General features: G+C 69.9%; 44 protein-coding genes. 27 read left to right on the forward strand and 17 right to left on the reverse strand.

What is annotated here, in order from left to right:
- Nucleotides 1-856 (forward strand): ABC transporter ATP-binding protein (locus ACTWP8_RS32070; RefSeq protein WP_443325588.1); only part of this gene is annotated, 856 nt, incomplete at its 5' end.
- Nucleotides 849-1,760 carry an ABC transporter ATP-binding protein gene (locus ACTWP8_RS32075; protein WP_443325589.1) on the forward strand — a complete coding sequence of 304 codons (912 nt, stop codon included), beginning with the start codon at nt 849-851 and terminating at the stop codon, nt 1,758-1,760. The genes ACTWP8_RS32070 and ACTWP8_RS32075, both read left to right, overlap by 8 nt.
- Nucleotides 1,761-1,835: 75 nt before the next feature.
- Here the strand turns inward: ACTWP8_RS32075 and ACTWP8_RS32080 are convergent, their stop codons facing one another.
- The 3 genes from ACTWP8_RS32080 to ACTWP8_RS32090 form a co-directional block, all read right to left on the reverse strand.
- The gene (locus tag ACTWP8_RS32080) at nt 1,836-4,730 is read right to left on the reverse strand and encodes a helix-turn-helix transcriptional regulator (RefSeq protein WP_443325590.1); all 2,895 of its coding nucleotides are present in this window, start codon (nt 4,728-4,730) and stop codon (nt 1,836-1,838) included.
- A gap of 499 nt (nt 4,731-5,229) precedes the next feature.
- A complete protein-coding gene (locus tag ACTWP8_RS32085) occupies nt 5,230-6,339 on the reverse strand; it encodes a hypothetical protein (RefSeq protein WP_443325591.1) in 1,110 nt (369 codons plus the stop codon).
- Nucleotides 6,330-7,580 (reverse strand): hypothetical protein, encoded by a 1,251-nt coding sequence (locus ACTWP8_RS32090; protein ID WP_443325592.1) that lies wholly within the window; start codon nt 7,578-7,580, stop codon nt 6,330-6,332. The genes ACTWP8_RS32085 and ACTWP8_RS32090 overlap by 10 nt, the downstream gene beginning before the upstream one ends.
- A 259-nt stretch (nt 7,581-7,839) precedes the next feature.
- Between ACTWP8_RS32090 and ACTWP8_RS32095 the strand changes: the two genes are divergently transcribed.
- Nucleotides 7,840-9,528 (forward strand): serine/threonine-protein kinase, encoded by a 1,689-nt coding sequence (locus tag ACTWP8_RS32095; protein ID WP_443325593.1) that lies wholly within the window; start codon nt 7,840-7,842, stop codon nt 9,526-9,528.
- On the forward strand, nt 9,525-10,379 hold the full coding sequence (locus tag ACTWP8_RS32100; RefSeq protein ID WP_443325594.1) for a hypothetical protein: 855 nt from the start codon (nt 9,525-9,527) through the stop codon (nt 10,377-10,379). The genes ACTWP8_RS32095 and ACTWP8_RS32100 overlap by 4 nt, the downstream gene beginning before the upstream one ends.
- A gap of 163 nt (nt 10,380-10,542) precedes the next feature.
- Here ACTWP8_RS32100 and ACTWP8_RS32105 read toward each other — a convergent pair whose 3' ends face one another.
- Nucleotides 10,543-10,896 carry a VOC family protein gene (locus ACTWP8_RS32105; RefSeq protein WP_443325595.1) on the reverse strand — a complete coding sequence of 118 codons (354 nt, stop codon included), beginning with the start codon at nt 10,894-10,896 and terminating at the stop codon, nt 10,543-10,545.
- 462 nt (nt 10,897-11,358) lie between these two features.
- Between ACTWP8_RS32105 and ACTWP8_RS32110 the strand changes: the two genes are divergently transcribed.
- The 4 genes from ACTWP8_RS32110 to ACTWP8_RS32125 are packed head-to-tail and all read left to right on the forward strand — an operon-like array spanning nt 11,359 to nt 20,838.
- Complete coding sequence (locus ACTWP8_RS32110) at nt 11,359-13,407, forward strand: VMAP-C domain-containing protein (RefSeq protein WP_443325596.1); 2,049 nt, start codon at nt 11,359-11,361, stop codon at nt 13,405-13,407.
- On the forward strand, nt 13,404-14,435 hold the full coding sequence (locus tag ACTWP8_RS32115) for an AAA family ATPase (protein ID WP_443325597.1): 1,032 nt from the start codon (nt 13,404-13,406) through the stop codon (nt 14,433-14,435). The genes ACTWP8_RS32110 and ACTWP8_RS32115 overlap by 4 nt, the downstream gene beginning before the upstream one ends.
- Entirely contained in the window at nt 14,432-17,245 is a 2,814-nt protein-coding gene (fxsT, locus tag ACTWP8_RS32120) for an FxSxx-COOH system tetratricopeptide repeat protein (RefSeq protein WP_443325598.1), read from the forward strand. Before ACTWP8_RS32115 ends, fxsT begins: the two co-directional genes overlap by 4 nt.
- A gap of 23 nt (nt 17,246-17,268) precedes the next feature.
- A complete protein-coding gene (locus tag ACTWP8_RS32125) occupies nt 17,269-20,838 on the forward strand; it encodes a P-loop NTPase fold protein (RefSeq protein WP_443325599.1) in 3,570 nt (1,189 codons plus the stop codon).
- Nucleotides 20,839-20,872: 34 nt separating this feature from the next.
- Here ACTWP8_RS32125 and ACTWP8_RS32130 read toward each other — a convergent pair whose 3' ends face one another.
- The 3 genes from ACTWP8_RS32130 to ACTWP8_RS32140 all read right to left on the reverse strand — a co-directional run bounded on the left by ACTWP8_RS32130 (nt 20,873) and on the right by ACTWP8_RS32140 (nt 24,642).
- Nucleotides 20,873-22,501: an FAD-binding oxidoreductase gene (locus ACTWP8_RS32130; RefSeq protein WP_443325600.1), complete on the reverse strand. Its 1,629-nt coding sequence runs from the start codon at nt 22,499-22,501 to the stop codon at nt 20,873-20,875.
- 434 nt (nt 22,502-22,935) lie between these two features.
- Nucleotides 22,936-23,757: an SCO6745 family protein gene (locus ACTWP8_RS32135; protein ID WP_443325601.1), complete on the reverse strand. Its 822-nt coding sequence runs from the start codon at nt 23,755-23,757 to the stop codon at nt 22,936-22,938.
- Between the two features lie 3 nt (nt 23,758-23,760).
- Nucleotides 23,761-24,642 (reverse strand): alpha/beta fold hydrolase, encoded by an 882-nt coding sequence (locus ACTWP8_RS32140; RefSeq protein WP_443325602.1) that lies wholly within the window; start codon nt 24,640-24,642, stop codon nt 23,761-23,763.
- A gap of 249 nt (nt 24,643-24,891) precedes the next feature.
- Between ACTWP8_RS32140 and ACTWP8_RS32145 the strand changes: the two genes are divergently transcribed.
- The 15 genes from ACTWP8_RS32145 to ACTWP8_RS32215 all read left to right on the forward strand — a co-directional run bounded on the left by ACTWP8_RS32145 (nt 24,892) and on the right by ACTWP8_RS32215 (nt 41,066).
- The gene (locus tag ACTWP8_RS32145; RefSeq protein WP_443325603.1) at nt 24,892-26,091 is read left to right on the forward strand and encodes an acetyl-CoA C-acyltransferase; all 1,200 of its coding nucleotides are present in this window, start codon (nt 24,892-24,894) and stop codon (nt 26,089-26,091) included.
- Between the two features lie 118 nt (nt 26,092-26,209).
- The gene (locus tag ACTWP8_RS32150; RefSeq protein ID WP_443325604.1) at nt 26,210-26,848 is read left to right on the forward strand and encodes an HAD family hydrolase; all 639 of its coding nucleotides are present in this window, start codon (nt 26,210-26,212) and stop codon (nt 26,846-26,848) included.
- Between the two features lie 188 nt (nt 26,849-27,036).
- A complete protein-coding gene (locus ACTWP8_RS32155) occupies nt 27,037-28,563 on the forward strand; it encodes an AMP-binding protein (protein ID WP_443325605.1) in 1,527 nt (508 codons plus the stop codon).
- 59 nt (nt 28,564-28,622) lie between these two features.
- Nucleotides 28,623-29,588: an NAD(P)H-dependent flavin oxidoreductase gene (locus ACTWP8_RS32160; protein ID WP_443325606.1), complete on the forward strand. Its 966-nt coding sequence runs from the start codon at nt 28,623-28,625 to the stop codon at nt 29,586-29,588.
- 20 nt (nt 29,589-29,608) lie between these two features.
- The gene (locus ACTWP8_RS32165; protein WP_443325607.1) at nt 29,609-30,340 is read left to right on the forward strand and encodes a TetR/AcrR family transcriptional regulator; all 732 of its coding nucleotides are present in this window, start codon (nt 29,609-29,611) and stop codon (nt 30,338-30,340) included.
- A gap of 309 nt (nt 30,341-30,649) precedes the next feature.
- Nucleotides 30,650-31,468: an SDR family oxidoreductase gene (locus ACTWP8_RS32170; RefSeq protein ID WP_443325608.1), complete on the forward strand. Its 819-nt coding sequence runs from the start codon at nt 30,650-30,652 to the stop codon at nt 31,466-31,468.
- Entirely contained in the window at nt 31,465-32,277 is an 813-nt protein-coding gene (locus ACTWP8_RS32175) for an enoyl-CoA hydratase-related protein (RefSeq protein WP_443325609.1), read from the forward strand. Before ACTWP8_RS32170 ends, ACTWP8_RS32175 begins: the two co-directional genes overlap by 4 nt.
- The gene (locus tag ACTWP8_RS32180; RefSeq protein ID WP_443325610.1) at nt 32,264-33,493 is read left to right on the forward strand and encodes an acyl-CoA dehydrogenase family protein; all 1,230 of its coding nucleotides are present in this window, start codon (nt 32,264-32,266) and stop codon (nt 33,491-33,493) included. The genes ACTWP8_RS32175 and ACTWP8_RS32180 overlap by 14 nt, the downstream gene beginning before the upstream one ends.
- A gap of 1 nt (nt 33,494) precedes the next feature.
- Nucleotides 33,495-34,277 (forward strand): SDR family oxidoreductase, encoded by a 783-nt coding sequence (locus ACTWP8_RS32185; protein ID WP_443325611.1) that lies wholly within the window; start codon nt 33,495-33,497, stop codon nt 34,275-34,277.
- Nucleotides 34,270-35,304: a phosphotransferase family protein gene (locus tag ACTWP8_RS32190; RefSeq protein ID WP_443325612.1), complete on the forward strand. Its 1,035-nt coding sequence runs from the start codon at nt 34,270-34,272 to the stop codon at nt 35,302-35,304. The genes ACTWP8_RS32185 and ACTWP8_RS32190 overlap by 8 nt, the downstream gene beginning before the upstream one ends.
- A gap of 55 nt (nt 35,305-35,359) precedes the next feature.
- Entirely contained in the window at nt 35,360-35,494 is a 135-nt protein-coding gene (locus ACTWP8_RS32195; protein ID WP_443325613.1) for a hypothetical protein, read from the forward strand.
- On the forward strand, nt 35,491-36,288 hold the full coding sequence (locus tag ACTWP8_RS32200; protein ID WP_443325614.1) for an SDR family oxidoreductase: 798 nt from the start codon (nt 35,491-35,493) through the stop codon (nt 36,286-36,288). The genes ACTWP8_RS32195 and ACTWP8_RS32200 overlap by 4 nt, the downstream gene beginning before the upstream one ends.
- Before the next feature lie 78 nt (nt 36,289-36,366).
- Nucleotides 36,367-38,025 (forward strand): AMP-binding protein, encoded by a 1,659-nt coding sequence (locus ACTWP8_RS32205; protein WP_443325615.1) that lies wholly within the window; start codon nt 36,367-36,369, stop codon nt 38,023-38,025.
- Nucleotides 38,026-38,045: 20 nt separating this feature from the next.
- Nucleotides 38,046-38,927 (forward strand): acyl-CoA thioesterase, encoded by an 882-nt coding sequence (locus tag ACTWP8_RS32210; RefSeq protein ID WP_443325616.1) that lies wholly within the window; start codon nt 38,046-38,048, stop codon nt 38,925-38,927.
- Nucleotides 38,928-38,990: 63 nt separating this feature from the next.
- Nucleotides 38,991-41,066, forward strand: a complete 2,076-nt coding sequence (locus tag ACTWP8_RS32215) for a 3-hydroxyacyl-CoA dehydrogenase NAD-binding domain-containing protein (protein ID WP_443325617.1) — start codon at nt 38,991-38,993, stop codon at nt 41,064-41,066.
- 231 nt (nt 41,067-41,297) lie between these two features.
- Here ACTWP8_RS32215 and ACTWP8_RS32220 read toward each other — a convergent pair whose 3' ends face one another.
- From ACTWP8_RS32220 to ACTWP8_RS32240, 5 genes are all read right to left on the reverse strand, one after another.
- On the reverse strand, nt 41,298-42,347 hold the full coding sequence (locus ACTWP8_RS32220; RefSeq protein WP_443325618.1) for an NADP-dependent oxidoreductase: 1,050 nt from the start codon (nt 42,345-42,347) through the stop codon (nt 41,298-41,300).
- A gap of 47 nt (nt 42,348-42,394) precedes the next feature.
- Nucleotides 42,395-43,714: an aldehyde dehydrogenase family protein gene (locus ACTWP8_RS32225; RefSeq protein ID WP_443325619.1), complete on the reverse strand. Its 1,320-nt coding sequence runs from the start codon at nt 43,712-43,714 to the stop codon at nt 42,395-42,397.
- An 87-nt stretch (nt 43,715-43,801) separates the two neighbouring features.
- The gene (locus ACTWP8_RS32230; protein WP_443325620.1) at nt 43,802-44,506 is read right to left on the reverse strand and encodes a type 1 glutamine amidotransferase domain-containing protein; all 705 of its coding nucleotides are present in this window, start codon (nt 44,504-44,506) and stop codon (nt 43,802-43,804) included.
- A gap of 98 nt (nt 44,507-44,604) precedes the next feature.
- Complete coding sequence (locus ACTWP8_RS32235; RefSeq protein WP_443325621.1) at nt 44,605-45,531, reverse strand: NADP-dependent oxidoreductase; 927 nt, start codon at nt 45,529-45,531, stop codon at nt 44,605-44,607.
- Between the two features lie 65 nt (nt 45,532-45,596).
- Nucleotides 45,597-47,099, reverse strand: coding sequence for an MFS transporter (locus tag ACTWP8_RS32240; RefSeq protein ID WP_443325622.1), 1,503 nt, complete (start codon nt 47,097-47,099; stop codon nt 45,597-45,599).
- Between the two features lie 151 nt (nt 47,100-47,250).
- Between ACTWP8_RS32240 and ACTWP8_RS32245 the strand changes: the two genes are divergently transcribed.
- Nucleotides 47,251-47,721, forward strand: a complete 471-nt coding sequence (locus ACTWP8_RS32245; protein ID WP_443325623.1) for a MarR family winged helix-turn-helix transcriptional regulator — start codon at nt 47,251-47,253, stop codon at nt 47,719-47,721.
- Between the two features lie 58 nt (nt 47,722-47,779).
- Here ACTWP8_RS32245 and ACTWP8_RS32250 read toward each other — a convergent pair whose 3' ends face one another.
- The 4 genes from ACTWP8_RS32250 to ACTWP8_RS32265 form a co-directional block, all read right to left on the reverse strand.
- Complete coding sequence (locus ACTWP8_RS32250) at nt 47,780-48,433, reverse strand: TetR/AcrR family transcriptional regulator (RefSeq protein ID WP_443325624.1); 654 nt, start codon at nt 48,431-48,433, stop codon at nt 47,780-47,782.
- A gap of 133 nt (nt 48,434-48,566) precedes the next feature.
- On the reverse strand, nt 48,567-49,904 hold the full coding sequence (locus ACTWP8_RS32255) for an MFS transporter (protein WP_443325625.1): 1,338 nt from the start codon (nt 49,902-49,904) through the stop codon (nt 48,567-48,569).
- Nucleotides 49,901-51,463 carry a long-chain-fatty-acid--CoA ligase gene (locus ACTWP8_RS32260; protein WP_443325626.1) on the reverse strand — a complete coding sequence of 521 codons (1,563 nt, stop codon included), beginning with the start codon at nt 51,461-51,463 and terminating at the stop codon, nt 49,901-49,903. Before ACTWP8_RS32260 ends, ACTWP8_RS32255 begins: the two co-directional genes overlap by 4 nt.
- Nucleotides 51,464-51,825: 362 nt before the next feature.
- Nucleotides 51,826-52,992, reverse strand: coding sequence for an acyl-CoA dehydrogenase family protein (locus ACTWP8_RS32265; RefSeq protein WP_443325627.1), 1,167 nt, complete (start codon nt 52,990-52,992; stop codon nt 51,826-51,828).
- Between the two features lie 285 nt (nt 52,993-53,277).
- Between ACTWP8_RS32265 and ACTWP8_RS32270 the strand changes: the two genes are divergently transcribed.
- The 3 genes from ACTWP8_RS32270 to ACTWP8_RS32280 all read left to right on the forward strand — a co-directional run bounded on the left by ACTWP8_RS32270 (nt 53,278) and on the right by ACTWP8_RS32280 (nt 57,216).
- Nucleotides 53,278-54,465 carry an acetyl-CoA C-acyltransferase gene (locus ACTWP8_RS32270; RefSeq protein ID WP_443325628.1) on the forward strand — a complete coding sequence of 396 codons (1,188 nt, stop codon included), beginning with the start codon at nt 53,278-53,280 and terminating at the stop codon, nt 54,463-54,465.
- Between the two features lie 81 nt (nt 54,466-54,546).
- Nucleotides 54,547-55,704 carry an acyl-CoA dehydrogenase family protein gene (locus ACTWP8_RS32275; RefSeq protein WP_443325646.1) on the forward strand — a complete coding sequence of 386 codons (1,158 nt, stop codon included), beginning with the start codon at nt 54,547-54,549 and terminating at the stop codon, nt 55,702-55,704.
- 15 nt (nt 55,705-55,719) lie between these two features.
- On the forward strand, nt 55,720-57,216 hold the full coding sequence (locus tag ACTWP8_RS32280; protein ID WP_443325629.1) for an AMP-binding protein: 1,497 nt from the start codon (nt 55,720-55,722) through the stop codon (nt 57,214-57,216).
- 60 nt (nt 57,217-57,276) lie between these two features.
- Here the strand turns inward: ACTWP8_RS32280 and ACTWP8_RS32285 are convergent, their stop codons facing one another.
- The gene (locus tag ACTWP8_RS32285) at nt 57,277-57,534 is read right to left on the reverse strand and encodes a hypothetical protein (RefSeq protein ID WP_443316762.1); all 258 of its coding nucleotides are present in this window, start codon (nt 57,532-57,534) and stop codon (nt 57,277-57,279) included.
- Between the last annotated feature and the right edge of the window lie 137 nt (nt 57,535-57,671).

Genomic DNA, 57,671 nt, shown 5'->3' on the forward strand with positions numbered 1-57,671 from the left:
GTCCGGTGCCGGGAAATCACTGACCGCCGGCGCGATCATGGGTCTGCTGCCCGATGGGATGCACGCGTGCGGCTCGGTCCGTCTCGGCGGCGTTTCCCATGAACTGCTCGGCGCGTCCGAGCGGCAGATGTCCGCGATCCGAGGGCGGCGCCTGGCCATGGTCTTCCAGGAGCCGATGACGGCGTTGAACCCGGTCATGCGCGTCTGTGACCAGGTCGCGGAGGCGATGCTGGTCCACCGGACGCAGCCGGGCCGCCGGGCCGCGCGGGACCGGGCGGTCGACCTGCTGGCCCGCGTCCGCCTGCCGGACCCGGCGAACACGGCGCGTGCCTACCCGCACCAGCTCTCCGGCGGGCAGCGCCAGCGTGTCGTCCTTGCGATCGCGCTGGCCAACGACCCCGCCGTGCTCATCTGCGACGAGCCGACGACCGCCCTCGACGTGACGGTCCAGGCGCACATGCTCGAGCTGATCCTGGAGGCGGTGACCGAGCGTGGTTGCGCGCTGCTGTTCATCACGCACGACCTCGCCGTTGTCGCGACGGTCTGCCAGCGCGTCCTGGTGATGTACGGCGGGCGCGTCGTCGAGTCGGGTCCCGTGCGCGATGTCCTCACCCGGCCCCGCCACCCCTACACGCGGGGTCTGCTCGACGCCTCGGACCTCGAACCATCCGGCGAGCGGGACCGGCTGTACACCATCCCGGGCACGGTCCCCGCTGCGGGAGCCTTCCCGGACGGGTGCGTTTTCCGGACCCGTTGTGCGCGGGCCGACGGCCGCTGCGCGACGCGCCCGGACTGGTCGGGCGACGAGGCCCGGGGATACGCGTGCTGGTACCCCCTTGGAGACGGCGATGAGTGACCGGATGACGCCGGGTGACCCGGCCCTGAGCGACCAGACGGCGGGCGACGATGCGCCGCTCATCGAGGTCCGCGACGTGAGCCGCGTCTACCTGCGCGCCCGCACGTCGCTCGTTCGGCCCCCGGCGCGGGTGACCGCGGTGGCCGGTGTCTCCTTCGACGTCCGGCGGGGCCAACGCTTCGGCATTGTCGGGGAGTCCGGCTCGGGCAAGTCCACGCTCGTACGCCTGCTGTGCGGGCTCGACCGCACGACCTCCGGGTCGATCCGGTTCACCGGGCGGGACATCGTCGGCAGCCCCGAACGCGAGTTGCGATTCTTGCGCCGCGAGCTGCAGATCGTGTTCCAGGACCCGATGGGCTCACTCGACCCCCGGATGAGGGTGCGCGACATCGTTGCCGAACCGCTCGCCGCACAGGGCCGCCCGGCGCCGGCCGCCCGGCTGCGCGAACTCCTTGAGGCCGTCGGCCTGCCCACGGACGCCGGCGACCGGTTTCCCCACCAGCTCTCCGGTGGCCAGCGCCAGCGCGTCTCCCTCGCGCGGGCGCTCGCGCCACAGCCGTCGGTGCTCGTCGCCGACGAACCGGTGAGCGCCCTGGACGTCTCGGTCCGCGCCCAGATCCTCAACCTGCTCGCCGACCTGGCCGACCTGCACGCGCTCACCCTCGTGTTCGTCTCCCACGACCTGTCGGTCGTCCGCAGGGTGTGTGACACGGTGGCGGTCATGCACCAGGGACGGATCGTCGAATGCGGCCCGAGCGAGCAGGTCTACACCGCCCCGAGGCACCCCTACACACGCGGCCTCATCGCCGCTGCCCCGACACTGCGCCGTGCCCTCGGCGGGGCCGGAGTCGCGCAGCCGGCCCCGGGAGTGCCGGAGGCGGGCGACCCGAGCGACGATCCGTAGACGACGCCTCCGGTCGGTGGGCCGGCGGCGCAGCAGCCCACCCGCGATGTCCGGCGCCGGCGCGCCGACGGATTCCTAGCATTCCCCATCGCCCAGCTCTTCCAGGTGTAACCGGCGCAATTCCCCACGGCAGGAGATGCCGAGCTTGCGGAAGATGTGCCGCAGATGGGTGTCGATCGTATGGGGGGAGACGAACAGCTGTGCAGCGGCCTGCTTGTTGGTCATGCCGCTGGCGACGAGGTGGACCACCCTGCGCTCCGTGTCGGTCAGGCTGTGCCATCCGGAAGTCGGGCGGGGCGCTGACTTCCAGTGCCGGGCGCGGACGCCCCGCAGCCGGAGCCGACGGCGTACGCGTGCCGCGTCCCGGTGAGCGCCGAGGTCCGCATAGCGGCGCATCGCCGTCTTGAGCGTGTCGATTCCCTCCCGCCGCCCCGGATCGGCTCGTCGTCGCGCGAACAGGACCCCTAGGTCCTCCATCGCCGAGGCGCGCGCCCACGGGTCGGGCTGATCGCGGGCGGCGTCCTCCAGCGCCCTGCGGTCCCCGTCCAGCAGTCCACGCGCGTGGCGTGCCTGGGCGTTCACGGTGGGGACATGTGGGTTGCGGGCGGCGAGCCCCTCGGCGGCGGCTACGACATCCTCGGCCCACCGGCGCTCTCCCACCATGAGCGCGGCCCGCACCAGCCAGGGAGCGGCGGACGGTTCGTCGTTCAGCAGGCGGAGCTGGGAGGCGAGTCCGGAGCACTCGTTCCGCAGCAGCTCCCAGGCACGGGGAGTTCCGTGCTGCGCGGCTTCGACCTGCACCGCGATCCAGTCGCACTGAGGGTCGGCAGATGACACGTCACCGCCGGCCAGCTCCTCGCGAAAGGCCCGCACGTGCCCGGCGGCGGTGGGCGTGTCGCCCGCCCGCAGCGCTATCGCAGCCAGCAGGGCCCGCGTACCCGGGACCAGCACGCGCTTGTCCAGCTCACCGGCGAGCGCGAGCGCCGCACGGGCCTCCTGGCCGGCCTCGGTCAAGCGGCCCGACCGCATCAGCAGCCGCGCGTGGATGGTCATCGCGATGGGAGCCTGCAACACCAGGCCCCGTTGGTCGATCTCGGTGCGCACGCCCCGCAGGAGCGCCTCCGCCTCGTCGAACTCGCATAAGCTCACCCGTCGTGCGGCCAGCAGAAGCCGTGGCCAGAACCGCAGTGAGCCGGCCGCTCGGCCAGGGGTCTGCCGCGCCGATTCCCTGATCAGACGGACCGCCTCCGTCAGGTCTCCCCGGTCCCAGGACATGAGCGACTTGATCGCCGCCGCAACCGCTGCGGACGCGGTGTGGGGGCCGTCGTGCCGGTCGTCGTGAGGCAAGCCGGAATGGCCGGGCAGGGCGCCGGTCGGGCCCTCGCAGCGAACGAGCTCGAGGCAGTGCGCGGCGCCGGACCCGTCATGCCAGAGCAACCCGAGGAGGCAGACGGCGGCCGCGGACTCGTAGACCGGCCCCGGCAGCGAGCCGGGCGCGAGGACCTGCTCCGCCCGTTCCATCGCCTCGCGCAGCTCTCCCCGTTCGGCGAGAACGGTGGCGACGGCTCCGCGCAGCTCGGCCGTGATCGCGGGTGGTGCGGCCAGGGACTGGGCGAGCACGTCGCGTGCCAGAGCCTCCGCCCTGGGTAATTCACCGGCCGCGATGAGTGCGCTGACGGCCGCCGCGACACGGGAGGTCCGCATCGGGTCCTCAGGTGCAGTGAATTCGAGCGCTTTCAGCGCGAGCTCGACCGCGGTGCACGGCGAGGACAGGACGAGTTCGCGGGAAGCGCTGGTGAGCGCGCTGACGGTGTGGCTGTCGCTCGGCCTGCCACCCTCAAGAAGGTGGGCCGCCGCCCGCACCGCGGAACCGTCACAGCGTGCGAGCAGCATCGAACCGGCCTGGCGGTGCAGTGTCAGGCGCACGGGACGCTGGATCGACTCGAGGACCATCTGCCACACGATGTCGGAGACGAACTCAAGATGATCGTTGCCCGCCACGATCAGCCCGGCGGCTTCGGCCTCGTGCAATGCCGGCAGCAGCGTGGCCGGCTGCTGTCTCAGCATCTCCGCGGCCTCCTCGATGGGGAAGGACCGACCGAGAACCGCGCCTACCTCGGTCACTTGCCGGGCTGGGGCCGACAGGTCATCCAGCACCGTGCGCACCCATGCGAGCAACCGCAGCGGGCGCCGCGACACCGACCGGGCGGCTCCGTTCCGCACGATGGTGTCGCCCTCCTCCCGCAGGCCGTCGATCAGCAGCCGGGTCACTCGAGGGTTTCCGCCGGCGCGCGCCGCGAGCTCCGCCACATCCGGTGCAGCCTCGGCGCCGAGTACGTCGACGACGAGCTCGGTCACCGCCGCTTGGTCCAACGGCCCCAGTTCCAGCCGGGAGGCGTCCGCATCCAGCCCGGAGGACGTCTGCTTCGCGTCCCGCGCCGTGGCACGCCGGGTCGCTATACAGGCCGCCGGCGAGAACGCCCGCGACCGGAAGAGCATCCGGAGCACGCGCAGGCTGGCCGCGTCAGCCCACTGCACATCGTCCAGTCCGATGAGTGTCGGCCGGCCTCCGGACCCGGCCGCGAGGCGCTTCCTCGCCCACTCCATCAGATCCCAGACCGCGACAGGGTGGCCGTCCAGCGGCTCGCCCATCTCGGGGTTCGCTGGTGGGGACTCGCCCACCAGGGACGACAGAAGGGCGAGCGGAACCTGGCCAGCGTCCTCGTGGGCGTCACCGTGCAGCACGAAGAAACCGCGTGCTTCGGCCATCTCCTCGACCGCGGTCAGCAGACATGTCCTCCCGATCCCGGGTGGTCCGGTGATCAGCACCTCCGTGTCCCGGTGGGCCTCGACCTCGGTCAGCATGTCGGATAGTTGGGCCACCTCTCGCGTGCGGCCCCGCAAGCGATCGGTGCCCGACGCCGGAACGAAGGTCGTGTCAGCGATCGCGGCCGGGCGATCCACCGGCATGGCAACGGGCGTCCGGCCCAGCCCGCCTCCGGTCCGCGAAGCGGGGGCGACCCCTGAAGCTGGTAGATCCACGCGACCTCCCGGCCGATATTGCTGTGACGAAGAACATCCAATGAGAGTGTTCGGAACTCGCTTATCGAATCGAGGCCCGGTCTTGTTCGACGCATTGAGTAGCGAACATCCTTCAGCGTCAGGGTGATGAAGGTCGGATTCGACCGCGGCGCTCGCCGAGCGCTTGCATCACACCGTCGCGCACCGTCACGCACAAGAACTTATGCGAGGCCCGGGAATGGACGCAGTGGCAGGTTTCCACTGGCCGGAAATTGCCGAGCCACCAGCCATGGCAAGTCGGCGTGGATTACCCGTGCTGAGCAGGACCGTCCTGCTGGCCCCGTGGTCGAGGTCGATGCCCGGGCTTGCGGGGCGAAGGTGGTCATCGGCAAGGGCAACGTCCTGATCGCGCGCTGTCGCGGTGGCGACTTCGCGCTTGGGAGCGTCGTCAAGGGGTGGCGGGGGCGGAGCAGCCGTGGGCCTTCGCCGAGCGCTCGGCGAAAGCCTTCAGAGCGGCGCGTTCGTGGGCGAGGTCCGGGTTGTGCCTCGGGTTCGTGCGCTTGTCGTTCTGCTCGTCGGCCTGCAGGGTGAACAGGGCCCGACCGTCCGGGCACTTGGCCGTCGTCCAGCTCATCGAGCCGTCAGGGTCGCGGTGGTGCGCGGGTGTGTCGGCGGACGGTGTGTCCTCATCGTCATTTTCCTCGTAGCCGAGCAACCTCTCCTGCGCATACGGGCCGTAGTCCGCTTCGAGTACGTAGCGTTTCCTGAGGTCGGTGTCGGCGAGCCGGCAGGTCTCGTGCGGGGCGCCCCGGCGGGCGGTTTCGGTGGCGATCTCCACACCATGCGCGGCGGGAATGCCGGAGCATGTTCCGTCGGCCGTGCCGAGCGGCTCGTACTCGTCCTCGTTCACCGGCAGGTCGAGGCTGCGCACGGGCTTTCCGAGCTTGGCCCCGCAGTGCCGGGTCTCCGAGGCATTCGCCGCGGTGGAGGTGGCGATCTTGGCGAATTCCGGCCGGTTCGCCGGGTCGTCGAGTGTCTTGTCGAGCGTGGTCTCGACGGTGATGGACAGGCCTTCGGCGCTGCTTGCTTGGGTGCACTCAAGGATCAGGCTCGTGGTGACCTTCTCGTCCTCGTCGGCCTCGAAGAGGTCCGGGTCGGCTCCGAAGGGGTCCGGGTCGGCTCCGAAGAGCCCCGTCCAGCCATGGCCGACCGGCACGGAGAGCGCACTCGCTCCGGGCGGGCCCGTGTAGAGGGAGATCCAGGACTGCCCGGTGCGCGCGGTGTCGACGATACGGATCTCGGCGGTGCCACCGTCGTGGACGTGCACCTCACAGCTCACCAGGCCAGCACCGGGCCTTTCGTTCTTGACCTCGACGGATCCCGGCCCGAGGACGCCGCGTACCACGTTCCGGTCGAGCAGCCCGTCGCAGGCGCCGTCGAGCGCCGACTCGTCGCTCCAGCGCTGGAAGTCCCCGTGCACCAGCAGATATCCAGTGACGGCAACGGCCACCGCGCACAGGGCCGCGACCGCCCGGAGGACGGTCCGCCTCACTGCCATCCCTCCACTTCTCCGAGGATCTTGGTGCCCTGGCACCGCTGCTGCCGGGGCCAGCCGTCAGGGTGGGCGAGATAGCTGTCCATCAGCTTGCGGGCGTCCTTCGAGAACGTGGTCCGCTGTGCCTCGCTGAGTGTGTGTCCACTCAAGTCGGAGGTCTCCAGGCGCAGGGTGACACGGTGGTAGGTGCGCCCGGCGGCGCACTCCGACCCGGCCCACAGGGCGAGTTCGGTCGGCTCCGACTCCGGGATGACCTTCGTACGCTCCCCCTCTCGGAAGGTGAAGCTGTCACCGGTGTAGTGGTACTCGCCGTTGGCGGACTGGCTGAGGGGCCCGGCCCAACTCGCCGCCGAGACGTCGACGACCGCGCCGTCCGGTGGCGTCGGCTCGGTGTCCCACGGGTCCTTGCGGTCCAGGATGGTGGCGCCGCAGACGCTCAGCAGCCGGGAGTCCTGCAGATCGCCGCCGGCGGTCCACTTGCCCGGGAAGCCCGCACGCTTGCCGAGCCCTCGGCACTTCTTCACGCCCAGGCCCGGCTCGTCGATCCCCACGACCCTGATGTTGCCCCCGTCCGCGTCCTTGGTGACATGGGGCTCATAGGTATCGATGACCCGCGTGGGCGTTTTCAGCGGAGTTCCACCGCAGTTCTGCGCCGCGGTGATCCCGTTGGCGACATGGACGGCGGTACGGAAGTCCGCGAGGTACTCGGCCCGCTTCCCCTTGCCAGGAACGGGTAGATCGACAGCGGCCGTGACATACATACCGGGCACCTCGCGGACCCGGCCCTCGAGCCCGCCGGGGCACTCAGCAACGACCCACGTCCGCCCGTCCTCTCCGACCCTGCCGGTGACCCCGGGCGCCTCGTACCCCTCGTCGTCACCGCCGGGCAGGATGTCCTCGGCTCGCACCGTCACCGGCATCCGGGAGATGAGCGCGACGGCGCGCACCCGCACCGACCCATGCCCCGGCCAGGTGAGGGAGCAGTTCACCAGGGAACGGCTGTCCTCGTCGGGCTCGAGCATGGTGCCGTACTGTCTCACTTCGCCCGCAACGTCGTCGGGCACGAGGTCTCGTAGCTCCTTGTACGGCAGCAGCCCCGCACAGGCACGCTTCAACTGCGCCTGATTCGCAGCCGAATAACCGCTGCCGCCCGAATCACCGACACCGAAGAAGAACAAAGCCCCGATGACGAACAACACGAGCGGCAGCACGACGAACAGCGGCTTGCCCAACCATGACGGCATCCGGCCCACGGAGCTCCCCCTGCCCAGTGCTCTGGCGGAATCACGTCACCGCCGATGGATCAAGGCCTAGAACCTATCAACGCCGTAGCCCTACGAGTTGGGCACATAGCTGCCGCTCCCCGCGGACCGGCCGTAGTCCTTCTCCACGGAATCAGCGGGGATCAGCGGGAACCAGTCGCAACGCAATCGTGTCTCTGCCGGCGACGACGGACGGCCTTTTGTCAGCTACGGTGCCGTACGTCCAGGGGGGTAGAGCGTGATGCGCGGATGGGTCGTACCCGGCTACAGCGAGTCCAGAGAGCTGGGCTCCGGTGCGAGCGGACGTGTCGTACTGGCCGTTCATGACGCCACCGGCACGCCGGTGGCCGTGAAGTATCTCAATGAGAAACTGCGGGCGGACGCCCGCTTCCTCCGCGAGTTCCGCGCGGAAGCCCGCCTGCTCGGCGACCTCGACTCCCCGCATGTGGCACGCCTCTACGAATACGTGGAGGCACCCCAGGGTGCGGCGATCGTCATGGAGCTCGTCGACGGCGTTGCCCTGCGCGCGCTCCTGCGGCAGGAGGGAGCCACCGGGCCCGAGGCGGCGCTCGTGGTGCTCAAAGGCTCGCTCCTCGGCCTGGCCGCCGCTCACGGTGCCGGTGTTGTGCATCGCGACTACAAGCCCGAGAACGTCCTGGTGGCGGCGGACGGCTCCTCCAAGCTCGTCGACTTCGGTATCGCCGCGCGCAGTGGTGACAGCGCCGGTGCGGCGGGAACCCCTACCTATATGGCGCCCGAGCAGTGGAGCGGGGAGCCCGCCTCACCTACGGCCGACGTCTACGCGGCGACCGCCACCTTCTACGAGTGTGTGACCGGCCGGAAGCCGTACACCGGTGAGAACTTCGCCGAGCTGGCCCTCCAGCACATCAACGCGCCCATCCCGGACGAGGAAGCGCCGGAGCCGGTGCGCGCATTGATCCGGCGCGGCCTGGCCAAGACCCCCGAGGAGCGTCCGGAGAACGCGGCCGCCTTCGTGGAGGAGCTCGAGTCGGTGGCCTGTGCGGCTTACGGCGAGGACTGGGAGGAGCGCGGCCAGCGCAGGCTCGCGGCCCTGGCGGCGCTGCTGCCGCTGCTCTTTCCCTCGGCCGGGGGCTCGGCCGCCGGAACCACCGAACTGGCCACCACCGAACTGGCCACCCCCGTGCTGCCCGACCGTGCCCGGGGCTTCGGCCGGGAACTGGGGTGGCGCGAACTGCTCACCGTTGTGGGCGTGCTGATCATCGCTGGAGTACTGACGTTCACGGCCGGGGCGACCGGCGGGGACCGTGAAGCGGTGGCCGAGACGCTCGCCACGACGAGCGCCGCCGCGACCACCGGCTCGCCGGGCGAGACGTCCCCGACCACAGGCACGTCGTCGTCCGCCTCCCCGTCCACTTCCCCCGGCGGCACGCCTACGGGCAGCAGCTCTCCCTCCGCTTCCGCGTCCGCATCGGAAGGCGGCGACTCAGCTCCGGCCGGGGGTACGGACACGGGAGGTCTCGGCTCCCCGTCGGGCCCCGGGACAGCTACGGACCCGCCGGTCTCGAACCCGTCCACGAGCGACAGCGCGCCCAATACCACCACAGAGCCATCCGCCGCTCCCGTGCGGGTCACTTCGGTCTCCGTAGGGAGCCTGCAGCAGACCGGCTCGACGAGTGCCACCGCCTCGGTGAACGTCTCCACCACCGGGACGGGCGCCGTCACCCTGACCGTCACCTGGTACGCGAGCGACAGCAAGGGCAGCCTCGGCGAGCAGGACGGCGTTTCCCAGACCTTTGCCCTGAGCGGCCGGACGGCGTACACCATCACGGCTGATCACGTCTTCCGGAGCTCGGCCTGCTACTGGGGCGTGGTCGGGACCACCAACCCCGAGGCGGACAACGGCAGCTCATGGCAGCAGATTCTGACCAGGCAGTGCGACATCCGATGAGCGATTCACAGAACCCGGGAACCAACGAGCCGACGGGCGCCGGCAGCGACCGCGACAACGGCTACAGCGCGACCGAGTTGGGCGACCACTGGGTCCACAGGCCCGACAGCCCGGACGCGGATCCTGATCCAGAAGATCTCGCCGCGCTCCATGAGTCCACCACGCCCACAGCGCTTCTGGGCCGTACGCCCGAGGCCGCTCCGCAGAGTGCGACTGTCCGCCTGGACGCGACCGTTCCGCAGGCGGGCACGGCCCGCCTGGATCCGACGCTGGTGGGCGGCCCGCCCGCGAGCTCCCCGCCCGCCGACGCGGCGCCCCAGGGGGAGGGCATGGTGCTCCGCTTCGGCCCGGGAGTGACCGGCAGTGCCCTCGCCCGCAACAGCACCACAGCCGTGGACATCTGGCACGGCACACTCGCAGGACAGCCCCACGGCCCCGGGCAGAGCGGGAAGCGGCGACGCGGAGGGCTGCGCCGCTACACCCTGGCCGGCGCCATCCTCATCGCCGTCATCGGGTTCCTCCTCTGGCAGCGGCTCGGCCCCGGTCTCGCCGTCGAGAGCGTGGCCGTACGAACCGGCCCGAAGGGTCCCGCATGCGACGACACCGCCGATGTGATCGGCGTCGTCCGCACCAACGGCGCGCCGGGCACCATCGAGTACCGCTGGGTGCGCAGCGACGGCACTATCTCCGGCACGCTGCGGGAGCGGCTCACACAGGGCCAGCGGGAAGCGCGACTGCATCTGCTGTGGACCTTCCGCGGCAGAGGCTCGCACGAGGCGCGGGCGGAACTCCGCATCACCTCACCCGGCGCCCATACGGCCTCCACGCGCTTCACCTACAACTGCCGCTAGTGATCTGGTTCTGCTTTGTTCGGCCGAGTGAGCTGCTTCAGTTCCGCGTCGCGTGCTGTCCGCGTGAAGGCGGCGGGTCCGGGCCGCGCAGGTCGAAGGGGCGATGCTGACGCCGTGCTCTGGACGGCGAGACGCAAGCCTGCGTTTCTGGTCACGACTCTGGTCACGACACGCAGATGCAGAACTCGTTGCCCTCGGGGTCCTGCCAGACCTGCCAGAGGTCCTCATGTATCTCCCCGACCGCTGTGGCTCCCAGGTCGGCGGCCCGGGCGACGGCCTCGGCGAAGTCGTCGGCGACCAGATCGAAGTGGATCCGGTTCTTCACGGTCTTGGGTTCGGGGACCAGTTGGAGGGCGAGGCCGGGGCCAAGGCTGATCCAGTCGTCCTCACGGCGGGTGATCTCCACTTCGAGCAGCCCGCTCCAGAAACGGGCGAGGAGGTCGAGGTCCGTGGTGTCGATAACGATGCCGCTGAGGCGGATACCCATGCTGTCCCTCTCGTCGTGATGGCTGGCCATGGCCGGACGGAATACATGGTGCCGTCGGCGGTGGTCATCCTCGACGAGCTGCCGTTGACGGTGAACGGGAAGCTGGACCGGCGTGAGCTGCCCGTGCCGCGGCACGGCCGCGAGGAGCAGGTGGTGTGCACAGCCGATCTGTCCCGCACGGTCGGCTGGTTCACCAGCCTCTACCCAGTCCGGCTGGACGGCGGCTCCGAAACTGGCCTGCTGTGGCGGCGGCGCTGTCTCGGTTGCCGAGTTCACCCGCGTCGCTCGTGCTGCGGGACCATGGTCGCCTGGTGGAGGAGGCGGGGGCCTCGTCGAGGTCCTGGGGCCGTGGCGATGTGGCCGTCATGGAAGCGCTGGTGCGGGGCGGGTGCGCCGAGGGTTACAGGAAGTCGTGACGGGGACCGTCGCCACCCGAAATAATGTCGGCCCAGGCCGTACAGGGGGCGGGGGCGGGGCGGGGTGGTGAACGGGGTGACCACGGGCACGGACGGCGCTCCCTGGCGTGTCCGCGTGCTCGATCGCGATGGGCGCGTGGTCGGGGCGGGGCTCCTCATCAGCGGCGAGTCCGTGCTGACTTGTGCCCACGTCGTGGCGGAAGCGTCGAGCCTCAGGCCGGTCCAGGACCGTCCCACCGGGGCCGTACGAGTCGACCTCCCCGCGCTGCACGAAGAGCGGGTCGCCGAGGTGCTGCCCGGCGGCTGGTTCCCCGCCCAGCCACGGGGGCTCGGGGACGTGGCCGTCCTGGCCCTGCGCGGGCCGGCCGTGCGGTGCGAGCCCCTTCCGAGGTTGCGCCTCGGCGCGAGCCCCGGACCCGGGACACGAGTCACCTTCTACGGTTTCCCCGCAGGCATCGAGCACGGAATCTGGGTCTCCGCGCGGGTCTCGCCCAGCCCCAGCCCCGGCCCCGGCCCCGGCCCCGGCCCCGGCCCCAACCCCGGTCCCGCCCCTCAGTGGCAGCAGCTCGACATCGAGTCCCCCACCCAGCTGGGCCCGGGATTCAGCGGCGCCGCCGTCGTCTCCAGCGAGAGCGGCGATGTCGTCGGCATGGTCGCCGCCTCCACCCGCGGTCCCGACCGGCGCCGCACGGTCTTCATGCTGCCCGTCGACGGCATCGCCGAGCACTGGCCCCTCCTGGCGGCCCCCGCCGTCGGTGGTGCGGCGGGGGCCGGGAGGCTGTCGGCGCGGGATGCGGGCACGATGGTCGAGGCGCTGATGGGACTGCCCGACCTGAGTGACCGGCGGTTCCGCTCCGTCTACGCCGACATCCTCGACGACCGTACGGGCAGCCGCCCTCGTATCGGCCTGAGTGACGACACGCGTCAGGAGCTGTGGGCGCTGATCGACTGGTGCGTGCGGTCGCCCGATGCCGTCCACGAACTGCTGGAGACGATCCGGTCGTTCCATCCGGCGAGCGTCGAGGTGGACAGGCTCGCCGAACGGATCGAGCGCGTCGTTCCGCCGCCGCTGCTCACCACGGGGGAGCGGCATGACCTGATGGCACTCGCCGGGCGGTGTCGGCATCCGAACCCCGAGGCCCTCGTCCGGGACGTGACCGCCGTCCGCCCGCTGCCCGGTGGTGATACCCGGGATCTTCCCACCGTCTTCCGGCTGTTGGAGGACGCCATCGCGGCGCCGGACGGGGTCCACCCTCTCGCGGCGTTCACGGCCCGGCTGGCCGAGTCGCAGGGAACGGAACTCCGCCGGGAGCTGTCGGACTGGATCGACGGGTTCGTGCGGCGCACGGGCATGCCGAGGCCGCGGCCGCGTACCGAGGCAGTGCCATCCGCCGGGAGCGCGCGGCCGGCCGCCATGCGCTCGCACCTGACTATCCAGCTCGAGGAGGACGGCCTCGACCCCCACCGCTACCTGCTGTCCGTCTGGCTGCAGGAGGGCGACAGGGAGGTGCGGGCGCTGTACCGCGCCGATGAGGCGCTGGCGCTGCCGGAGGCCCGGCGCCGGGTCGACGAAGCGATCAGCGGTGGCGGGATCCGAGCGCCCGCCGACGACCTGTGGATCGAGTTCATCCTGCCCCTGGCATTGCTCGACGCCCCTCTGGAGCAATGGACGCTGGGCATTACGGGCGCCCCGGAGGTGCCCATCGGAGCGGAGTACCCCGTCGTCGTCCGCAGTCTGGACCGGCTGCGCGACCCGACTCTGCACACCAAGTGGCGCCGGCTGTGGTCCCGGGCCAAGGACGGTCCGGCGGCCGGGGCCCTGCACATCGCGCACGGCGACCGGCAGGAGCTCCAGGCGGCGATCCAGGAGGGCCTTCCGGTCATCGCATGGATGCGTGACAGCAAGGACCCTGTGGCGGCAGACGCGTTGCGTGACCTGCTGGGTGGGGCGCCTCTCGCCCGACTGCCCGTGCTGGTGCGCGATGTCAGGAGCGCCGCGTTCGGTGGCGTCGGCTCTCCCGGCCACCCGGGCCACGGTGTGCGACTGCTCTACGACGATCCGGACCGGACCCCGGAGCAGATGATGCGATTGCAGGTGCCCGAGCCGGCAGGGGAGACAGGATGAGCGCACCGTTCGCAACGAACAGCGGGCCACAAGGCGGCACGGCCCAGTACGTCTATCGCGGCACCGGGGAGCCGCACGACGGCGTCGACCTCCTCCCGCCGCCACCGCCATGGCGGGACTTCGACGGAGAGCCGGTCGTGGACACCCCGTTCGTCGAGTACAACCGCGGCGAGCTGCAACGGGCGGAGTCGTACCAACCCCACGCCACCGCGGTGGAGTTGGTCAACGCCGCGCTCGTGCTGCGGCGCCCACTTCTGGTCACCGGCCGCCCCGGCTCCGGCAAGTCGACCCTGGCTTACTCCATCGCCCACGAGCTCAAGCTCGGCCCGGTGCTTCGCTGGTCCATCACTCGGTCCTCCACGCTGGCGGCCGGGCTCTACGAGTACGACGCCGTCGGCCGTTCCCAGGAGGCCGGTCTCTACGGGGTGAGACAGGGCACATACCCGAACCGGACCCCGGACGTGGGTGAGTTCGTCCGCCTGGGCCCGCTCGGTACGGCGCTGCTGCCCACGCGCCGTCCGCGTGTGCTGCTGATCGACGACTTCGACCAGGGCGACATCGATCTGCCGAACGAGCTGCTGACTGTGCTGGAAGAAGGGGAGTTCCACATTCCGGAGTTGACGCGGATCTCCCGCACCCAGCCCCGGGTCGAGGTCATGACCGCCGACGGGGTCCCGGCGCCCTTACATCACGGACAAGTGCGTTGCCGCGCTTTCCCCATGGTGGTCATCACCAGCAATGGCGACCGGGAATTCCCGCCCGCTTTCCTGCGCCGTTGCCTGCATCTGGAACTTGCGCCCCCGTCGTACGAAGAGGTGGTGTCGATGGTCACCGCACACCTCGGCGCTGATCTGACCGCTCGTAGCGAGGATCTGATCGAGAAATTCCTGCACCACCGTGAGCTGGGCAATGTCTCGGTGGACCAGTTGCTCAACGCCATCTACCTGACCGCCTCCTGGGCGGCTCCGGACCCCGAACGGCTGGCCGATGTCCTGCTGCGGTCGCTGGAGGCCGACGACTACCGATGATCCAGCGGCTGCTCAAGGCACTCGGCGACCTCGGCCTGGAACCCACGGCCGAGGAGATCGCCGATGCCTTGTGGCTGGCGGAGAACCACCGGGTCGCGGTCCGCCCGGGCCGGGCCGCTGGATCCGGGCGAACACCTTCCGAGGCCGATTTCGCGGTCCTGCCCCGCACCGTGGACCTGGCCAGGGCACTCCGCCCTCTGCGTACCGTCGGATTCTCTGTGGCGCGGCGATCGGGCGGGCCGCGAGTCGATGAGGAGATGACGCCCGTCACGGCCCAGGGACTGCCCGCACCGAGGCTGCCGGCCCGGGCGGCACGCCCCGTGGACCTCACGCTCGTGATCGACAGCGGCCCCTCCATGGAGCTGTGGCGCCCGACCGTGCAGCGGTTCCGCTCGATCATGGGCCACCTGGGAGTGTTCGACGACGTGCGGACCTGGACGCTGGAGGAGCAGGCGTCCGATGACGCGCCCCCCACCCTGCGTACCGAGGGAGGCGCGGCGGGCCGCCGCCCCGCCGAGGTCATCACCCCCTCGCGCCGTCAGTTCATCCTCGTTCTCAGCGACTGCGTGGGAAGCGCGTGGTGGAACGGCTCGCTGCCCCGGCTGATCGGGTGGTGGGGGCGCCGGCAGCCCGTCGCGATCGTGCAGCTGCTCCCGCAGCGTCTGTGGCGGCAGACCGCCCTGCGGCCCGTCCCCGTCCGCTGGCAGGGCGGGGCGCCGCCCGGCCTGCCCAACTGCTCCCTGAGCTGCCGCCTCCGCCGCGGCGGCGCTTCACCGGCGGGTGTCGCGATTCCCGTGCTGGAGCTCGAGCGGCGCTGGTTGACCTCCTGGGCTGCGGTGGTGTCCGGGTCGGGCGCCGGTTGGGTCAACGGGCTTGCCCACGTGGTCGATCCGCACGCCGGGCGGCCGGATTCACGCGGCGGCACGGCCGCGCCCTTGGACGACGCGTTCACGTCGGCGCGCGACAGAGTTCGGAGCTTCCTCTCCACCGCCTCTCCGGAAGCCGCCGACCTCGCCGGTTACCTCGCCGCCGCGGCGCCGCTGAGCCTCCCGGTGATGCGCCTGGTGCAGCGGGAGATGGCGCCGCGCTCCCTCCCGGGTCACCTCGCCGAGGTCTTCCTGGGCGGGCTGCTGCGCCGTATCGAGTCCGGTGCCGCGCAGCGCGACGCCACGTACGACTTCCATCCGGGGGTACGCGAGCTCCTGCTCGCCCGCCTGACGCGAGCCGAAGCCGCTCGGACTCTGGGCGTCGTCTCCGATGCGCTGTCCCAGCAGCACGGATGGTCCATGCCGGAAGCACGGACGAATCGCGGCGGATCCGGCTCGATCCTCGCCCTCAACCGAACCGTCCTGCAGCGGGTGCGCGGCTCCGGGAACCCCGTCCAGGAGCCCCTGGAGCCCCCACGGGCGTCGAGCACCGTACAGCCCGCGGGCACGATGCTGACGACCGGGCCCGAGCCTGTGGCACGTCCTTCCCGCACCCCTCCCGTGTGGGGCGCGGTTCCGAGCGCCAACCCTCACTTCACCGGCCGTGACGCGCAGTTGGCCGAACTCCGCGCCAAGCTCGACTCCGGTGGCTCGGCGCTGCTCACCTGCACACTTCACGGCATGGGTGGCGTCGGCAAGACACAGTTGGCGGTCGAATACGCCTATCAGCACGCCGCCGACTACGACCTGGTCTGGTGGGTGCCCGCGCAGCAACGCGCAAGCGTCCTGGTTTCGTTGACCGAGCTCTCCTCGCGCCTGAAACTGCCCGGTCCGTACAACAGCGGCGAGCCCTGGACCAGAGCGCTCGCAGCCCTGCGCTGCGGCGAGCCGTACCGCCGATGGCTCCTGATCTACGACAACGCCGACCGGCCCGAGGACATCGGCGAGCTGCTTCCGCAGGGCTCCGGTCATCTGCTCATCACCTCCCGCAACCCCGTCTGGGCGCTGCGCACCGATGCCGTCGACGTCGGTGTCCTGACGCTCGAGGAGAGCGTCCGTCTGCTGCGAAAGCACCTGCACGCGGAACACCTGCTTTCGGACACCGACGCCGAGCGGGTCGCGCACGCGGCGGGGGGCCTGCCCATCGCCCTCGTCCAGGCGGCGCAGTGGCAGGCCACCACGGGCATGTCCGTCGACGAGCACCTGAGGCGTTTCGAGCAAGTCCTGCCCTCCATGCTGTCCGACGACCTGCCGCCGGGCTATCCGGCTTCGCTGTACGCGACCTGGCAGATGGCCATCGAGAAGCTCCGCCGGGACAACCCCGCGGCCGTGGACCTGCTGGAGCTCTGTGCGCTCTTGGCTCCCGAGCCGATCCCCCTGGGCCTGCTGGCGGCGGACGCCGACACCCGCCTTCCGGAGTCGCTCGCGGCGACGCTCAGGGACCCGGTGGCCTGCAGCCTCGCGCTCAGGGATCTGCGCCGCCTGGCGCTCGTCCGTCTCGACCTGCGCCGGCACACGGTGGAGGTCCACCGGCTCATCCAGGCGGTCGCCCGGCGCAAGGAGGCGATGCCGGTGGTGCGGCGGGTGCAGTTCTCCCATGCCGTGCACTGCCTCCTGCTGCGGTACGCACCAGCGGATCCCGAGGATCCGGCGAACTGGGTGCGGTTCCAGGAGATCCAACCGCATCTGCTCCCTTCCGAAGCGCTCGACTGCGAGCTGCCGGAGGTGCGGCGGCTGTTCATCACCCAGGTGCGGTACCTGAACGCCAGCGGCGACACACGCAGCAGTCGGGAGTTGGCCGAGCTCGCCCGACTGCGCTGGTCCGGGATGTTCGGCGACACCCATCCCGATGTCCGCGCCGTCCGGCGGCATCTCGTTTCCTGACCGGGCCACGACGGAGGCACGCCATGACCGACGAGCGCGCGGGCGCCCAACGCACCCAGGTCCTCAGCTCCTTCGCCGACAAGATCGACAAGATGTACGAGATGGTCGGGAAACCCGCGCTCACCGACCTCGCGCGCATCTCCGCGCGTCAGGGGCTGATGCTCACTGCCGACTCGCTCGACGAAAACCTGCGCGGACTCTCCGTACCCTCCTGGGAGTTCGTCGTGGCGTTCGTCAGCGCCTGCGAGGAGGCCGCGGCCGACAGCGGGATGACCTTGCCTGACGGTGCGTTCGATCTCGATGACTGGAAGCACCTGCACCAGGGACTACTCGAGGAGCTGACGCGGGAGCAGCCGGCATCGGGCGCAGCGCGGGACGAGCCGGACGTACCGCCTCTCATCACGAGGTCCCTGCCCCGGCTGCCGGTCCACTTCGTCGGCCGGAACGCCGAGCTCCACCGACTGGTCTCGCTGATCAGCGAGGGCGCACCCCTGCGAAGGCTGCCTCCCGCGGTCGTGATCCACGGCATCGCCGGAGTCGGCAAGACGGGGCTGGCCAATGTCCTCGCGCATCGCATCGCGTCCTTGTTCCCGGACGGGCAGCACGTCGTCAACTTCACGCGGGCGCACACCGATCCACGCACGGTCGCGGACATCTATGCCGACCTGCTGCTCACCCTTGGCGTGCCAACGGTCGACGTCCCGGCCACGGCCGATGAGCGGTCCGAGCTGCTGCGTTCGCTGCTCGCGTCCCGACGGCTCCTGATCATCCTTGTCGACGTGCCGGACCCCGAGGCCGTCCAACCGCTGCTCGCCGGCGAAGCCGGGTCCGGATCGCTGCTGATCGTCACATCCCGGCGCGGCCTCGACGGCCTTCCCGGCGCCGAGTCGGTGTTGCTGACGCCACTTTCCCACGCCGAGGCAATGGCTTTGCTGGAAGCGACGGCAGGAGCCGACCGGATCGCGGCCGACCCGGCTGCGGCGGCAGACGTCATCGGCCTGAGCGGCGGACTCCCCCTGGCGTTGCGGGTGATCGGGGCCTTCCTCACGGCGCGGCCCGACACGCCCCTGGCAGAGCTGGTGGAACGGCTGCGCACCCCCCTTCCGGACGGAGACGAGGCGGCCACAACCGTTGCGCCGGTCACCGCTGTTCTGGAGGCCAGCTATCGGGCTGTCAGCGGGCCGGCAGCGATGGTGCTGCGCAGACTGTCGCTCGTGGAGGAGCACGAGGAGATTCCCCGGCGCCTCGTCCCTTATCTCGCCGATGAGGCGGAGCCTGAGGCGCTGACCGCCGCGATCAACGAGCTGGCGGGAGCCGGCCTGCTCGATGCCCCGCCGGAGGCCGAGGTCATCGGCCTGCATCCGCTCGTACGCAGGTATGGGCGAGACCGGGCAGCGGAGGAGGACCCGCAGGAGTTGGTCACGGCCGTCCGTGACCGGGCTCGCCGGTTCTTCCTGCTGTCCCGGGGACACCGGCCGCGTCCCGAGCCGCTGATCGCCCGGGACTACTGGACGCTGCGCGACCGCCTGTCCTCCTCCCACTACGCCGACGCCATCGCGGAGTTCATCCGCCACCGGCAGACCCTGCCGCCCCTCACGATCGGGCTCAAGGCCCCCTGGGGAGCCGGCAAGACCTCGCTGATGCGCATGATCCAGAACACTCTGGACCCGCAGGACGACGGGATGCCGTGCCCCATCCGCCTGGACCACGCCTCGCGCGAGAAGCTGAGGCGCCGGCGGACGTTCGGGGGCGCCCGCAGTCGCGCGGATACGGCGCCGGGCGCCAGGGTCACCAATCTCGAGATCCTCCGCCAGGCCAACGCCGTGCATCAGGAGCCCGCCGATGAGAGCAGGACGGAGCGGCTGCGGGCCCAACTCGCCGAGGGGGCACCGCTGCGCGCCGAAGAGTGGCGCCCGACGGTCTGGTTCAACCCGTGGATGTACCAGAACGGCGAGCAGGTCTGGGCCGGACTCGCCCACGAGATCATCACGCAGGTGACCGAGCGCCTCCCGGTGGCGGACCGGGAGCGGTTCTGGCTCAGGCTGAACCTCGCCCGGGTGGATCGCAGCGTCATCCGGCGAAGCTGGTACCGGCTGCTGGCCGAGCGGCTGCTGCCGCTCTTGCTCGTGTGGACCGCCGCGGTGCTGGTGACGCTGGGAGGGCTGGCGGTCGGGCAGCTGATCGACCCGCTGCGCGGCGCACTCCGCGGAGCCTCGGCCGCCGTGCTCGGCGCCGGAACCGTGGCCATCCTCGCGGGTGGCGCCGGGCAGACACTGTCCTTCCTCGGCAGGACCGCTACGGGACCGCTGTCCTCGCTGGTCCGCACCTCGGACCCCCTTGCCGGAAGTCAGCGTCTGCTCTCCGAGCAGATGAAGGCCCATTTCGACCGGCTCGTACCCGACCCCGGATACGCCGGGCGACTGGGATTTCTGCATCTGGTGCAGACCGACATGAAGCGGGTGCTGGACCTCATCGCCACACCGCGCCGTCCTCTGGTCGTCTTCGTCGACGACCTCGACCGCTGCTCACCGGCGACGGTCACCCAGGTCATCGAGGCGATCAATCTCTTCCTGGCCGGGGAGTTCCCGCACTGCGTCTTCGTGCTCGGCATGGAGCCGGGCGCCGTGGCCGCGCATGTCGAGGTCGCTTATCAGGACCTGGTCAGGGCGCAGCGCGACGGACGGCTGGCGGGTGACTGGTCGACGCTGGGCTGGCGGTTCCTGGAGAAGATCGTGCAGCTGCCGCTCAGCATTCCTCCACCGCACGAGGACGGTGAACTGGCCGACTATCTGCGGTCCCTGGTCGAGTCGTCCTCCGGATCACCCGTACCCGGCGTCCGGCCCACGGAGCCGCGGCTGCCGCAGACGCAGTCGGCCGGGAGGGCCCCCGCGGACCAGCCCTCCGCCGTCGCAGACCGCCGCGCCGCGCACGCCGCAACGGCCCGCGATCCCCAGCACGTGGCGGCGATGACCCGACCGGCCCCGGAGGTCGTCGATGCCATCGAACGCGGCATCCGCGCGCGCCAACCGACCCCCGACACACTGCGGGAGACGGCACTCGCCGCCCAGCTCGAGGTGCTGGGCCTTGCCGAACCGCTCCATCCCGCCGCGCTGTCCGCCGCCGATCGCGTGATCTCCGACCTGTACAGCGACCTCGACGCATACACCGCGTTCGCCGAGCTGCTGCCGGTACTCGGCTCGCGCAACCCGCGAGAGATCAAGCGGTTCGTCAACCTGTTCCGCTTCTACAGCTTCATCGCCGAACGGCAGCGGCTGCTCGGCGGGCAGATACCCGAGCAGAGACAGATCGCCAAACTGGCAGCCTTCTCGATCCGCTGGCCCCACGTCATCAGCATGCTGGGCTCGGCCGACTCGGCCGACGTACTCGCCCGGCTGGAAAGGGCCGCCCGCCACGCCGACTCGGAGCACTGGGAAGCCGAGCTACGCCGGACCTTTCCCGTATTCGACGCCCCGTCCGCCCCACAGCCCGGACTGCCGGAACCGGCCGACCCGGCTCCTGGCTGGGGTGACGATCTACGGGCCTTCCTCCGAGAGGGCGTCGAGATAGCGGCAGCCGCGTCCCGGTTCATCTGAAGGGTGCCCGAGCCCATAGCCGCCCGAAGGGCGGTCACCGGGTGCGGGTCGGTACGGCTTGGGGGAAGCGGAAGAGCCGCCTGGGATCGTAGGTCGTTTTGACGTCTGTCAGACGGCCGAGGTTGGCGCCGTAATAGGCCTCCTTCCAGTGGGTCAGCCGCGGGTCGATGTAGTTCTGGTACGCCTGACCGCTGGCGTGCGGCCGCATGGCCTGGTGCAGGTTGTCCAGCCACGTGCGGCTCCGTGCCACCCCCCTCGGGGATGCGTTGGTGGGCCAGTTGGCGATGTACTGGGCGAGGAAGAGCGCGTTGCGGTGGACGAAGGCGGTGTCCTGGGGCTTGATCCGGTTGGGCGCGCCGCCCAGGGCGTCGAAGGCGATGCTGCCGCTGCCGCCGGGTGGGGCGATACGGGCGTAGCGTTCGACGTGCGTCAGGAGTGCTGTGATGCCGCGGGCGGACAGCGGCCGGGTGTAGAAGTCGGAGCGGGCGGCGTAGGAGGCGCGGGCGGTGCGGCCGTCCGGATGCTGACCGGGAAGGCTGCCGGGCAGGTGGCACTGTGCGGGTGTCCAGCCGCCGGCACCGGCCATCACCAGCATCGTGTCGAAGTGCGAGCGGGTCCGCACCACGGATGAGGCGGGCTGGGAGCCCACCGCGTCGACCAGTTGGTCCAGATGGTTGCGCAGGGCGGACTGGCCGCCGAGGCAGTTGGCGCCGATGCCCACCCGCGGTGTCCCTGCGGTGCCGGTCAGGTGGAGATTGGCCCACAGCGGGTCGGGGGCCGCCGGCGCCCACCGCTGCCAGGCTCGTATGACGGCTCCGGCCTTCGACCACGGCCAGGACAGGAATGCGTAGCTGCAGTCCGGCGCTGCATGAGTGCGGAAGTGTAACTGGGTGACGACGCCGAGATTTCCCCCGCCGCCGCCCCGCAACGCCCAGAACAGGTCGGGGTGGTGGCGCGCGTCGACCTCCAGGATCCGCCCGTCGGCGGTCACGATCTCCGCGCCGGTGAGGCTGTCGCAGGTCAGGCCGTAGGCGCGGCTGGTCACCCCGACACCGCCGCCCAGAGCGAGACCGGCCACACCGACGGTGGGGCAGGAACCGGCCGGGATCGTCCGCCCGTGCCGGTTCAGCGTGTCGTACACATCGATCAACCGCGCCCCGGCGCCGATCGCGGCGTTGGAGCCGGTGGACACCTCCTTCAGGGAGCTGACGTCCACCACCAAGCCTGTGCCCGATGACCATCCGGCGTAACTGTGTCCGCCGCCGCGGACCGCGACGGGGATACCGAACCGCCTGGCGAAGGCCAGACAGGTCCGCACATCCTGCCGGTGCGCCGGATAGGCGACGCCCGCTGGCTTGACGCCGTCGAACTGGGGCTGGAACAGACGGCGTGCCGAGGCGTACCGGCGCTCGCCCGGGCGAACGAGCAGACCGTCCAGATCGCGGGCGAACGCGGCCCAGTCGGGCGCGCCCGGAGCGCCAGCGGCGAGCTGGGACGTGCTCGTCGCGAGCCAGCCCGCGGCGACCGCCACCCCCAGCCCGGCACGCAGTACGTTCCGGCGCCCGAAGTCCGAGCCGGTACCGGAAGTGCCGGTGCCGGGCGGGGTGTGCGCCGGGAGAGCGGGAAAGTGCGGCAGATCGGTGCGGTCTGCGCGGTCGGGCACGCGAGGTCCCCTCCCTCTGTGAGGCTCGGTTCGGGTCCACTCACGCCCGGCTGACGGGACGTGGCGGAGCGGCCGGGTTGGCACCCAGAGGGATGGCGGATCTCGCGTGATGGTTGCCTGACCAGGGAGCTCCGCTCGACCCCGCATACCTCACCTGGCCCGTGCAGCGGAGCGGGTCCAGCGGTGCTTGACCAGGTCGGCATGCCACCGCAGCAGCGTGCCCGGGGTGACGAACAGATGCCCCGCAGTGCCTTGGGCAGCAGTCGAGCCAGTCCTGCGATCGCCGCCCGGTCGGCCCAGAACGGGTGTGGCCGGGCGACCTGGCGGCGCAGCACCGCGAGTTGGTGTCGCAGTACGACGGATCGCTGCGTCCTTCGAAGGTTTCCGATCGCGATCAGATCAAGCAGGAAGCGGAAGGGGTGTGAAGGGCTCGGTCAGCCGATCTTGAGGAGGCCGGCTTCGACGACCGTGCGGCCGAAGGGGCTCGCGAGTTCGGCGAGGCGTTCGCAGTCGGCGTCACCCAGGGCGGCGTAGGCGGGAAGGGCCAAGTGGTCGGTGCGGTCCTCGATGTGCTGGCGCAGGCGTACGCCTTCCGGGCTGAGGGAGTCGCCCTCGAGGAGACCTCGTGTGCGCAGGCGTTCCTCGGTTTCGGCCCACTCCTCCTCGGGCCAGGCGCGACTTCCCTTGAGGAAGTCGACGGGAACCTCACCGGTGGCAGCGTGCAGAATCAGGGACTCCAAGCCCCCGACGCCCTCGCTCAGCAAGCACGCGACATGGCCGTCTCCACGGAACTCCCGGAGCAGCGTCTGGGCGTGCCACAGCTGCAGTACCGGTTCCTCCGGCCAGGGCAGCGCGGCGTGCGCGGCGAACAGCGAGCGGCCCTGAGCGTGTTCGCAGGCCGCCTCGGCGGCCCTGCGGGCCAGCGCCAGGACCTCGTCAAAAGCGGGGAGTTCGTGGATCCCGGCCCGCCGCAGGGCCTCGCTCGCGGCGGCGTGCCGCGCGTCCAGCACCTGCTGCGGCGTCACCGCGTCCCAGGCCCCGTCGACCGCCTTCCGTACGAAAGCGGGGTTGAAGTTGTAGAAAGTCGAGATGACAAGATCGGCAGATGCCCGGCCGAACGCGGCGCTCCGGGAGGCGAAGTACCCGGCGCGTCCGCTGAGTCCGAGATCCGCGTACCGTCGCCTTCCCTCGGGGGCGAAGTAGATCATGGCGTGTACGGGCTCGAGTCGGCGCCAGGCTGCTCGCGCTGTCTTCATGAGTCACCTCTTCTTGGGTTCGACAGACGGGGTATTCACTGTGGTTCCGTACTCGCCGTGACCTCGCAGATGGTCGAGCAGCAGGCGGCTCAGCGTCTCGGGCGCTTCCTCGGGGACCCAGTGGCTGACGCCCTGGAGGGTCTCGAACCGGTACGGCCCGCTGACCCACTGCCCGGTCTCCTGCGCGGCCGCTGGGCCGAACGCGCTGTCCTCCGTGCTCCACACGTACAGCGTGGGCACGTCGATGACGCCGATCGCGCCGTCAGGGCGGCCGGCCCGGTACCAGTTCAGCGCGGCGGTGAGAGCGCCCGGCTGGGACAGGTGCCGCACGTAGGCCTCGACACTGTCCTGCGGGATCTTTCCGGCGTAAGCGGCGCGAAGCCCCTCGGCATCGCCTGCGAGCATGCGCTCCTCGGTCGCGGGCGTTTCGCGCCAGTCGATCATGTAGTGCGATCGTTCGCGCTGGTCCGGGTCCGTGCGCAGTGTGGTGGCCAGAGCGCCGGGGTGCGGGGTCGAGACGACCGTCAGGGTACGTACGCGGCCGGGATGGGCATCGGCGGTCCACCACGCCACCGCGCCGCCCCAGTCATGGCCGACCAGGTCGAACGACGCCCAGCCCAATTCCTCGGTCATCGCGACGACATCCTCGACCAGGACGCTGATGCTGTAGTCCTCGGGCCGCTCGGGTCGGGCCCCGGGGGAGTACCCACGCTGGTCGGGTGCCACCACCCGGTAACCGTGTGTGGCCAACGCCGCGATCTGCCGTTGCCACACCAGTCCCGTCTGCGGGAAGCCGTGCAGCAACAGCACCGGGCGGCCCTGGGGCGGACCCGCCACGATCGCGTCGAACACGCCCGCAGCAGTGGAGATGCTCAGCTCGGTCACGATCCACCCTTCATACCGACTGGTCGGTCAGCTTTCAGCCGTGGAAATGGATTGTCAAGGTCGAGGGCACGCGCACCCCCGCAACCGCAGCTGCGCCGCCTCAGGGGAGTCTGGTTGAACTTGACGCCGGATTCAACTATAAACGATCGGGCGTTCGGTACCGCCCAACGGCATCGAGCCCGGCTCACGGTGCTGGGGATCCCCCGAAGCTCCCGAACGAACCGGACCGACAGGAAGCAGTGAGGCGACATGAGGGAAGCAGTCATCGTTTCGACGGCAAGGACGCCGATCGGGAAGGCGTACCGCGGCGCGTTCAACGACACCCAGGCGCAGGAACTTGCCGCCCATGCCCTCTCGCACGCGGTGCAGCGCGCCGGGCTCGAGGGGGGTGAGGTCGAGGATGTGATCTTCGGCTGCGCCGTGCAGCAGGGGTCCTCCGGTGGCAACGTCGCCCGCCAGGCTGCCCTCCGTGCCGGACTCCCGGACACCGTGTCCGGGATGACGATCGACCGGCAGTGCTCGTCGGGCCTGATGGCGGTTGCGACGGCCGCCAAGCAGATCGTCGGCGACGGCATGCAGGTCGCTGTCGGCGGCGGTGTCGAGTCGATCTCCTTGGTGCAGAACGACCACATGAACACCCACCGCATGGCGGATCCCTGGCTGGTCGAGCACAAGCCGAGTATCTACATGCCGATGTTGCAGACGGCGGAGATCGTCGCCGAACGCTACGGCGTGAGCCGGGAACGCCAGGACGAGTTCGCGCTGGTGTCACAGCAGCGCACCGCGGCGGCGCAGGAGGCGGGGCGGTTCGACCAGGAGATCGTCGCGCTCGCCAGTGTCAAGAAGGTCCTGGACAAGCAGTCCGGGGAGGTTCGGGACGAGGCCGTGACCCTGACCCGGGACGAGGGCAACCGCGCGTCGACCACACTCGAGGGCCTGGCCGGGCTGGCGCCGGTGCTGCCGGACGGTCAGGTGACCGCGCATTCCAGCGTGACGGCGGGCAACTCCTCGCAGTTGTCGGACGGGGCTTCGGCGTCGGTGTTGATGGAGTCGAAGGAAGCCGAGCGCCGCGGACTGGCGCCCCTGGGCGTATACCGGGGTATGGCCGTTGCCGGTTGCGGGCCGGACGAGATGGGGATCGGTCCGGTGTTCGCCATTCCGAAGTTGCTGAAGCAGCACGACCTCTCCATCGACGACATCGGTCTATGGGAACTCAACGAGGCGTTCGCGTCCCAGGCGCTGTACTGCCGCGACGAATTGAACATCGACCCGGAGCGGTTCAACGTCAATGGCGGCGCAATCTCGGTCGGCCATCCGTACGGAATGACCGGTGCCCGCCTGGTGGGGCACGCCCTGATCGAGGGCAAGCGCCGCGGCGTCCGGTATGTGGTGATCTCGATGTGTGTCGGCGGCGGAATGGGCGCAGCCGGGCTGTTCGAGGTCGCCTGAGGTCCGTGTACCAGCTGGGCGCCGGCGGCAAGGGCCGGCCGGTGGTGAAAGCCGGCGGAACATGGCTGCCGTCGCAAGGGCCGGTGGGAAGCCGGCCGCGAGAGAGGGTGTGAATACGGTGTCGAGCGAGACGGAAAAGGCCCGAACGGCGGTCCTCGTGGACTTCGGCGGGGTCATCACCTCCAGTGTGTTGCGGGCTTTCACCGACTTCGGCGCCTCGCTCGGCGGTGATCCGCGCCTGCCGCTGGACCTCCTCAGCCGGGATCAGCCATCACGGACCCTCCTGGCCGATCACGAGTCCGGCCGTATCGACGCCGAAGCCTTCGAGCGAGGGTTCGCCGAGCGTCTCCGCGCCCACGGCGCCGACGTGCAAGCAGAGGGGCTCACGGCCCGGATGCAAGCGGGAATGTCGATCGACCAGGACGTGCTCGCCCTGCTCGGTGATCTCCGCACCGCCGGGTATCTCGTTGCGCTGGTATCCAATTCGTTCGGAACCGGAACCTACGACAGCGTCGACCTCGCCGCTGTGGCCGACGCTGTCGTCATCTCCTCCGAGGTCGGGATCCGCAAGCCTTCCCGCCGGATTTACGCGATCGCATGTGAACGACTCGGCGTCGCCCCCGAGGAGGCAGTCATGATCGACGATCTGCAGCAGAACCTCGACGGGGCGGCGCGGATCGGGATCGGGGGCGTGCTGCACACCAGTGCCACCGACACCCGCCGCCAACTCGCCGAACACTTCAGGATCACCGTCTGACCGATCGACAAGATCGACGGTCGCGGGAGATCCGGTCATGCCCCGGATCGACACCGCCCGCGGGTCTCGAGCGGCAGTGCACTTCCGCCGCCCTAAGACTTGAAGTCGAGGACGGATTCAAGTCTACTGGCGGACGAGGGTGGGATCCGCACCGAATCACCTGCTCACATCCCCGGAAGGCACCGCCCATGGCCAGTGTTTTCGACCCGGTCTGCCGCCACGCGGCTGCAACTCCCGACAACATCGCGCTGCGCGGCGGCGCGGATCAGTGGACGTACCGGCAGCTGCGCGACGCGAGCGTTCGGTATGCGAGTGCCCTGGCCGCCGCGGGCCTGACGCCCGGGGACCGGGTGCTGCTGGCGGCGCCGTCGGTGCCCGAGTTCGTGGTGGCCTACCTCGGGATCCAGGCCGCCGGCTGTGTCGTGGTGCCGGTCAACACGATGTCCACCCGGGCCGAGGTCGAATACGTCCTCGGCGACGCCGGGTGCTCGTTGGCGATCGCTTGGCACGCCCTGGGCCCCGCCGTCGCGGAGGCGGCCTCGGCGCTCAAGGTCCCCTCTTGGACGCTGTCCCCGGGCGCGACGGTCACCGATGCCGCCCCCGCCCCAGTCGTCGACCGGGACCGCGACGAGACCGCGGCCATTCTGTACACCTCGGGTACGACAGGGCGGCCGAAGGGTGCCCAGCTCACGGTCGGGAACCTGTTGTCCGCCGGGGAGATCGGCGCCGAGTGCAGCCGCGGATCGAGCGCCGACCGTACCGGCACCGGACTCCCGCTGTTCCACGTGTTCGGCCAGGCGTCGGTCATGATGGCGACCTTGACCGTGGGCGGTTCGATGTCGTTGCTGGCCCGATTCGACCCGGCGGCGATGCTGGAGATGCTGCGCCGCGACCGGCTCACCATCATGGCCGGCGTACCGACCATGTGGAACGCGATGCTGCACGCAGCGGTTGATGCCGATCCGGCGGACTTCGCCGGGCTCCGTATCGCCGTCTCCGGGGGCGCGTCGCTGCCCGGGGAGATCGCCCGGGCCTTCGAGGCCCGCTTCGGCTGCACCATCCTCGAAGGCTATGGGCTCACCGAGACCACCGCGTTCGGCACCTTCAACGACATCGACCGCGGCGGCAAGACCGGGTACACCGGGCGGGCGGTCCCGCGGCTGCAGGTCCAGGTGCGTGACATCGACGGCAGCGAGTGCCCGCCGGGCACCGTCGGCGAGGTCCACATCAAGGGACCCACGGTGATGCGCGGATACTGGAACCGCCCCGCGGACACCGCCGCGGCAATCTCGACCGACGGCTGGTTGCGGACCGGCGACCTGGGCGAAACCGACACGGACGGCGACCTGCGCATCGTCGACCGGATCAAGGACCTGATCATCCGCGGCGGCTACAACGTCTACCCCGGTGAGGTCGAGGAAGTTCTCTACGAGCACCCGGACATCATCGAGGCAGCCGTCGTCGGCGTTCCCGACGACCACTACGGCGAGGAGGTCGCCGCGCTGATAGCCGCCCGGCCCAATTCGGAGCTCGGGGCCGCCGAGGTGTCGAGCTGGACACGAGAGCGACTGTCGGCCTACAAGGTCCCGCGCATCATCCGGTTCGTCGACGCGCTGCCCAAGGGCCCGAGCGGGAAGATCCTCAAGCGTTCCATCGACCGTACGGAGCTGACCCGCGACCCCGCGCTCGGCGACGCACCCGCCCGCCGGCACTGAACATCCGTCGACCGACGAGATGTGTCCGCCGTAGAAGAAAGACGCATGGTGAGTTACTCATGAGCCTGCCGCCCATCCTGCGGGACCGGCTTCGCCTGCCCGTGATCGCATCGCCGATGTTCATCGTGTCCAATCCGGAGTTGGTCATCGCCCAGTCGGCCTCCGGCATCGTGGGTTCCTTCCCCGCGCTGAACGCGCGGCCGCAGTCGGCGCTGCGCGAATGGCTGCAGCGCATAGCGGAGGAGTTGGCCAAGCACGACGCCGATCATCCCGAGACACCGTCCGCGCCGTTCGCGGTCAATCTCATCGTGCACAAGACCAACTCACGCCTGGAGGAGGACCTCGCGACCGTCGTGGAGTTCAAGGTGCCGATCGTCATCACCTCGCTCGGCGCCCGGGCCGATGTCAACGGTGCGGTCCATTCCTACGGCGGCATCGTGCTGCACGATGTCATCAGCAACCGGTTCGCGCGCAAGGCGGTGGAAAAGGGCGCGGACGGCCTGATCGCCGTCGCCGCGGGCGCGGGCGGGCACGCCGGCACGCAATCACCCTTCGCGCTCGTCCAGGAGATTCGCGACTGGTTCGACGGCCCCCTTCTGCTGTCGGGCTCCATCGCCCACGGCCGTTCGATCCTCGCCGCGCAGGCCGCCGGCGCGGACCTCGCCTACGTGGGTTCGGCGTTCATCGCCACCGACGAGGCGAACGCGGAGGACCAGTACAAGCAGATGATCGTGGACTCCACCGCCGCGGACATCGTGTACTCCAACCTGTTCACCGGCGTGCACGGCAACTACCTCCGCGGCAGCATCGAGGCCGCGGGGCTCGATCCGGCCGCACTGCCCGGATCCGATCCGTCCGCCATGGACTTCGGCAACCAGGACATCAAAGGGGCGAAGGCGTGGCGGGACATCTGGGGCGCGGGTCAGGGGGTCGGCGCGGTCGGGGCGGTACTGCCCGCGGCAGCGGTCGTCGAGCGCCTCGCCGTTGAGTACGCCGAGGCGAAGAGTCGGCTTCAGCGCGTGTAACGGTGTGCGACCGCGCACCGGTGCGCATTTATGAGGCTGGTGTCGGATTCAAGTACACTTTCGGGATGGATACCACCGCGCCCGAGGAGAGCGAGAAGGCACCGCCGATGGCGCCCCTCTCGCCACTTCGCGAGCCGCCGACGACGAAGCGCGGAGCGCGGACACGCGCCGCTTTGGTGAAGGCCGCGCGGAAGGTGTTCGAGCGGGACGGTTACCTCGACACCCGCCTGGCCGACATCACCAAAGAGGCCCGATGCGCGGCGGGATCCTTCTACACCTACTTCGCCAACAAGGAAGAGGTGCTTGCCGCCGTCCTCCTGGAGGCGCAGGAGGACATGCTGCACCCCGGCATGGGCCGGCTGCAGGACACCGACGATCCGTATGCGGTACTCGAGGCGAGTAATCGCGCGTATCTCGAGGCGTACAAACGGAACGCGAAGCTGATGGCACTGCTTGAGCAGGTCGCACAAGTGGAGCCGGAGTTCCGTAAGTTCCGAAGCCAGCGCACGGATGCGTTCATCCGCCGCAACGCCCGTGGCATCACCGACCTGCAGGCGCGGGGTGTCGCAGACCGTGAGGTCGATCCGATGATGGCCTCGCGTGCGCTGTCGGGCATGGTCAGCGTCATGGCCTACAACGCCTTTGTGCTCGGCGAAAGGCAAGAAGAAGGCACACCGGTGGACTTCGAGGAGCTCGTGTCCACGGTCACCCGGCTCTGGGCGAACGCCCTGCGGTTCCCCGGCCACCGCTGATCCGGCAGGAGCACCGGCCGGGGCGGAGCCTGCCGCCTGTGGCCGTCCGACGATCCTGGACCTTGGCGCCCGCATCGGCGACGAGGACCAGCTTGCGCGGTCCTTCACACTCAACCACCTGACTCATCACACCCTGGTACCGCAAGTCCGCAGTTCAGCGGGGCGAGGCGGCCTCCTCCGCGTGGTCATGCGCACCAGACGGTTGAACTTGACTTCAGATTCAATTATACAGGTGGGCGGGGACCACGATCGCGTCATCTCGGGGCCCGTGCTCCGGCCCCGCACGCCCCGCCACGGAGAGGGTTCGCTGTGAACGTTGCAGGAAGAGTCGCCATCGTCACCGGTGGCGGTGGCGGCATAGGCGGCGCGCTGGTCGCACGGCTCGCTCGCGAGGGTGCCCGGGTCGTCGTCGCAGACCTCGACGCGGACACCGCGCGGGCGGTATCCGAGAGAGTCAACGCCGACCATCCGGGAAGCACCGTCAGCGCCGGCGCGGACGCCTCGGACACCGCCCAGATCCAGCAGTTGATCGACCTGGCGGAGAGCGCGTTCGGCTCCGTAGACCTCTACTTCGCGAACGCGGGCATCGCCGGGGCACCCGCCCTCGACGCGAGCGAGCAGGACTGGGACCTCTCGATCGACGTGAACCTGCGAGCCCACATCCGTGCGGCAACGCTGCTGGTGCCGCGGTGGCTCGAGCGCGGCGAGGGCTACTTCGTCAGCACCGCCTCGGCGGCCGGGCTGCTCACCCAGATCGGCTCCGCCACGTACGCCGTCACCAAGCACGCGGCCGTCGGCTTCGCCGAATGGCTGAGTGTCACCTATGGCGATCGCGGGGTCCATGTCAGCTGTCTGTGCCCGATGGGGGTGAACACCAGGATGCTGTCCTTGGGGAAGGACTCCGGGGACGCGCTGGGCCGAGCGGCCACCCAGGCCGTCACGTCCGCGGGTGACGTCCTCGAACCGGCCGAGGTCGCCGACGCCGTCCTCGCCGCGATCGAGGACGAGCGCTTCCTGATCCTGCCGCACGAAGAAGTTCTGGACATGTACCGGCAGAAGGGCTCGGACTACGACCGGTGGCTGCGCGGGATGCGCCGCTACCAGAGCTCCCTGCTGGCGCAGACATGACCGGCGCGCCGGGCGAGCTCGTCCTCGCCGAACACCGCGGGCCCGTGCTGGTGCTCACGTTCAACCGGCCCGCCAAGCTGAACGCCTGGACCGACGAACTCGAGGACCGCTACTTCACGCTGCTCGACGCCGCCGAAGACGACCCGGGCGTACGCGCCGTCGTGGTCACCGGCGCGGGCCGCGGATTCTGCGCCGGTGCCGACCTCCAGCGGCTGCAGGCGGCCGGCGAGGTCTCCGAGGCGGACCGGGCGCGGCGCCGTCCGCGCGACGTGCCGCTGACCCTGCGCAAACCGCTGATCGGTGCGGTGAACGGGGTGGCCGCGGGCCTGGGCATGGTGGAGGCGCTCTACTGCGACATTCGCTTCGGCTCGCCCTCGGCCAGGTTCACCACGGCATTCGCGCAGCGCGGGCTGATCGCCGAGTACGGGATCTCCTGGCTGTTGCCCCGGCTGGTGGGGCACAGCCGGGCAACGGACCTGTTGCTGTCGAGTCGCATGGTGGACGCCGAGGAGGCTTTCCGTATCGGACTCCTCGACCACCTGGTCCCCACCGGCAGTGTGGTCGATGCCGCTGTCGCGTACGCCGCCGATCTGGCGACGCGCTGCTCCCCGGCATCCATGGCCACCATCAAGAGCCAACTGCAGGGCGACGCGGACGGCACCTACGCCGATTCCGTGACCCGGGCGGAAGGCGTCATGCTCCAGGCCTTCCGCGGGGCCGATTTCGTCGAAGGCGTGGCCAGTCACCTCGACAAGCGCCCACCGAGTTTTCCCTCCCTACCCGTCAGGAGTTCAGATGACCCTGTTTGAGATCTCGGACCGCGCCAAGAAGTACCAGGCGGATCTACTCGAGTTCATGGATTCGCACATCTACCCCGCGGAGGCGGTGTACGACGAGCAGATGCGCGCGTCGGGTGACCCGCACTTCCAGCCGCCGATCATCGAGGAACTCAAGGCGGAGGCGCGCAAGCGTGGACTGTGGAACCTCTTCCACCCGCACAAGGAGTGGGGCCCGGGGCTGACGAACCTCGAGTACGCGCCGCTGGCGGAGATCATGGGGCGCAGTCACATCGCCTCCGAGGCGTGCAACTGCAACGCTCCTGACACCGGCAACATGGAGGTGCTCACCCTCTTCGGCACCGACGAGCACAAGGAGAAATACCTTAAGCCCCTGCTCGACGGGACGATGGCCTCGGCCTTCGCGATGACCGAGCCGCGCGTGGCCAGTTCCGACGCCACCAATATCGAGTTGCGGATGGAGCGCGACGGCGACGAGTACGTGCTCAACGGCCGTAAGTGGTTCGCCTCGAACGCGATGCACAAGAACTGCAAGGTGCTCATCGTGATGGGCAAGACCGACCCCACGGCGGCCCCACATCGCCAGCAGTCGATGATGGTCGTCCCCATCGACGCCCCCGGGGTCACCGTGATCCGGAACCTCCCGGTGTTCGGGTACGCGGATCGCGAGGGGCATGCGGAGATCACCTTCGAGAATGTGCGCGTGCCGGCCAAGGACGTACTCAAGGGCGAGGGGGAGGGTTTCGCGATCAGCCAGGCCCGGCTCGGGCCCGGTCGTATCCACCACTGCATGCGGGCGATCGGCGCGGCCGAGCGGGCACTGGAGCTGATGTGCCGGCGCGCGCAGTCGCGGGTGACGTTCGGTCGTCCGGTCGCCGACCGGTCCAACGTCCAGGACTGGATCGCGGAAGCGCGTATCGACATCGAGATGATCCGCCTGCTCACGCTCAAGGCCGCGTATCTGATGGACACGGTCGGGAACAAGGAAGCGCGCACCGAGATCGCGGCCATCAAGGTGGCCGCCCCGGACATCGCGTTGAAGATCGTCGACCGCGCGATCCAGGTGCACGGGGGAGCAGGAGTGACCGAGGACTTCCCGCTGGCGATGATGTACGCGCATCTGCGGACGCTGCGGCTGGCGGACGGTCCCGACGAGGTCCACAAGCGGGCCATCGCCAGGCACGAACTGCGGCAGTACCGCGACGCCGCCACGGCAGCGGTGGGTTGAGATGGCAGGGCTCGATCTCACCGGTCGCACCGCCGTCATCACCGGCGCCTCGCGCGGTATCGGGCTGGCGATCGCCCAGGCCATCGCCGCGGCCGGCGGAAACGTCGTCCTCACCTCCCGGTCCCAGGAGGCGGCGGACGCCGCCGCGGCCAGGGTGAGCGGCTCAGCGCTGGGGGTCGGTGCGCACGCGGTCGACGAGGAGGCGGCCCAGCGCTGTGTGGATCTGACGCTCGAGCGCTTCGGAAGCCTGGACATCCTCGTCAACAACGCGGGGACCAACCCGGCCTTCGGGCCGGTCATCGACCAGGACCACGGTCGGTTCGCCAAGACCTTCGACGTGAACCTGTGGGCTCCCGTCCTGTGGACCGGTCTGGCGACGCGGGCGTGGATGGGCGAGCACGGCGGGGCGGTCGTCAACACCGCGTCGGTCGGCGGCATGGCCTTCGAGGCGAACATCGGGTTGTACAACGCGTCGAAGGCCGCACTCATCCATCTCACGAAGCAACTGGCCCTGGAACTCTCGCCGAAGGTTCGCGTCAACGCGGTGGCGCCGGGCGTGGTCCGCACGAAGCTGGCCGAGGCCCTGTGGAAAGAGCACGAGCAGGCCGTGTCGGCGTCGACGGCGCTCGGGCGCATAGGGGAGCCTGCCGACATCGCCTCGGCAGTCGCCTTCCTCGTCTCGGATGCCGCGAGTTGGATCACCGGCGAGACCATGGTGATCGACGGCGGGCAGCTGCTCGGTGACGCGCTCCCGTTCAGGCAGGGAGCCGGCGTCGGTGACTAGCGCGGGCATCGTCGGAATCGACGCCGGGGCGGTGAGCCGCTGGTTCGGGACCCTCGGCGTCGACTTCGCCGGGCCGCCTGTCTTCGACCGGATCGGGCTCGGCCAGTCGAATCTGACCTATCTGGTACGGGATCAGGACGGCCGCAGGTGGGTGCTGCGGCGCCCACCGCTGGGTCACCTGCTGGCGTCGGCGCACGACGTGGCCCGCGAGGCGCGGATTCTGACCGCGCTGGAGGGCACCGCCGTCCCGACCCCGCGGGTGCTCGGGCTGACGGTTGATCCTGCCGTGACCGACGTCCCGCTGCTGCTCATGGAGTTCGTGGACGGCCAGGTCGTCGACAGGATGTCGGTCGCGCAGTCGTTGACGCCCGAACGCCGCCGGGCGATCGGGATGTCGTTGCCACGGACGCTGGCGAAGATCCACGCGGTCGATCTCGGGGCGACCGGGCTGACTGGTCTGGCCAGCCACAAGCCGTATGCGCAGCGCCAGCTCAAGCGGTGGTCGGGCCAGTGGGAGAAGTCCAGGACCCGCGAGCTGCCCGCCGTCGAGGACCTCACGCGGCGCCTTGTCGCAGCAGTCCCGGAGCAGCGCGAACTCACGCTCGTACACGGCGACTTCCATCTGCGCAACGTCATCACCTCCTACGACAGCGGGGAGGTGACCGCGGTACTGGACTGGGAGCTGTGCACGCTCGGGGATCCGTTGGCGGACATGGGCAGCCTGCTGGCCTACTGGCCGGCCAAGGGTGAGGACACCTCAGGCGACTTCGTCGCGACCGCTCTCGACGGCTTCCCGACCCGCGAGGAACTCGTGGGGGCCTACTTGGCGGCGTCGGGACGCGACTTGACGACGCTGGGCTACTGGCACGCGCTGGGCCTGTGGAAGGTCGCGATCATCGCGGAGGGCGTCATGCGCCGCGCGATGGACGAACCGCGGAACAGGGCCGCGTCCGGGACCCCGACCGCAGAGCGCATCGACGCACTGGTGGCGAAGGCCCACGAAGTCGCGGACACGGCAGGTATCTGACCCGATCGCATTCCCACGGGACTTTGACACTCACGCATACAGGGAAGGAGCGGTGATGAGGCAAGCAGTCCTCGTATCGACGGCGCGTACGCCGATCGGGAAGGCCTACCGCGGCGCGTTCAACAACACCCGGGCCATGTGCATCGGCGGCGGCATGGGAGCTGCCGGGCTGTTCGAGGTGGCGTCGTGAACCCGGCCGCGCTGTTCGACGTCAGAGGGAAGACCGTGGTGGTCACGGGCGGCTCACGCGGAATCGGACTGATGATCGCGCACGGTTTCGTGGCGGCTGGGGCCACGGTGATCATCTCCTCCCGCAAGGCCGAGGCGTGCGAGAAGGCGGCGGCGGAGCTGTCTGCCCTGCCGTCCGCCGGCGCCGGAACCTGCCTGGCGCACCCGGCGGACCTGTCCACCGCCGAGGGCCTCGAGAGCCTCGCCGAGCGGGTCGCGGACGTCGCGCCGCGGCTGAACGTCCTGGTCAACAATGCGGGAGCCGCCTGGGGGGCGCCCATCGGTGAGTTTCCCGACTCGGGCTTCGACAAGGTGCTGAACGTCAATGTCAAGGCGGTCTTCTCGCTGACGCAACGACTGCTGCCGCAGTTGCGGACGGCCGCCACCGCGGAGGACCCCGCACGCGTCATCAACATCGGATCGATCGACGGGCTCGTCGTATCCGGGTCCGACAACTTCTCCTATGTCGCCAGCAAGGCGGCTGTGCACATGCTGACCCGCAAGATGGCCGCCACGCTGGCGAGTGAACACATCACCGTCAACGCCCTCGCGCCGGGCCCGTTCCCGACCAAGATGATGGCGCACGTCCTGGACGACCCCGAGCTGCGGGACGCCGTGGCCGAGCGGGTGCCCCTCGGCCGCGTCGGCACCCCCGAGGACATCGCGAGCCCTGCGATCTTCCTCGCCTCCCGCGCGGGCGCGTACCTGACCGGCACGGTGATCCCCGTGGACGGCGGGATCTCCGGGACGCGCTGACCGGGTCGCCGGTGAATGCCACCGCGCCACACAAGAACGCCCCACACACTCTCTCCCCTGAAAGGCGGTTCGGCGGCGATGAGCTGGTTCGACGACAGGCCGTGGACGGCCCAGTACACCAAGCGCATGGCGGAGGCGGGACCGGTCCCTGATCGCACCACGCTGGAGCTGCTGGCCGACGTGGTGGCCACGGCACCCGACAGTCCGGCCATCACCTACCTCGGGGGCACGCTGACCTACCGGGAGGTGGACGAGCTCTCCGACGGGGTGGCGCACTACCTCCTCGAGCGCGGCTTCCGCCCCGGCGACCGGCTGGCGCTGTACTTGCAGAACGTCCCGCAGTTCGTGCCGGCCCTGTTCGGCGCCTGGAAGGCGGGCGGCGCGGTCGTCCCGCTGAACCCGATGTACCGGGACGAACTCCGGCACATCCTCACCGACGCGGGAGTGTCCGCGATCGTGTGCGATGAGCACGCCTGGGCGGAACACGTCCGTGAGCGGGCCACCGCGGCGGGGGTGACGACCGCGCTCACCGCCAACCCGCTGGACCTGCAGACCCTGGACGACCCGCGCATCTTCGCCGGCCTGACCCGGCGGCGCAGCGAGGGCGCCGACGACATCCTCGACGTGGCGAGGGCACGGGCGGGGCGGCGGCCTGCCCCTCCCGGGCTGACCCCCGACGACATCGCACTGATCTCCTACACCTCCGGCACCAGCGGACTTCCGAAGGGAGCGACCAACACCCACCGCAACCTGACCGTCAACGCGGTGCTGCTGCGGCTGTACGACGAGGTCCCCGTGGGCTCACCGATATTCGCACTGGCCCCGCTGTTCCACATCACCGGCATGGTCGTCCAGCTGCTCAACGCGGTCGACCTGGCGAGCCCTCTCGTACTCGCCTACCGCTTCGAGCCGGGGGTGGTGATCGACGCGCTGAAGCGGGAACGGCCCGCTTTCATGGTCGGGCCGTCCACCGCGTACATGGCGCTGATGGCACACCCCGACTACTCCGCAGAGGTGTTCGGCTCGCTCAGGACACTCAGCTCCGGTGGCGCCCCGCTGCCCCCCGCGGTCGTCGAGCGGTTCCAAGAGCAGACGGGACGGTACATCCGCAACGGCTACGGGCTCACCGAGACCAGTGCCCCGTGCGTCGTGGTGCCCATGGACAGGGAGGCTCCCGTGGATCCCGACTCAGGCACCCTGTCGATCGGCCTGCCGCTTCCCACCGCCATGGTCCGTATCGTCAGCGAGGACGGCAAAGACCTGGGACCGAACGAGGTCGGCGAGATCGCGGTCGAGGGCCCCATGGTGGTGCCCGCGTACTGGAACAGGCCCGAGGCCACCGCGGAGTCGATCCCGAACGCGCGGCTGCTCACCGGCGACGTCGGTTTCATGGATCGGCAGGGCTGGGTGTACGTGGTCGACCGCAAGAAGGACATGATCAACGCCTCCGGCTTCAAGGTGTGGCCTCGCGAGGTCGAGGACGTCCTCTACCGGCACCCCGCGGTGCGCGAGGCCGCCGTGGTGGGGGTGCCCGACCCGTACCGCGGCGAGACGGTGGCGGCCTTCGTCAGCCTGAGGCCCGGCGGATCCGTCGAGCCCGAAGAGCTGGTCGCCTACTGCCGCGAACACCTGGCCGCCTACAAGGCCCCTCGGAAGGTCAGCATCCGCGACGAGCTGCCCAAGACCACCAGTGGCAAGATCCTGCGCCGCGAACTGCGCGGGGCGGCGTCCGCGTGACGGGCGAGAGGAGCTGAAGGATGGCCGGCCTGCCAGAGGTCCTGGCCCTCGACGAGATCGCACTGGACCGGTTCCGGTCCGGCCCGATCCCCAGCCAGTGGCCGCGGACGTTCGGTGGCCAGATCGCCGCCCAGTCGCTGATGGCCGCGGCGCGTACCCTCGACCGGTCGTACTCGGCCCACTCGATGCACGGGTACTTCCTGCGGCCCGGCCGTCCGCACGAGTCGACGGATCATCTTGTCGAGCGGATCCGCGACGGCGGCAGCTTCTGCACCCGCCGGGTGACCGCAGTCCAGGCGGGGGAGGCAATCTTCACGATGACGGCGTCCTTCCACCGCGGAGATGAAGGGTTCTCCCACCAGGTGGACATGCCGGCGGTGCCGGCACCCGGCCACATCCCGGAGTCCGACCGCATCAGCGGCTGGAGCATGCCGCGGCCCGCGGAATGGCGCGACTGGGAGATGCGATGGGTGCCCAGAGGGGAGATCGGCCACGCTCCGGAGGCGCCGGCCTGCCAGCGGGTGTGGATCCGGTACGGACGTCAGCTGCCGGACGACGGTGCCGTCCACGCCTGCGCGCTGACCTATCTCAGTGACATGGCGCTGCTGGGATCCGCGCGGCTGCCACATCCCCAAGCCGTCGTACAGGGTGCGTCGTTGGACCACTCGCTGTGGTTCCTGCGTCCCTTCCGCGCGGACGAGTGGCTGCTGTACGACCAGGTCTCCCCTTCGGCCGAGCACGGCCGGGCGCTCACCCGCGGAAGGCTGTTCGACGCGGGCGGGCGTCTGGTGGCCGCCGTCGCGCAGGAGGGACTCATGCGCTTCGACCGGCCCCGGTCGAAGGCGGGCCGCGATACAGAGGAAGGGACGCATGGTGCGCACGCCTCAGCGAGCGTTCCGTAATCCCCCCGGCCCCGACCATCGCCGACGTCCGTCGATCAACGAATTCAGGAAGTGGTGCCACGCATGTCCACCCAGTACAGCGTCACCGGACGCACAGCGATCCTCCGCATCGACAACCCTCCGGTCAACGGACTCGGGCACGCAACGCGGAAGGGCATCGTGCAGGGTCTGCAGCGTGCCCTGGACTCCGCCGATGTCGATGCCATCGTGCTCACCGGCCGCAAGGGATCCTTCTCGGCCGGGGCCGACATCTCGGAGTTCGGGACGCCCAGGACGACCGCCGCACCGAGCCTCGGCGACGTCATCGCGGCCCTGGAGGACGCCGGCAAGCCGGTCGTGGCGGCGATCGACGGCACCTGTTTGGGCGGCGGACTGGAACTCGCGCTGGGCGCCCACTATCGGGTCGCGACATCGAGCAGCAGGATCGGCCTCCCCGAGGTGCACCTCGGGCTGGTCCCCGGCGCCGGCGGCACGCAGCGGCTGCCCCGTGTCGTGGGAGCCGACGTCGCGGCGGACATGATCAGCGGCGGGGCACCTCGTACGGCGCGGGCGCTCGGAGACCTCCCCGGGCAACGGCTGTTCGATCGGATCGTGGACGGTGACGTGATGGTGGCGGCGATGGAACTCGCGGTCGAGGTTGCCGCGGTACGGCCGCTCCCTCGGATTCGGGACCTGAGCGTCGGTCGCGACGACGTGGGCGCGGTAAGTGCGTTGCGGGAGCGCCTGCGTCGGCGCAGCCGCGGATTCGTGGCGCCCGCGGAGGCTCTGACTCTGGTCGAGAAATCGGGATCCACACCGTTCGAGGAAGGCCTGGCCGAGGAGCGCAGGACATTCCTGGAGCTGATGAACGGCGAGCAGTCGGCCGCGCTGCGCCATGCCTTCTTCGCCGAGCGGGCGGCCCGCAAGGTCTCCGACGTCCCGCCCGAGACGCCGGCACGGACGGTGGACAAGGTGGCCGTCATCGGTGCCGGAACGATGGGTGGCGGCATCGCGATGAACTTCCTGGGTGCGGGGATTCCGGTCACCATCGTGGAGAGCAGCCAGGAGGCGCTCGACCGCGGCTTGGACGTCATGCGCCGCAATTACCAACGTCAGGTGGACAAGGGGAGGTTGACGGCTGGCGGGCTGGAGCAGCGCATGGCGCTCCTGACGCCGACCCTGGACTATGCGGACGTGTCGGACAGCGACCTGGTCATCGAGGCGGCCTTCGAGGACATGGACGTCAAGCGTTCGGTGTTCACCCGGCTCGACGAGGTGGCGAAACCCGGCGCGATTCTGGCGTCGAACACCTCGACCCTCGACATCGATGCGATCGCCGCGGTGACCGGACGCCCCGGGGATGTCCTCGGCATGCACTTCTTCAGCCCCGCGAATGTCATGAAACTGCTGGAGATCGTGCGCGGGGCCAAGACCGCGGACGACGTGCTGGTCACGGCCATGGCGGTGGGACAGCGGATCGGCAAGACCGGCGTGGTGGCCGGGGTATGCGACGGCTTCATCGGCAACCGGATGCTGGCCAAGTACCGGGATGCGGCGACGGCACTCCTCCGCGCGGGCGCGACACCGGCCGAGATCGATTCCGCCGCAGAGCACTTCGGCTTCGCCATGGGCCCGTTCCGGACTGCCGACCTGGCGGGCAACGACATCGGATGGGCGATCCGCAAGAGGCGCTACGCGGAGGACCCCGGCGTGCCCCGGGAGGAGATCTCCGATGCCCTGTGTGAAATGGGACGGTTCGGGCAGAAGGCTGGTGCCGGGTGGTACGACTACGCACCCGGCAGCCGAGAGGCGATCCCGAGTCCTGTTGTCGAAGATCTGCTGGCTTCATTCCACGCCAAGCATGGCACCAAGCTCCGTACCTTCGAGGCGGATGAGATCGTGCAGCGCCTCGTCTTCGCACTCATCGACGAGGGCGCGCGCATCCTCGATGAAGGCATAGCCCTACGCGCCTCGGACATCGACGTCGTCTACATCGCTGGGTACGGCTTCCCGAGGTACCGCGGCGGACCGATGTTCTACGCCGACACGGTGGGTGCCGCACATGTCCTCTCCGGACTCAGGAGGTTCCACGGAGATGACGGCTGGGAGCCCTCGCCGTTGCTGATGCGGCTGGCCGGGGAGGCCGGGACATTCAACTGACGCCACCACCGCAGATGTGGGACCCGGCGGTCAGCACGGCCGTGCGCATACGGCGGTCCGCCGGTCGCTGGGTGCCGGTGTTCCCATGACAGTGCACGGCCCGCTGCACGCGTACGTGGACACCCAGCCGCTCCTCGGGCTATGTCGCAACCCCAGCGTGGGCCCGGCAGCAGGCCGGGCCCACGGGGTGAGCGGAAGTGCGGACGGCGGCGTGCGGTCCGCCCACGATGGTCAGTTGTCGACCGCGGCCCGTGCCGGCAAGGTGACGATCATCTTGCCGGTGTTGTCGCCGCGGAGCATGCCGAGGAATGCCTCGACGTTGTTCTCGATGCCTTCCACGACGGTCTCCTCGTAGTGGAGCTTCCCGTCGCGGATCCAGCCGCCGACCTCCTGCACGAACTGCTGTTGCAGGTCGTTGTGGTCGGAGACCAGCAGGCCGCGCAGAGTGAGGCGCTTGCCGATGGCGAGCGCGAGGTTGCGCGGGCCGGGGGCCGGTGCGGTCGCGTTGTACTGGGCGATGGCCCCGCACAGCGCTGCGCGGCCGTGCACGTTGAGGGCGCCGATCGCCGCCTCGAGGTGGTCGCCGCCGACGTTGTCGAAGTAGACGTCGATGCCGTCCGGGGCCGCGGCCTTGAGTTGCTCGGCCACCGGGGCCTTCTTGTAGTTGAAGGCGGCGTCGAAACCGTACTTCTCGAGGAGGAGTTCGACCTTCTCGTCCGAGCCCGCGCTGCCGATGACCCGCTTGGCGCCCTTGAGCCGGGCGATCTGCCCGACCTGGCTGCCGACCGCGCCGGCCGCGCCGGAGACGAAGACGGTGTCGCCCTGCCGGAACTCCGCCACGCGCAACAGGCCGGCATAGGCGGTCAGTCCGGGCATGCCGAGGACACCGAGGTACGTGCTCAGCGGAGCGTTCGCCGGGTCGACCTTCACGGCATTCGCCGCGTCGAGGAGTGCGTACTCGCGCCAGCCGAGCCCGTGCAGGACGTGATCACCCACTGCGACGGTCCCGGCGGGGGAGTCATCGCCCACGGCGACGACGACGCCGACCGCACCGCCGTCCATCGGCTGGCCCAGCTGGAAGGGAGGGACGTAGGACTTCACGTCGTTCATCCGGCCGCGCATGTACGGGTCGACCGACAGGTGCAGGTTGCGTACGAGGATCTGACCGGAGCCGGGCGCTGCGAGAGGCGCCTCGCGCAGGGCGAAGTCCTGCGGCCGGGGCACACCGTTTGGGCGGGCGACCAGGTGCCATTCACGGCTGGTGGTGGGAAGGGCGTTCATGATGCGGATGTCTCTTTCCTCCGTGCTCACACACGGCTGGGGGTGGATCAGCTGAGGGGCTTGGCGAGGACGGCTTTGCGGTGGCTGAAGGTCTCGAGGGAGTAGCGGCCGTGGTAGCTGCCCATACCGCTTTCGCCGACGCCCCCGAACGGCAGGTCGGAGATGGTGAGATGGGCCAGCGGCAGGCCGAACCCGAGGCCGCCCGAGGAGGTTTCGGCGGCGAGCCGCTCCCGGGTGGTGTCGGAGTCGGTGAACGCGTACAGAGCCAGCGGCTTGTCACGGTCGTTGATGAAGTCGATGGCCTCGTCGAGCCCGGCCACCTCGACGATCGGGAGGATCGGACCGAAGATCTCCTCCTGCATGACCGGCGCGTCCGGTGACACCTCGGCCAGGACGGTCGGCGCGATGTACTTCGTCTCGCGGTCGTGCGCGCCGCCGGTGACCTGGCGGCCGGAGGCGAGGAGGGCGGTCAGCCGGTCGAAGTGGCGTTCGTTGACGATACGGCCGTACTCCGGGGAGGCGGAGGCGTCCGGTCCGTACAGGCCCTCGACGGCCTTGGCCAGCGCTCCCTCAAGAGCCCGTGCGGTCTCACGGTCGGTGAGGACGTAGTCGGGGGCGACGCAGGTCTGTCCGGCGTTGAGGAACTTCCCGGCCGCGAGGCGGGCGGCGACGGTGTCCAGATCAGTGCTCCGGTCCACGAACGCCGGGGACTTGCCGCCCAGTTCGAGGGTGACGGGGGTGAGGTGCCGGGCGGCCGCGGCCATCACGATGCGGCCGACCGTGCCGTTGCCGGTGTACAGGATGTGGTCGAAGCGCTGCTCGAGCAGGGCGGTGGTCTCCGGGACCCCGCCTTCGACCACGGCGACCGCGTCGGTGTCGAGGTACTGCGGCACGAGGCGGGCGAGGGCGGCGGAGGTGGCCGGGGCCAGTTCGCTGGGCTTGGCGACCACCGCGTTGCCCGCGGCCAGGGCACCGGCCACAGGGGCCAGCAGCAGTTGAGCCGGGTAGTTCCAGGGGGCGATGACCAGTACGACGCCCAGGGGGTCGTACTGCGTCCAGGCACTCGCCTCTCCAATGAACGCGGGGACGGGGGCCTGTTCGGGCCGCAGCCAGCCGTCGAGGTGCTCCAGGGTGTGGTCGATCTCCCGTATGACGAAGTCGATCTCCGTGCGGTATGCCTCGGTGGCGCTCTTCCCCAGGTCGGCGCGGAGGGCCGCGGCGAACTCCTCACCGTGCTCGGTGAGCAGGGCACGCATCCGGTGCAGTTGCCCGGTACGCCAGGCTACGGGCTTGGTGGTGCCGGTGCGGAAGGTGGCGCGCAGCCGGGCGACGAGCTCGGCGGGCTGCTCGGGCGCAGGCGTGTTCATGGTTCCCTCACAAGGTCGATACGTGGACGGGGGGCGCTGTCGCCGGCGCCACGGGGCAGGTCCGGGCGCCGGCGTCGGGCAGGGGGATCAGCCGCGGTTGAGGATCTCGATGATGTTCCGGGCGAGCTGTTCGGAGGAGGCGGGGTTCTGGCCGGTGTGCAGATTGCGGTCCGCCACGACGTGCGCGGTGAACGGGGAGGCGGCGTCGAAGTCGGCACCGAGTTCCACCAGGCGGTCCTGGAGCAGCCACTTGGCCTTGTCGGCGAAGCCGGCCATGGTCTCCTCGGCGTTGGTGAAGCCGGTCAGGCGGTAACCGGCGAACGGCCAGCTGCCGTCCTCGCGCCGGGCGGCGAGCAGGGCCGCGGGGGCGTGGCACAGCACCGCGAGCGGCTTGCCGGAGTCCAGCGCAGCGGTGAGCAGGCGGCCGGAGCCGGCGTCGGCGGCGAGGTCCTCCATGGGGCCGTGGCCACCGGGGTAGAGGACGGCGTCGTACGCGTCGAGGTCGACCTCTTCGAGCTTGACCGGGTTCTCCAGGTCGGCGCGGATGGAAGCCAGGTACGCGGCGATGGCGTCGGCCTGCTCCTTGCCGCCGGTGGACTCGGCGGCGAGGCTGACGGCGTCGACGGTCGGAGCGACGCCGCCGGGTGTGGCGATGGTGACGTCGAAACCGGCCTCGCGGAACAGCCGGTGCGGTGCGGCGAGTTCCTCCGCCCAGTAGCCGGTGGGATGCAGGGTGCCGTCGGCGAGCGTCCAGTGGTCGGCGCCGGTGACGACGAACAGAACTGTGGTCACAACTGTCTCCTTCACAGTGCGCATGGGTCGCGCGGTGGTGGGGTGTCTTCTCGTCCGGCGAGGGGTGTGCCGGTGGTGGCGTGCGGTCGGTGGGTGGCTCAGGCGACGGTGACGATCACCTTTCCGCGGGTGTGGCCTTCCCTGTTGAGCCGCTGTGCGTCGGCGGCCTGCTCGAGCGGGAACGTGGCGGCCACTTCCACGCTCAGCTGCCCGCGCTCCGCGAGGACGGTGAGCGCCTCGAGATCCTGGGTGTCGGGTCGCACGAAGACGTACCCGCCACCGAGGCCGAGCACGGCGCCGTCCACGGCCGAGGCAAGGCGGCCGCCCTCGGCGAGCAGCCCTGGCGAGACCTTCAGGGCCTCTCCGCCGACGAGGTCGAGGACAGCATCCACGCCCTGCGGCGCCAGGGCGTTGACGCGGTCGGTGAGGCCCTCGCCGTAGGCGACCGGCTCGGCGCCGAGCCCGCGCAGGTAGTCGTGGTTGTGCTCGCTCGCCGTGCCGATGACGCGGGCGCCGAGCGCTCGGGCGATCTGTACGGCCAGCGACCCGACACCACCCGCCGCGGCGTGCACCAGCACGGTGTCGCCGGCGCGTACCTGCAGGGACCGTGTCAGCGCCTGGTATGCGGTGAGGCCGGCCAGCGGGAGGCCGGCGGCCTCCTCGAAGGTGAGGTTCGCGGGCTTGCGGGCGAGCGTACGGATCGGGGCGGCAACGTACTCGGCGAAGGTGCCGCGTGAGACGAAGTCCTCGCGGACGTAGCCGATCACTTCGTCGCCCGGGGCGAACTCGGTGACCCCGACGCCGGCTTCCTCGACCACGCCCGCCACGTCCCAGCCGGGGATGACGGGGAAGACGGTGTCCATGACGCCGTCCAGGTATCCGGCCTGGATCTTCCAGTCGACCGGGTTGACGGAGGCGGCCTTCACACGGACCAGCACGGCGTCCGCGCCGAGCTTCGGGTTCGGGACGTCGCCGTACTCCAGGACGTCAGGGCCGCCGTAGGTGCCGTAGGTGATGGCCTTCATGGTGGTACTCCTTCGTGCGGTGGTGCGGTGGTGCGGTGGTGCGGTGGTGCAGATCGGGTGGGACGTCAGGCAGCCGCGGTGGCGGCAGCCGGCTCGGGGGCCGTCCCGGCGGCGGGCCGGTGTTCCGCACGGGGCGCCTGCCGCTGCCGCTTCAGGCCGACCAGCGCAATGGCCAGGACGAAGGCGAAGGCGACACCGGCGATGGTGAAGCTCAGGGTGAACTGGCTCTCGGCGGGCAGCGGGGGCACTCCGGCCGGAAGGTGCTCGATGGTCCTGGAGGCGAGCAGCGTCGTGATCAGTGCGCTGCCGATCGAGCTTCCGACGGATCGGGAGATGGAGTTGATGCCGTTGGCGATGCCGGTCTGGTGGGGCGGCACCCCCGCGACGATCAGGGCGGGCATCGCGGCGTAGCCGAGGCTGATGGCTGTTCCGAGGGCCATTCCGGCGCCGATGACCGAGGGGGTCGAGGCGTGTGCAGCGGCCAGCCACGCGAAGCCGACGATGCCGGTCACCGCGCTCAGGGCGAGGGTGAGACGGGGGCCGATCCTGCGGATCAGCACGCCACCGAACTGGGAGGCGACGAGGGACGCGATCGTACCGGGCAGCAGGTACTCGACGGAGGCGCGGAGAACGGAGGCGCCGAAGCCGTAGCCCGCGATGTCCTGCGGGACCTGCGCCAGGTAGGAGATCCCGAGGAACTGGGCGAACATCCCGAATCCGACGAAGAGGCCCGCGAGGTTGCTGAAGAGCACCGGGCGGTGGAGGAACATCTTCATGTCGACCATCGGTTCGCGCACACGGCTCTCCGTGAAGGCCCAGACACCGGCCATGACGACCGCTCCGGCGAAGCTGCCCAGGGTGCGGGCGGACGTCCAGCCCCACTCGTGCCCCTGGGAGATCGGCAGCAGTAGCAGGACCAGGAAGAGCGCCAGGGTGAGCGCGCCGAGGAGGTCGGTGCGCCCGCCGGTCTTGGCGCGGCTTGCCGGTACGAGGAGGACGACGGCGAGGAGCGTGACCAGAGCCAGCCCGGCGGCCAGCCAGAAGACACGGTGGTAGTCGGCGTTGTCGCCGCTGGTCAGCAGGCCGGTGCTGACCAGCGCGAAGCCGCTGCCGAAGGCCAGGGTGCCGCTGACCAGTGACATCGCTCCGGGCAGACGGTGGGCGGGGACCTCCTCGCGGAGCACCGACAGCGCGAGCGGGAAGATCGCTGTGGCGGCGCCCTGGAGAACTCGGCCCACGATCAGCCAGAGGAGCGAGTCGGTGGTGGCGGCCAGGACCGAGCCGGCGATCATCACCACCAGCACGCCGATCAGGGTCGGCTTCTTCCCGCGCTGGTCGCCCAAGCGGCCGAGCAGGGGGGTGAAGACGGCTGCGGAGAGCAGGGTCGCGGTCGTCACCCAGCTGACCTCGGCAGCGGTGCTGCCGAGGCTGCTCCCGATCAGACCGAGGATCGGGACCACCAGTGTCTGCATCATCGACACGACCATGGCGGCGAGGCTCAGGACGAGGACGACTGCGATCTCACGCGGGTGTCGGCCGGGCGGCGGGGGGACAAGGGTCTGGGACACGGTGCTCTCTCCGGGCGGGGACGTGGGGCCGGGGCTCGGCGCGGGCTCGGCTCAACGAGTAGTTGCTTGATGCACTCAAGCAACGAGATCCGACGGTAGGGGTCAAAGGTTGAGGATGTCAAACTTTGATTTCTCACCTAGACTGGGAGCCATGTCCCGCACCCCCGCCGCGCACCCGGCCTCCGCGACCCCAGCCCCGCAGGGCAGCGACCCCACCTACGTCGAGCTCCTGGAGCGCCTGGCACGCGCCGCCGCCGGCTACTACCGGGACCTCACCGCGGCGGCCGCAGTGCACGGGCTCACCATGACGCAGGCCAAGATGCTCATCCTGCTTCGGCAACCGCTGCCCATGCGCGCCCTCGCAGGACGGCTCGCCTGCGACGCCTCCAACATCACCGGACTCGTCGACCGGCTGGAGGCACGTGGACTGGTCTCCAGACACCTCGACGCGGCCGACCGGCGGATCAAGAACGTGGTCGCCACCGAAGAGGGAAGGGAGGCCGTCCGCCTCATCCGCGCCGACATGCGGGCCACCTCGGCAGCCTTTGCGCGTCTGGACGAGGAGGGCCGTCGCAGTCTCTACGAGCTACTGGGACGCCTGCACCCGGAGGAGACAACCTGATCGCGGCCGGGGCGCCGACCGCTGCAGGTCACATCGCAGACATGCAGCGGTTCGCTTGTCAGGACTTCCCGGAATCCTCCGCAGGTGCGCCGACCCGGGCGTGCAGTGCCGTGAGACCGTCGAGGAACATGTCGAGGGCGAGTTCGAAGCTGTCGGGGTCGATCTCGTCTGCGTGTTCGCGCAAACGGTGGGCCCCGGCCAGGTGCGGGTATCGGCCGATGTAGACCTGGATATCGTCGTCGAACCCTCCGGCGAAGGAGCTCATCGCGGCACCGACCACCAGGTACTTGGTCGAAGCTCCGATCATCGTCGCGTACCGGGGCGGCCAGCCTCCGGCTACCAGACCGCCATGGACGGTGTTGGCGCGCTGCAACGACGCGTCGCGGTGTGCCGGTCCGTAGGCCAGGAACGGAACGATGTTGGGGTGAGCGGCGAGCGCAGCGCGATACGACCGTGCCCAGGACGCCACTCCATGACGCCAGTCGCCGGTCTCGAAGCCCGAGACATCCACGCTCGTCATGATGGTGTTCGCGACCTCGTGAAGGACATCGTCCTTGGTCTTCACGTGCTCATAGAGCGAGGAGACTTGGACCCCGAGGCTTCGGGCGAGCTTGCGCATAGACAGCTCGCCGAGGCCTTCCTCGTCCACGATGGCCAGCGCCGCGGTGCAGATGCGCTCCCGGCTGAGAATCGGTTTGGTCGGCCGAACCACCGATGCACCCCCCAGGGTCGTGTCGCGGGGCGGTCATCCGCAGTGCCCAGCTTCTGATCTCACCTTACAGGCAGGCCCTCCCCGCGGTCCGGGGTCCGACCCCGGACCGCAGGGAGGGCACGGCAAGCGACGGCTATTCCGCCGGATCGCGAACGGGTTTGATCCGCCACAGGGACAGCAGGGCGACGGCCGCCATCACTGCCACGTATATGGAGATCGACATCGAAGTGTGCGTGGCCTCCAGCAGCAGAACCATCAGGAACGGTGCCAGACCACCGCCGAGCACGGAGGCGATCTGGTAGCCGAGGGAGGCGCCGGAATAGCGCACCTCGGCGCTGAACATCTCGGCGAACAGCGCCGCTTGCGGACCGTATGCCACCGACAGGCACAGGACGCCCACGACCAGGGCCAGGACGACGAGCGGGAACTGCTTGGTGTCGACGAGCTGGAACATCGGGAACGCCCAGACGCCCAGGGCCACGACCCCGGCCGCGTAGACGCGGCGACGGCCCACGCGGTCCGAGAGCGCCGCGAAGAGCGGGAGTGCGACGAGCTGGGCAGCATTGGCCAGCAGCACGGCAGTGAGCACGGTGCTCTTGCTCATTCCCAGGTGCCTGTTGCCGTAGTCGAGCATGCCGGTGACCAGCAGGTAGAAGGTCGCGTTGACGACGAGGAACGAGCCGGCGGCGAGAAGGATCTGCTTGGGCTGGGAGCGCAGCACCTCGAATACGGGCGAGCGCCGCCGGGCTTCCTTGCTCTCGGCCATCCGCTCCTCCGCGCGCTGGAACGCCGGCGTCTCCTCCAGCCGCTTGTGAACGAACATCGCCAGCGCGATCATCACGACGCTGAAGAGGAACGGCACCCGCCATCCCCACGCCTCGAAGTCGTCCTTGGCGACCACGCTGGTCATGAAGAGGAAGGTCAGATTGCCGAGGATCAGGCCGATCGGCACGCCGAGTTGCACAAAGCTGCCGTACAGTCCTCTCCGCCCGGGCGGTGCGTACTCCGTCGCGACGAGCATCGCACCGCCCCACTGCCCCCCGACCGCCAGGCCCTGGGCGAAGCGGAGCAGCGCCAAGATGATGGGTGCGCCGATCCCGATCACGGAGAAGGTGGGCAGCAGACCGATCAGCGTGGTCGCCCCGCCCATGACGATCAGTGTCGCCACCAGAACGGGTTTGCGGCCGAACTTGTCGCCGTAGTGGCCGCAGACGATGCCCCCGAGCGGGCGGGCGGCGAAGCCGATGGCGAACGTGGCGAAAGCAGCGAGCACTCCGGCCACGGGGCTGAACGACGGGAAGAACTTGGTGCTGAACACGAGCGCGGCGGCCGTGCCGTAGATGAAGAAGTCGTACCACTCGATGGCGGAAGTGGCCATGGCGGTGAGGGCTGCCCGGCGCACCTCGGAGCGCGGAACCGCCGCCGTATCGACGGGTTTTTGAGGGTCTGTCGTGGTGTTCTGAGTAGTCATGGAGTGACGGTCCTTTCAGTGGCATGGGGGGTGGCCTGCTGGGTGAACTGCCGACGCAGTTCCCGCTTGAGCACCTTGTGGCTGGGCCCGAGCGGCAGTTGGTCGACGACCTCGATGCGACGGGGGTACTTGTGGCGGCCCACCCGGTCGCGGGTCCACGCGATGAGGGCGTCGGGATCGATGCCGCGGCCGGAGCGCGGCACGACAACGGCGCAGATTTCTTCGCCGCGTTCGTCGTCGGGGATGCCGATGACGGCTGCCTCGGCGATGTCGGGATGGCGCGCCAGGGCTTCTTCGACCTCACGGGGGTAGACGTTGAAGCCACCGCGGATGATGAGATCCTTCTTGCGGTCGACGATCGAGAGAAACCCGTCGGCATCCTTGAGTCCGATGTCGCCGGTACGGAACCAGCCGTCGACGATGGCGGCGTCGGTGGCCGCCGGGTCACCGAGATAACCGGCCATGACGTTGTGACCGCGAATGACGACCTCGCCCGTCTCGCCGGGCGGCAGCAGCTCGATGCAGCCCTCGATGTCCGCGTCGGCGATTTCCACCTCAACGCCCCACAGGGGATGGCCGACGGTGCCGGGCCGCCTCCCGTACCCGCGCTGGTTGACACTCGCGGTCGGGGACGTCTCCGACAGGCCGTAGCCCTCGTACACGGTGGTGGTGAAGGCCTTCTCGAAGCGCTCGAGCACCGTGACCGGCAGTGAGGCGCCACCGGAGATGCACATGCCCAGCTGCGGTAGCTCCGGCCGATCCGCCGCGCTGTCCAGGAGCCTGACGAACATCGTCGGTACGCCGTAGAACGCGGTGACCCCTTCGTCCCGCATGAGGGTGATGGCGCCGTCCGGATCGAACCGGGGCTGCAGCACGAGCACGGCACCTGCGCGGAAGGTGGCGTTCATGGCCACGGTCTGGCCGAAGGTGTGAAACAGCGGCAGGCAGCCGAGTACGACGTCGTCAGAGCGCAGATGATTGGCGTCGAACGCGTTCACCGTCGCGTTCATGACCAGATTGAAGTGGGTGAGTACAGCACCTTTGGGGCGTCCTGTGGTGCCGGAGGTGTAGAAGATGACGGCTGGGTCGTCGGTATCCCGGGTGGTGTACGTACGCAGAGGGTCGGCCGAGCGCGCGAGTGCGTCCAACGATCCGCTGTTGTGACGGTCCCCGAGAGGCAGGAAGGAGATCCCCGCCGTTTGCGCCGCCTTCCGGCCGAGATCGAGGTGGCTCACCTCGGCGACGAGCGTTCGGGCGCCGGAGTGCTGGAGGATATACGCGGCTTCGTCGGCGTTGAGCAGCGTCGGCACCGGCACGACGACACCGCCGAGGGCCAGGATGGCGTAGTAGGCGCGAACGAAATCCGCAGTATTGGGGCACAGCAAGGCCACACGGTCATCGGGGTGCACGCCTTGCTTCCGCAGCGCGGCGGCGTAGCTCAGGGCCTCGGCCCACAACTCGCCATAGGTCAGGCGGACGCCGCCTTCGACCAGCGCGAGGCTGCCGGGGGAACGACGGGCGGGTTCGGCGAGCGTAGCCGCGAGTGACAAAGCAGCCATAAGGTCTCCTGCCATCACAAAAGAGCGCTGACATGGGTCAGCGAAGGGCTGGCGGACATGGGTCCTGGGTCGACGGCCGTACGAGGCTCGGAGCGTGCCTGTGGGTAGCTCGGCGAGTCGGCTGCGCCGGACGGATGCAACAGATGAACACGAGGGGACGGGCGCCCGGTGGCGGCGCGGCAACGGTCGTGACCGCGCTCTGTGACGCCGGGCAGCGCTCGGGGGTGGCCGATCAGTGTTCGGTTATGTGGGAGAGTAAACCGAACGGCGATCGGTTACAAGAGGCGACATACCAACCTCGCAGGCGGGGCCGACTTCGGTGCGGGGAGCCGTTGCCCGGGGCCGGATCAGGAGTGGGGCGTTCAGGTTCCGGCGTCTCCGGAGAACGCGCTGACGCCGGTGAGGGCCCGTCCGATGAGCAGCTTCTGGATCTGGCTGGTGCCTTCGTAGAGGGTCATCACCCGGGCGTCCCGCAGGTATTTGCTGACGGGGTACTCGTCGATGTAGCCATAGCCGCCGAACACCTGGATCGCCAGGTTGGAAGCCCTGACGGCGGCTTCACTGGCGAACAGCTTCGCCATCGATGCCTCGGTCCCGAACCGCTCGCCGCGGTCGATGAGATCGGCGACCCGCCACGCCAGCAGCCGGGCGGCGTCGGTCTCCACCGCCATGTCGGCGAGCATCTCCTGGACGAGCTGGTATCCGGCGATGGGGCGCCCGAACTGCTCGCGCTCACCGGCGTACCGCAAGCTGGCCTCCAGGGCCCCGCTCGCGATGCCCACGCAGCCGGCCGCCACCGACATCCGGCCCTTGTCCAGCGCCGACATGGCGATACGGAAGCCCTGGCCACGCTCACCGAGACGGGCTGAGTCCGGCACCCTGACGCCGTCGAAGGTGAGCTCCGCGGTGGCCTGACCGCGCAGGCCGAGCTTGCCGTGGATCTCCCGGCGGGTCAGCCCTGGGCTGTCGGTCGGCACCAGGAACGCGGTGATTCCCCTCGGGCCCGGGCCGTCGGTGCGGGCGAAGAGCAGCACCACGTCGGCCCACGTGCCGTTGGTGATGAAAGTCTTCTGACCGGTGATCAGCCAGTCGGTGCCCTCGGGTTCGGCGCGGGTGACGAGCCCGGCAGCGTCGGAGCCCGTGCCGGGCTCGGTGAGCCCGAAGCACCCCAGGGCCTGGCCCGAGCAGAGCCGGGGCAGCCAGTCGCGCTTCTGCTGCTCGGTTCCGTAACTGCCGAGGGACTTGGCGACCAGGCCGAGCGAGACCGAGACGATCCCACGCACCGAAGAGTCCCCGCGGCCCAATTCCTCCATGATCAGGCAGTAGGTCAGGTGGTCGCCGCCGGAGCCGCCGTACTCCTCGGGGACCGTCAGCCCCAGAAAGCCCAGGTCGCCCAGCTTGCCGACGATCCCGCGGTCGACTTGCTCGGCACGGTCCCACTCCGTGGCGTACGGGACGACATCCCGGTCCACGAAGTCACGAGCGAGTTCTCGCGCCGCGGCCTGTTCTGGGGAGAGGCGCAGGTCCATCGATGTCTCCTTTGAAACCGATCGCTGTTCGGTTTCGGATGCTGGCACGCTCGTGTGGTCCGCGGCAAGAGGGGTCGACCGTTGGGTGGGGCACGTACCGAGTCGCTGCTCGGGGTAGAGCCCCTTCACAACCAGCGGCGTTACGGGTTACAGTCCAAAAAACTTGCAGCGCTAGTTTAATTTCGACGGTACGCCGCCCTCTCAGCGCGCGCTCCCTTGCACCCGACGGCGATGTGTACCCCACGGATCTTGAACCCGCCACCGCCCAGCCGAACAGGAGGCCCCGTGCGCCCCGTGTACTTCGCCGCCGCCCGCCGCACCCCCATCGGTCGGCTGCGTGGCGCCCTGTCCACCGTCCGCCCCGACGACCTCGCCGCAACCGTCCTCAAAGGCCTGCTCGCCGATGTGCCCGCCCTGGACCCGGTCCGTATCGACGACGTCTATTGGGGTGCCGCCAACCAGGCCGGCGAGGACAACCGCAACGTCGCCCGGATGGCAGTGCTGCTGGCCGGCCTGCCGGAGTCCGTGCCCGCGGCCACGGTCAACCGGCTGTGCGCCTCGGGCATGGAGGCGGTCACCGCCGCTGCTCGGACCATCGCCGCGGGCGAGGCCGAGGTGGTGGTGGCCGGCGGCTCGGAGTCGATGAGCCGCGCCCCCTTCGTACTGCCGCGCCCGGACGAGGCGCTGCCGAACAAGGTCGAGACGTACGACACCCGGCTCGGCTGGCGGCTGACCAACCCGCGCATGCACCAGCTGCACGGCGTGCTCTCCATGGGTGAGACCGCCGAGGAGGTCGCCGAGCGCTTCGGTGTCGGCCGCGAACAGCAGGACACCTTCGCGCTGCGCAGCCACCGGCGCGCCGCCGCCGCCCGCAAGGACGGCCTCTTCGATGCCGAGATCCTGCCCGTCACCCGGCCCGACGGGGTTGTCGTCGCCGCGGATGAGGGCATCCGCGAGGACACCACCGCCGGGCGCCTCGCCTCCCTCAAGCCGGTCTTCCGCCAGGGCGGCAGCGTGACCGCCGGCAATGCCTCCCCGATGAACGACGGTGCTGCCGGGCTGCTGCTGGTCAGCGAGGAGGCGCTGCGCGAACTGGAGCTGGAGCCGCTGGGGCGCTACGCCGCCGGCGCCAGTGCCGGGGTTCACCCCGACACCATGGGCATCGGCCCGGTCCCCGCCACCCGCAAGGCGCTGGCCCGGCTCGGCTGGGACATCGCCGACATCGAGGAGGCCGAGTTCAACGAGGCCTTCGCCGCCCAGGCACTGGCCTGTATGGACCAGTTGGGCATCGACCCGGAGCTCGTCAACCCGACCGGCGGCGCCATCGCGCTCGGCCACCCCCTCGGCTGTTCCGGCGCCCGCATCCTCACCACCCTGCTGCACCGTATGCGCCGCACCGGCGCATGCCGCGGGCTGGCCACCATGTGTGTCGGCGTCGGCCAGGGCAGCGCCGTGGTCGTCGACCGCGGCTGACACCCACTCACTGAAGACTCACGTCTCATCACGTAAGGAAGCTCTGTGAGCAACAGCCATACCCCCGCTCGGTTTGACCCGATGGATCCGCTGGGTCTGGACTCCCAGCTTTCCGAGGACGAACTGGACGTCCGCGACACCGTCCGGAAGTTCTGTGCGGAACACGTGACCCCCTACGTCGCGGACTGGTTCGAGGCCGGCGATCTGCCGACCGCGCGGGAACTCGCCAAGGAGTTCGGCAAACTCGGCGTGCTCGGCATGCACCTCGAGGGCTACGGGTGCGGTGGCGCGAGCGCGGTGCACTACGGTCTGGCCTGCCTGGAACTGGAAGCCGCCGACTCGGGCATTCGCTCGATGGTCTCCGTGCAGGGCTCACTGGCGATGTACGCGATCTGGGCGAACGGGTCCGAGGAGCACAAGCAGGAGTGGCTGCCGCGCATGGCCGCCGGCGAGGCCATCGGGTGCTTCGGCCTGACCGAACCCGACTCAGGATCCGATCCGGGCTCGATGACGACCAGGGCCCGGCGCGACGGCACGGACTGGATCCTGAACGGCCGCAAGATGTGGATCACCAACGGCAGCATCGCCGACGTCGCCGTGGTCTGGGCGTCCACCGAGGACGGAATCCGTGGTTTCGTCATTCCCACCGGCACGCCTGGATTCAGCGCCCACAAGATCAAGCACAAGCTTTCCCTGCGGGCGTCGGTGACCAGCGAACTGGTGCTGGACGACGTCCGGTTGCCCGGCAGCGCGATGCTGCCCAAGGCGAAGGGGCTCTCCGGGCCACTCGGCTGCCTGTCCGAGGCGCGGTACGGAATCATCTGGGGTGCCATGGGCTCCTCCCGGTCCGCCTGGCAGGCCGCGCTCGAATACGCCCAGCAGCGCACGCAGTTCGGCAAGCCGATCGCCGGATTCCAGCTCACCCAGGCCAAGCTCGTCGACATGGCGGTGGAGCTGAACAAGGGCCTGCTGCTGGCCCTGCACCTCGGTCGTCAGAAGGACAAGGGCGGCCTGCGCCCCGAACAGGTCAGCTTCGGCAAGCTCAACAACACGCGCGAGGCGCTGGGGATCTGCCGGACCGCGCGCTCCATCCTCGGTGGCAACGGCATCTCACTGGAGTACCCGGTGATCCGGCACATGGTGAACCTCGAAACGGTGCTGACGTACGAGGGCACGGCCGAAATCCATCAACTGGTACTCGGCCAGGCGTTCACCGGGCACAACGCGTTCCGCGGATAGGAGCCACGATTCCGGATGACCGCAACCCTCTGCTTCGAAGACAAGGAGATCGCCCCCGAGGAGCTGGATGCGCGGGCGCGCAAACTGGCCGGCGGACTGGCGGCGCTGGGGATGCGCGAGGGCGATGTGGTCGCGGTGCTCCTGCGCAACGACCCCGTCTACGTGGACATCATCCTCGCCTGCCGGATCGGGGGGTTCTCCTACTGCCCGATCAACTGGCACTTCACGCCGTCCGAAATCGGCTACATCCTCCAGGACTGCGGCGCCCGGACGGTGATCGGCCACGCCGATCTGCTGGGCGCGGCGCACGCCGCGCTGCCTCACGGCGTGCCCACACTCGCCGTCGCGGGCGATGCCGGCGGAGGAGCGGCCGAGTATGAGAAGTGGCTGGTACGCCAGCCGGATTACAGCGGCCCGGCCGTCGCACCGCGCGGGCACATGGCCTACACCTCGGGCACAACGGGACGGCCCAAGGGTGTGGTGCGCGCCCCCATACCCCTGGGGGAAGTGGACCTGTACCGGAGGCGGTCCCTGGAGGTGATGGAAGCCAGCTTCGGGGTGCGGGCAGGCTGCCGTGCGCTGATACCGGCTCCGCTGTACCACAGTGCGCCGAGCGGTTTCGCGCAGTGGACGAGCCAGGTCGCCGACACTCTCGTCATCGCGCCTCGCTTCGACGCCGAGCAGACGCTCGCCCTGATCGAGCGCCACCGCGTCGACACCCTGTACTGCGTCCCGACCATGTACGTCCGTCTGCTGAAACTGCCGCGCAGTGTGCGCGAGCGCTATGACTTGTCCTCGCTGCGGTTCGTCGGATCCACGGGCGCGCCGTGTGCTCCCGAGGTGAAGAAGGCGCTGATCGACTGGCTCGGTCCGATCGTGCACGAGACGTACGCCTCCAGCGAGAGCGGCTGGATCACCGTCATCGACTCGGAGGAGGCACTTGAGCGTCCCGGCAGCGTCGGCCGTCCGGTCGGCGAGGCTCGGATCCGCATCGTCTCCCCGGACGGCGTGGACTGTCCCCCCGGTGAGACGGGGATCATCTACGTGCGGCAGCCCGCGTACACCGACTTCACCTACCGGAATCACCCCGATGCGCGTGATCGCGTCGGCCTGGACGACTTGATCACCCTGGGGGACATGGGTTACCTCGACGCGGACGGTTACCTCTATATCTGCGATCGCGCGGTGGACATGGTGATCTCCGGCGGAGTCAACATCTATCCGGCCGAGATCGAGAACGCGATCCTTGCGCAGCCCGGCGTGCTCGACTGCGCGGTGTTCGGTGTGCCCGACCCGGAGTTCGGCGAGCGGCTGCACGCCCTGGTGCAGCCGGAGCGCGATGCCGTGATCGAGCCGGGGGAGCTCGGCCGGGCCCTGCGCGCCGGCCTCGCCGGATTCAAGGTGCCGCGGAACATCGAGATCGTCGACGACCTGCCGCGCGACGACAACGGCAAGATCGCCAAGCATCGCATCCGTGCGCATTACGCGGAGCCCGGGGCGCGACAGGCCTGACGGCCCGTTCAATTCCCGCCATCGCATCACGCGTTACGGACAGGACTTCTGGAAAGCCGCTCAGCCGGAACCGCCGTCGGCCGCGACGATCAGATTGAGCACGGTGATGTGCTGCCCGCAGTTCGGACACTCGTGGTCGGTGTCGAGCGAGGGCACCAGCGACCGGCGGCGATCCTGGTCCGCGGCGTCCGCGCGACGGCGGTGGGCCCGCCACCACCGGGTCTTGCACCTGGAGCCGCAGAACCTGCGCGTCGGGTTCCTGCTGGTCCAGGTGAACTCGGCGCCGCACTCGGCACACCGCCGGGCTGCGGTGACCATGTAGCCTCCTCTTCGGCTCGCGGTGAGACTGATTCCGCCTGCATGCATCCAGTAGAGCCCTGCTCCGGTTTCGGCACCGTAACGCCAGTTGTTGCCCCGGCGTCATCCGCTGCCGGTCGGCACGGTCCGGCCGGACG

The sequence above is a fragment of the Streptomyces sp. 7N604 genome, assembly GCF_052245475.1.
In the GTDB taxonomy this organism is placed as follows: Bacteria; Actinomycetota; Actinomycetes; order Streptomycetales; family Streptomycetaceae; genus Streptomyces.

Excerpts from the sequence above, each read along its gene's own strand:
- ACTWP8_RS32075 (WP_443325589.1), top strand. The coding sequence starts at position 849 with ATGAGTGACCGGATGACGCCGGGTGACCCGGCCCTGAGCGACCAGACG.
- ACTWP8_RS32080 (WP_443325590.1), bottom strand. The coding sequence starts at position 4,730 with ATGCCGGTGGATCGCCCGGCCGCGATCGCTGACACGACCTTCGTTCCG.
- ACTWP8_RS32085 (WP_443325591.1), bottom strand. The coding sequence starts at position 6,339 with ATGGCAGTGAGGCGGACCGTCCTCCGGGCGGTCGCGGCCCTGTGCGCG.
- ACTWP8_RS32090 (WP_443325592.1), bottom strand. The coding sequence starts at position 7,580 with ATGCCGTCATGGTTGGGCAAGCCGCTGTTCGTCGTGCTGCCGCTCGTG.
- ACTWP8_RS32095 (WP_443325593.1), top strand. The coding sequence starts at position 7,840 with ATGCGCGGATGGGTCGTACCCGGCTACAGCGAGTCCAGAGAGCTGGGC.
- ACTWP8_RS32100 (WP_443325594.1), top strand. The coding sequence starts at position 9,525 with ATGAGCGATTCACAGAACCCGGGAACCAACGAGCCGACGGGCGCCGGC.
- ACTWP8_RS32105 (WP_443325595.1), bottom strand. The coding sequence starts at position 10,896 with ATGGCCAGCCATCACGACGAGAGGGACAGCATGGGTATCCGCCTCAGC.
- ACTWP8_RS32115 (WP_443325597.1), top strand. The coding sequence starts at position 13,404 with ATGAGCGCACCGTTCGCAACGAACAGCGGGCCACAAGGCGGCACGGCC.
- fxsT (WP_443325598.1), top strand. The coding sequence starts at position 14,432 with ATGATCCAGCGGCTGCTCAAGGCACTCGGCGACCTCGGCCTGGAACCC.
- ACTWP8_RS32125 (WP_443325599.1), top strand. The coding sequence starts at position 17,269 with ATGACCGACGAGCGCGCGGGCGCCCAACGCACCCAGGTCCTCAGCTCC.
- ACTWP8_RS32135 (WP_443325601.1), bottom strand. The coding sequence starts at position 23,757 with ATGAAGACAGCGCGAGCAGCCTGGCGCCGACTCGAGCCCGTACACGCC.
- ACTWP8_RS32145 (WP_443325603.1), top strand. The coding sequence starts at position 24,892 with ATGAGGGAAGCAGTCATCGTTTCGACGGCAAGGACGCCGATCGGGAAG.
- ACTWP8_RS32155 (WP_443325605.1), top strand. The coding sequence starts at position 27,037 with ATGGCCAGTGTTTTCGACCCGGTCTGCCGCCACGCGGCTGCAACTCCC.
- ACTWP8_RS32160 (WP_443325606.1), top strand. The coding sequence starts at position 28,623 with ATGAGCCTGCCGCCCATCCTGCGGGACCGGCTTCGCCTGCCCGTGATC.
- ACTWP8_RS32175 (WP_443325609.1), top strand. The coding sequence starts at position 31,465 with ATGACCGGCGCGCCGGGCGAGCTCGTCCTCGCCGAACACCGCGGGCCC.
- ACTWP8_RS32180 (WP_443325610.1), top strand. The coding sequence starts at position 32,264 with ATGACCCTGTTTGAGATCTCGGACCGCGCCAAGAAGTACCAGGCGGAT.
- ACTWP8_RS32185 (WP_443325611.1), top strand. The coding sequence starts at position 33,495 with ATGGCAGGGCTCGATCTCACCGGTCGCACCGCCGTCATCACCGGCGCC.
- ACTWP8_RS32195 (WP_443325613.1), top strand. The coding sequence starts at position 35,360 with ATGAGGCAAGCAGTCCTCGTATCGACGGCGCGTACGCCGATCGGGAAG.
- ACTWP8_RS32205 (WP_443325615.1), top strand. The coding sequence starts at position 36,367 with ATGAGCTGGTTCGACGACAGGCCGTGGACGGCCCAGTACACCAAGCGC.
- ACTWP8_RS32210 (WP_443325616.1), top strand. The coding sequence starts at position 38,046 with ATGGCCGGCCTGCCAGAGGTCCTGGCCCTCGACGAGATCGCACTGGAC.
- ACTWP8_RS32215 (WP_443325617.1), top strand. The coding sequence starts at position 38,991 with ATGTCCACCCAGTACAGCGTCACCGGACGCACAGCGATCCTCCGCATC.
- ACTWP8_RS32220 (WP_443325618.1), bottom strand. The coding sequence starts at position 42,347 with ATGAACGCCCTTCCCACCACCAGCCGTGAATGGCACCTGGTCGCCCGC.
- ACTWP8_RS32225 (WP_443325619.1), bottom strand. The coding sequence starts at position 43,714 with ATGAACACGCCTGCGCCCGAGCAGCCCGCCGAGCTCGTCGCCCGGCTG.
- ACTWP8_RS32235 (WP_443325621.1), bottom strand. The coding sequence starts at position 45,531 with ATGAAGGCCATCACCTACGGCACCTACGGCGGCCCTGACGTCCTGGAG.
- ACTWP8_RS32245 (WP_443325623.1), top strand. The coding sequence starts at position 47,251 with ATGTCCCGCACCCCCGCCGCGCACCCGGCCTCCGCGACCCCAGCCCCG.
- ACTWP8_RS32255 (WP_443325625.1), bottom strand. The coding sequence starts at position 49,904 with ATGACTACTCAGAACACCACGACAGACCCTCAAAAACCCGTCGATACG.
- ACTWP8_RS32260 (WP_443325626.1), bottom strand. The coding sequence starts at position 51,463 with ATGGCTGCTTTGTCACTCGCGGCTACGCTCGCCGAACCCGCCCGTCGT.
- ACTWP8_RS32265 (WP_443325627.1), bottom strand. The coding sequence starts at position 52,992 with ATGGACCTGCGCCTCTCCCCAGAACAGGCCGCGGCGCGAGAACTCGCT.
- ACTWP8_RS32275 (WP_443325646.1), top strand. The coding sequence starts at position 54,547 with ATGGATCCGCTGGGTCTGGACTCCCAGCTTTCCGAGGACGAACTGGAC.
- ACTWP8_RS32280 (WP_443325629.1), top strand. The coding sequence starts at position 55,720 with ATGACCGCAACCCTCTGCTTCGAAGACAAGGAGATCGCCCCCGAGGAG.
- ACTWP8_RS32285 (WP_443316762.1), bottom strand. The coding sequence starts at position 57,534 with ATGGTCACCGCAGCCCGGCGGTGTGCCGAGTGCGGCGCCGAGTTCACC.